General features: G+C 71.0%; 53 protein-coding genes and 1 tRNA gene (1 of these 54 only partly in view). 31 read left to right on the forward strand and 23 right to left on the reverse strand.

The features are described 5' to 3' along the window. Positions 1-6: 6 nt before the first annotated feature. The 6 genes from ACIHCL_RS26605 to ACIHCL_RS26630 all read left to right on the forward strand — a co-directional run bounded on the left by ACIHCL_RS26605 (position 7) and on the right by ACIHCL_RS26630 (position 5,323). Positions 7-261 (forward strand): MoaD/ThiS family protein, encoded by a 255-nt coding sequence (locus tag ACIHCL_RS26605; protein ID WP_399865538.1) that lies wholly within the window; start codon positions 7-9, stop codon positions 259-261. Positions 262-539: 278 nt separating this feature from the next. Then, positions 540-2,027 (forward strand): hypothetical protein, encoded by a 1,488-nt coding sequence (locus tag ACIHCL_RS26610; protein ID WP_399865717.1) that lies wholly within the window; start codon positions 540-542, stop codon positions 2,025-2,027. Positions 2,028-2,267: 240 nt separating this feature from the next. Further along, positions 2,268-2,957 carry a DUF2993 domain-containing protein gene (locus ACIHCL_RS26615; protein WP_399865540.1) on the forward strand — a complete coding sequence of 230 codons (690 nt, stop codon included), beginning with the start codon at positions 2,268-2,270 and terminating at the stop codon, positions 2,955-2,957. Between the two features lie 630 nt (positions 2,958-3,587). Next, entirely contained in the window at positions 3,588-4,433 is an 846-nt protein-coding gene (locus ACIHCL_RS26620) for a sulfurtransferase (RefSeq protein ID WP_399865542.1), read from the forward strand. A 51-nt stretch (positions 4,434-4,484) separates the two neighbouring features. Then, a complete protein-coding gene (locus ACIHCL_RS26625) occupies positions 4,485-4,772 on the forward strand; it encodes a DUF1416 domain-containing protein (RefSeq protein ID WP_399865544.1) in 288 nt (95 codons plus the stop codon). Between the two features lie 293 nt (positions 4,773-5,065). Then, a complete protein-coding gene (locus tag ACIHCL_RS26630) occupies positions 5,066-5,323 on the forward strand; it encodes a DUF3099 domain-containing protein (protein ID WP_073789326.1) in 258 nt (85 codons plus the stop codon). 114 nt (positions 5,324-5,437) lie between these two features. On the opposite strand, the gene ACIHCL_RS26635 is transcribed toward ACIHCL_RS26630, so the two are convergent. Continuing rightward, on the reverse strand, positions 5,438-5,800 hold the full coding sequence (locus tag ACIHCL_RS26635; RefSeq protein ID WP_399865547.1) for a DsrE family protein: 363 nt from the start codon (positions 5,798-5,800) through the stop codon (positions 5,438-5,440). 388 nt (positions 5,801-6,188) lie between these two features. Between ACIHCL_RS26635 and ACIHCL_RS26640 the strand changes: the two genes are divergently transcribed. The 3 genes from ACIHCL_RS26640 (at position 6,189) to ACIHCL_RS26650 (ending at position 8,732) form a co-directional block, all read left to right on the forward strand. After that, a complete protein-coding gene (locus ACIHCL_RS26640; protein WP_399865550.1) occupies positions 6,189-6,761 on the forward strand; it encodes an FABP family protein in 573 nt (190 codons plus the stop codon). Positions 6,762-7,031: 270 nt separating this feature from the next. Then, positions 7,032-7,514: a Fur family transcriptional regulator gene (locus ACIHCL_RS26645; protein WP_399865553.1), complete on the forward strand. Its 483-nt coding sequence runs from the start codon at positions 7,032-7,034 to the stop codon at positions 7,512-7,514. A gap of 252 nt (positions 7,515-7,766) precedes the next feature. Beyond that, positions 7,767-8,732: a YgfZ/GcvT domain-containing protein gene (locus tag ACIHCL_RS26650; protein ID WP_399865555.1), complete on the forward strand. Its 966-nt coding sequence runs from the start codon at positions 7,767-7,769 to the stop codon at positions 8,730-8,732. A 218-nt stretch (positions 8,733-8,950) separates the two neighbouring features. Here ACIHCL_RS26650 and dtd read toward each other — a convergent pair whose 3' ends face one another. Then, complete coding sequence (gene dtd, locus ACIHCL_RS26655) at positions 8,951-9,400, reverse strand: D-aminoacyl-tRNA deacylase (protein ID WP_399865557.1); 450 nt, start codon at positions 9,398-9,400, stop codon at positions 8,951-8,953. Positions 9,401-9,532: 132 nt separating this feature from the next. On the opposite strand from dtd, the gene ACIHCL_RS26660 reads away from it, so the two are divergent. From ACIHCL_RS26660 to ACIHCL_RS26675, 4 genes are all read left to right on the forward strand, one after another. After that, a complete protein-coding gene (locus ACIHCL_RS26660; protein WP_399865560.1) occupies positions 9,533-10,150 on the forward strand; it encodes an ABC transporter substrate-binding protein in 618 nt (205 codons plus the stop codon). A gap of 48 nt (positions 10,151-10,198) precedes the next feature. Next, positions 10,199-11,191 carry an asparaginase gene (locus ACIHCL_RS26665; protein WP_399865563.1) on the forward strand — a complete coding sequence of 331 codons (993 nt, stop codon included), beginning with the start codon at positions 10,199-10,201 and terminating at the stop codon, positions 11,189-11,191. Positions 11,192-11,448: 257 nt separating this feature from the next. After that, complete coding sequence (locus ACIHCL_RS26670) at positions 11,449-12,699, forward strand: GNAT family N-acetyltransferase (RefSeq protein WP_399865564.1); 1,251 nt, start codon at positions 11,449-11,451, stop codon at positions 12,697-12,699. A 279-nt stretch (positions 12,700-12,978) separates the two neighbouring features. Continuing rightward, positions 12,979-13,611, forward strand: a complete 633-nt coding sequence (locus tag ACIHCL_RS26675) for a TetR/AcrR family transcriptional regulator (RefSeq protein ID WP_399865566.1) — start codon at positions 12,979-12,981, stop codon at positions 13,609-13,611. Between the two features lie 200 nt (positions 13,612-13,811). Here ACIHCL_RS26675 and ACIHCL_RS26680 read toward each other — a convergent pair whose 3' ends face one another. The 3 genes from ACIHCL_RS26680 to ACIHCL_RS26690 form a co-directional block, all read right to left on the reverse strand. Further along, positions 13,812-14,333 (reverse strand): DUF2199 domain-containing protein, encoded by a 522-nt coding sequence (locus ACIHCL_RS26680; protein ID WP_399865568.1) that lies wholly within the window; start codon positions 14,331-14,333, stop codon positions 13,812-13,814. A 253-nt stretch (positions 14,334-14,586) separates the two neighbouring features. Next, a complete protein-coding gene (locus ACIHCL_RS26685; protein ID WP_399865569.1) occupies positions 14,587-15,495 on the reverse strand; it encodes an aminoglycoside phosphotransferase family protein in 909 nt (302 codons plus the stop codon). Between the two features lie 175 nt (positions 15,496-15,670). Then, a complete protein-coding gene (locus ACIHCL_RS26690; RefSeq protein ID WP_399865572.1) occupies positions 15,671-16,285 on the reverse strand; it encodes a DUF6461 domain-containing protein in 615 nt (204 codons plus the stop codon). 260 nt (positions 16,286-16,545) lie between these two features. Here ACIHCL_RS26690 and ACIHCL_RS26695 point away from each other — a divergent pair, with 260 nt between their 5' ends. From ACIHCL_RS26695 to ACIHCL_RS26705, 3 genes are all read left to right on the forward strand, one after another. Next, positions 16,546-17,052: a helix-turn-helix domain-containing protein gene (locus ACIHCL_RS26695; protein ID WP_399865574.1), complete on the forward strand. Its 507-nt coding sequence runs from the start codon at positions 16,546-16,548 to the stop codon at positions 17,050-17,052. Positions 17,053-17,079: 27 nt separating this feature from the next. Beyond that, positions 17,080-17,775: a hypothetical protein gene (locus ACIHCL_RS26700; RefSeq protein ID WP_399865577.1), complete on the forward strand. Its 696-nt coding sequence runs from the start codon at positions 17,080-17,082 to the stop codon at positions 17,773-17,775. Between the two features lie 425 nt (positions 17,776-18,200). Continuing rightward, complete coding sequence (locus ACIHCL_RS26705) at positions 18,201-18,533, forward strand: DUF2516 family protein (RefSeq protein WP_399865578.1); 333 nt, start codon at positions 18,201-18,203, stop codon at positions 18,531-18,533. Here the strand turns inward: ACIHCL_RS26705 and ACIHCL_RS26710 are convergent. The 3 genes from ACIHCL_RS26710 to ACIHCL_RS26720 form a co-directional block, all read right to left on the reverse strand. Further along, positions 18,515-20,236: a SpoIIE family protein phosphatase gene (locus ACIHCL_RS26710; RefSeq protein ID WP_399865580.1), complete on the reverse strand. Its 1,722-nt coding sequence runs from the start codon at positions 20,234-20,236 to the stop codon at positions 18,515-18,517. The two genes, ACIHCL_RS26705 and ACIHCL_RS26710, sit on opposite strands and share 19 nt — an antisense overlap. A gap of 677 nt (positions 20,237-20,913) precedes the next feature. After that, on the reverse strand, positions 20,914-22,026 hold the full coding sequence (locus ACIHCL_RS26715) for an NlpC/P60 family protein (protein WP_399865581.1): 1,113 nt from the start codon (positions 22,024-22,026) through the stop codon (positions 20,914-20,916). Positions 22,027-22,406: 380 nt separating this feature from the next. Beyond that, entirely contained in the window at positions 22,407-23,186 is a 780-nt protein-coding gene (locus ACIHCL_RS26720) for a class I SAM-dependent methyltransferase (protein WP_399865584.1), read from the reverse strand. A 355-nt stretch (positions 23,187-23,541) separates the two neighbouring features. On the opposite strand from ACIHCL_RS26720, the gene mshA reads away from it, so the two are divergent. The 3 genes from mshA to ACIHCL_RS26735 all read left to right on the forward strand — a co-directional run bounded on the left by mshA (position 23,542) and on the right by ACIHCL_RS26735 (position 26,766). Then, a complete protein-coding gene (gene mshA / locus ACIHCL_RS26725; RefSeq protein WP_399865585.1) occupies positions 23,542-24,894 on the forward strand; it encodes a D-inositol-3-phosphate glycosyltransferase in 1,353 nt (450 codons plus the stop codon). Between the two features lie 163 nt (positions 24,895-25,057). Beyond that, positions 25,058-25,552 carry a YbjN domain-containing protein gene (locus tag ACIHCL_RS26730; protein WP_399865719.1) on the forward strand — a complete coding sequence of 165 codons (495 nt, stop codon included), beginning with the start codon at positions 25,058-25,060 and terminating at the stop codon, positions 25,550-25,552. A gap of 440 nt (positions 25,553-25,992) precedes the next feature. Next, on the forward strand, positions 25,993-26,766 hold the full coding sequence (locus ACIHCL_RS26735) for a hypothetical protein (RefSeq protein ID WP_399865586.1): 774 nt from the start codon (positions 25,993-25,995) through the stop codon (positions 26,764-26,766). Positions 26,767-26,991: 225 nt separating this feature from the next. On the opposite strand, the gene ACIHCL_RS26740 is transcribed toward ACIHCL_RS26735, so the two are convergent. Both ACIHCL_RS26740 and ACIHCL_RS26745 read right to left on the reverse strand, forming a co-directional pair. Further along, entirely contained in the window at positions 26,992-27,234 is a 243-nt protein-coding gene (locus tag ACIHCL_RS26740; protein WP_399865589.1) for a hypothetical protein, read from the reverse strand. Next, positions 27,231-27,479 (reverse strand): hypothetical protein, encoded by a 249-nt coding sequence (locus ACIHCL_RS26745; RefSeq protein ID WP_399865590.1) that lies wholly within the window; start codon positions 27,477-27,479, stop codon positions 27,231-27,233. The genes ACIHCL_RS26740 and ACIHCL_RS26745 overlap by 4 nt, the downstream gene beginning before the upstream one ends. A gap of 175 nt (positions 27,480-27,654) precedes the next feature. Between ACIHCL_RS26745 and ACIHCL_RS26750 the strand changes: the two genes are divergently transcribed. Next, the gene (locus ACIHCL_RS26750) at positions 27,655-28,251 is read left to right on the forward strand and encodes an AAA family ATPase (RefSeq protein WP_399865592.1); all 597 of its coding nucleotides are present in this window, start codon (positions 27,655-27,657) and stop codon (positions 28,249-28,251) included. Positions 28,252-28,454: 203 nt separating this feature from the next. After that, complete coding sequence (locus ACIHCL_RS26755) at positions 28,455-28,823, forward strand: hypothetical protein (protein ID WP_399865595.1); 369 nt, start codon at positions 28,455-28,457, stop codon at positions 28,821-28,823. A 144-nt stretch (positions 28,824-28,967) separates the two neighbouring features. On the opposite strand, the gene ACIHCL_RS26760 is transcribed toward ACIHCL_RS26755, so the two are convergent. Next, on the reverse strand, positions 28,968-29,729 hold the full coding sequence (locus ACIHCL_RS26760; protein ID WP_399865598.1) for a phosphoglyceromutase: 762 nt from the start codon (positions 29,727-29,729) through the stop codon (positions 28,968-28,970). A 299-nt stretch (positions 29,730-30,028) separates the two neighbouring features. Here ACIHCL_RS26760 and ACIHCL_RS26765 point away from each other — a divergent pair, with 299 nt between their 5' ends. Continuing rightward, on the forward strand, positions 30,029-31,474 hold the full coding sequence (locus tag ACIHCL_RS26765) for an MDR family MFS transporter (RefSeq protein ID WP_399865599.1): 1,446 nt from the start codon (positions 30,029-30,031) through the stop codon (positions 31,472-31,474). 492 nt (positions 31,475-31,966) lie between these two features. On the opposite strand, the gene ACIHCL_RS26770 is transcribed toward ACIHCL_RS26765, so the two are convergent. Then, positions 31,967-32,116 (reverse strand): hypothetical protein, encoded by a 150-nt coding sequence (locus ACIHCL_RS26770; protein ID WP_399865601.1) that lies wholly within the window; start codon positions 32,114-32,116, stop codon positions 31,967-31,969. Positions 32,117-32,532: 416 nt separating this feature from the next. Next, positions 32,533-33,210 carry a phosphate signaling complex protein PhoU gene (phoU, locus tag ACIHCL_RS26775; RefSeq protein ID WP_399865603.1) on the reverse strand — a complete coding sequence of 226 codons (678 nt, stop codon included), beginning with the start codon at positions 33,208-33,210 and terminating at the stop codon, positions 32,533-32,535. A 198-nt stretch (positions 33,211-33,408) separates the two neighbouring features. Here phoU and ACIHCL_RS26780 point away from each other — a divergent pair, with 198 nt between their 5' ends. Continuing rightward, positions 33,409-34,683: a sensor histidine kinase gene (locus ACIHCL_RS26780; RefSeq protein WP_399865604.1), complete on the forward strand. Its 1,275-nt coding sequence runs from the start codon at positions 33,409-33,411 to the stop codon at positions 34,681-34,683. Continuing rightward, the gene (locus ACIHCL_RS26785; RefSeq protein ID WP_399865605.1) at positions 34,680-35,360 is read left to right on the forward strand and encodes a response regulator; all 681 of its coding nucleotides are present in this window, start codon (positions 34,680-34,682) and stop codon (positions 35,358-35,360) included. The genes ACIHCL_RS26780 and ACIHCL_RS26785 overlap by 4 nt, the downstream gene beginning before the upstream one ends. A 298-nt stretch (positions 35,361-35,658) precedes the next feature. Here ACIHCL_RS26785 and ACIHCL_RS26790 read toward each other — a convergent pair whose 3' ends face one another. Then, positions 35,659-36,276 (reverse strand): DUF461 domain-containing protein, encoded by a 618-nt coding sequence (locus ACIHCL_RS26790; RefSeq protein WP_399865606.1) that lies wholly within the window; start codon positions 36,274-36,276, stop codon positions 35,659-35,661. A gap of 1,042 nt (positions 36,277-37,318) precedes the next feature. Between ACIHCL_RS26790 and ACIHCL_RS26795 the strand changes: the two genes are divergently transcribed. From ACIHCL_RS26795 to ACIHCL_RS26820, 6 genes are all read left to right on the forward strand, one after another. Continuing rightward, positions 37,319-37,801 carry a CarD family transcriptional regulator gene (locus ACIHCL_RS26795; RefSeq protein WP_006380568.1) on the forward strand — a complete coding sequence of 161 codons (483 nt, stop codon included), beginning with the start codon at positions 37,319-37,321 and terminating at the stop codon, positions 37,799-37,801. A 622-nt stretch (positions 37,802-38,423) separates the two neighbouring features. Further along, entirely contained in the window at positions 38,424-39,170 is a 747-nt protein-coding gene (ispD, locus tag ACIHCL_RS26800; RefSeq protein ID WP_399865609.1) for a 2-C-methyl-D-erythritol 4-phosphate cytidylyltransferase, read from the forward strand. Then, positions 39,160-39,717, forward strand: a complete 558-nt coding sequence (ispF, locus tag ACIHCL_RS26805; protein ID WP_399865612.1) for a 2-C-methyl-D-erythritol 2,4-cyclodiphosphate synthase — start codon at positions 39,160-39,162, stop codon at positions 39,715-39,717. The genes ispD and ispF overlap by 11 nt, the downstream gene beginning before the upstream one ends. Positions 39,718-39,861: 144 nt before the next feature. Beyond that, positions 39,862-41,265, forward strand: a complete 1,404-nt coding sequence (gene cysS, locus ACIHCL_RS26810; RefSeq protein WP_399865613.1) for a cysteine--tRNA ligase — start codon at positions 39,862-39,864, stop codon at positions 41,263-41,265. Positions 41,266-41,424: 159 nt separating this feature from the next. Then, positions 41,425-42,381, forward strand: coding sequence for a 23S rRNA (guanosine(2251)-2'-O)-methyltransferase RlmB (rlmB, locus tag ACIHCL_RS26815; RefSeq protein ID WP_399865615.1), 957 nt, complete (start codon positions 41,425-41,427; stop codon positions 42,379-42,381). A gap of 421 nt (positions 42,382-42,802) precedes the next feature. Then, complete coding sequence (locus ACIHCL_RS26820; protein ID WP_399865616.1) at positions 42,803-44,515, forward strand: DoxX family protein; 1,713 nt, start codon at positions 42,803-42,805, stop codon at positions 44,513-44,515. Between the two features lie 214 nt (positions 44,516-44,729). Here the strand turns inward: ACIHCL_RS26820 and ACIHCL_RS26825 are convergent, their stop codons facing one another. From ACIHCL_RS26825 to ACIHCL_RS26835, 3 genes are all read right to left on the reverse strand, one after another. Beyond that, the gene (locus tag ACIHCL_RS26825) at positions 44,730-45,440 is read right to left on the reverse strand and encodes an NDP-sugar synthase (RefSeq protein ID WP_399865618.1); all 711 of its coding nucleotides are present in this window, start codon (positions 45,438-45,440) and stop codon (positions 44,730-44,732) included. 166 nt (positions 45,441-45,606) lie between these two features. After that, positions 45,607-46,020: a hypothetical protein gene (locus ACIHCL_RS26830; protein WP_399865619.1), complete on the reverse strand. Its 414-nt coding sequence runs from the start codon at positions 46,018-46,020 to the stop codon at positions 45,607-45,609. 506 nt (positions 46,021-46,526) lie between these two features. Then, on the reverse strand, positions 46,527-47,663 hold the full coding sequence (locus tag ACIHCL_RS26835) for an ABC transporter ATP-binding protein (RefSeq protein WP_399865621.1): 1,137 nt from the start codon (positions 47,661-47,663) through the stop codon (positions 46,527-46,529). A 183-nt stretch (positions 47,664-47,846) separates the two neighbouring features. Here ACIHCL_RS26835 and ACIHCL_RS26840 point away from each other — a divergent pair. Next, a tRNA-Thr gene (locus ACIHCL_RS26840) sits at positions 47,847-47,920 on the forward strand. Between the two features lie 47 nt (positions 47,921-47,967). Here ACIHCL_RS26840 and ACIHCL_RS26845 read toward each other — a convergent pair. From ACIHCL_RS26845 to traB, 6 genes are all read right to left on the reverse strand, one after another. Next, complete coding sequence (locus tag ACIHCL_RS26845) at positions 47,968-49,365, reverse strand: tyrosine-type recombinase/integrase (RefSeq protein WP_399865623.1); 1,398 nt, start codon at positions 49,363-49,365, stop codon at positions 47,968-47,970. Positions 49,366-49,428: 63 nt separating this feature from the next. Then, on the reverse strand, positions 49,429-49,632 hold the full coding sequence (locus ACIHCL_RS26850; RefSeq protein WP_399865625.1) for a helix-turn-helix domain-containing protein: 204 nt from the start codon (positions 49,630-49,632) through the stop codon (positions 49,429-49,431). A 456-nt stretch (positions 49,633-50,088) separates the two neighbouring features. Continuing rightward, positions 50,089-51,561: an ATP-binding protein gene (locus ACIHCL_RS26855; protein ID WP_399865627.1), complete on the reverse strand. Its 1,473-nt coding sequence runs from the start codon at positions 51,559-51,561 to the stop codon at positions 50,089-50,091. 3 nt (positions 51,562-51,564) lie between these two features. After that, complete coding sequence (locus ACIHCL_RS26860; protein ID WP_399865630.1) at positions 51,565-52,431, reverse strand: bifunctional DNA primase/polymerase; 867 nt, start codon at positions 52,429-52,431, stop codon at positions 51,565-51,567. A 254-nt stretch (positions 52,432-52,685) separates the two neighbouring features. After that, entirely contained in the window at positions 52,686-53,099 is a 414-nt protein-coding gene (locus ACIHCL_RS26865; protein WP_399865721.1) for a hypothetical protein, read from the reverse strand. Between the two features lie 305 nt (positions 53,100-53,404). Beyond that, positions 53,405-55,278 carry the 3' portion of a plasmid transfer protein TraB gene (gene traB / locus ACIHCL_RS26870; protein ID WP_399865631.1) on the reverse strand. Its footprint extends 163 nt past the window's final position, so the window shows 1,874 of its 2,037 coding nt (coding positions 164-2,037); its start codon lies beyond the right edge, outside the window; its stop codon occupies positions 53,405-53,407.

Raw genomic sequence — 55,278 nt, forward strand, 5'->3', positions numbered from 1 at the left:
GCCGTCATGCCAGCGGGAACGATCCGCTACTGGGCCGCCGCCAAGGCCGCCGCCGGGACCGCGGAGGAGCCGTACACGGCCGAGACCCTGGCCGAGGCCCTCGACGCGGTGCGCGAGCGGCACTCCGGCGAGCTCACCCGAGTGCTGCAAAGGTGCTCGTTCCTCGTCGACGGCGAACCCGTGGGCGGCCGGAGTCATGAGACCGTACGCCTTGCCGAGGGCGGCACGGTCGAGGTGCTCCCGCCGTTCGCAGGAGGGTGAAACCCCAGCACATGAACAGCAACGATCAGCAGCACCCGTACGGCCCGGCCCCGGCCTCGGGCCCGGCCCCGGCCCCGGCCTCGGGCCAGGGCCACAGACACGGACCCGGGCATGAGTACGGGTACGACGCTCCGTCGAACAGCCCGGAGCAGCAGTGGCCCGCCCAGCCGTACGGGCAGCAGCCGCAGCAGTCCTCGTACCCCTCGGCGCCCCAGGGGACGTACGCCCCCTACGGCGACGGAAGCCCCGGCGCACAACCGCACACGCCCCAGGCTCACATGCCCCAAGCTCATGCATCCCAGGCTCATGCGCCACAGGGCCACACGCCCCAGGCATACGCGCAGCAGTCCCACGGCGGTCGGCCGTACGCGGACCAGCCGTACGCGGACCAGTCCTATACGAACCAGCAGCCGCACCAGCCGTACCAGGGGCATGGGAACGGGAACGAGGCGTACGGCGGCCAGTCGTACGGCGGCCATCCGCACGGGAACCAGCCCCACGCGGGTGAGCCGTACCCCTCCCAGCCGTACCCGTCCCAGCCGTACGGTTCGTCCTCGTGGCCGACCGGGGCCGGACAGGAGCCCGCCGGACCCACCGGGGCCGCATCGGCCGGCGCACAAGGCACGCATGGCGTACAGGGCCCAGGCAGCCCGCAGGACCTCGGGGTCACCCAGACCTGGGAGGGCCAGACCTGGGACACCCAGTACCAGCCGACCGTCCGCCGTAACGAGACCTCCGGGCCGGACGCGCCGGTTCAGGAGCCCGCTCCGGCCGCCGCCGAGACCGCGTACTTCCCCCGGCACCCGCAGCCCCACACCTGGGGCGCCACCGGCTCCCAGCCGCTGCCCCCCGAGGTCTCCGCCCCCGCGCCCGCATCCGTCGCCGGGGCACCGGCCACCGACGGAGTACCGGCCACCGACGGAGTACCGGCCGCCGACGGGTCCCCGTCCACCACGTCCGGGCTCGACACCTCCGGGTACAGCGCACCCACCACCGTGGGCAACAGCCGCGTCACCGACGCCCAGCGCGCCCGTGCCGAGGGCCGCTCGCCGATCATCGTGCCGGGCATCCAGCCTGCGGGGATCACCGCGGCGCTCGGGCTGCTGCTCGCTCTCGGCGCCGCGGTCGGGTCGTACGCCCTGCTCGTGCCGCTGGTGCTGCTTCAGGCTCTGACCGCGGCCGGATGGTTCCGGCTGAACGGCATGTGGCCCGCGCGGCAGGGCATCATGCTCGCGTTCGCGGGCGGGATCGTCGCCGATGCCGCGATGCTCGCCGCGGGCCGTCAGAACGCCCCGGCCGCCATGCTCGGCACCCTCGGTGTCTGGGTGCTGCTCACCGTGGTCCTCCAGTTGCGCAGCCACGCGGGTGCCGACGAGCGGCTGTACGGACTGATGGCCACCGCTGCCTCGGCCGCCCTGACGGTCCTGGCGGCGGGGCACCTCGCAGCGGTCCCGGACGCGGTGACGGCCGGCGCGGTGGCGGTCGCGGCTGCCGTGTTCGTCCGCACGCTTCCGCTGACCGGTCCGGCTTCGATCGTGGCGGCCCTGCTCGCGGCTGCGGGCGCGGGTGCGGCGGCCGGGGCGTTCACCGGCCTGGCCTCGCACGGGGCGCTGGTCGGCCTGGCGGCGGGCGGGTGCGCGCTGATCGGGCTGCAGGCGGCGAGCTACGACTACCCGTCGCGGTTCGTCCACATGACGGCCGGTGTGGCGCTGCCGCTCACCGCCGCGGCCCCCGCCGTCTATCTGGTCGGCCGGGTGCTCGCGTAGCACGGACCGGTCGGCCGTCCGGGGCCTGTCGGCCCCCGGCCGGGCGCGGCCCGGATCCGAGGGGGCCTCGGATCCCAGGGCCCAGGATTCGGGAGACTGGGATCCGGAGCGCACCCCTCTCGGGAACCGAAGGAGGTGCCCGCTCGTCGATCATTCGGGACGGCCGGTGTGCAGGGGGAGCACGGGCGCCGTCGACGGCACCTGTGCCGTCGATACGGACGCAGGGGGGAAAGAGCAGTCATGCGGGCACTGCGGGCATTGCTTCTCATCGTGGTGGTTCTCGGCGGAATCTTCGTCGTCGCCGACCGGGCGCTGGTGTACTTCGCCGAGTCGGCGGCCGCGGACCGGGCCCGGATACCCGGAGCGACGGTCGACTCCACGGACGTCTCCATCAAGGGATTCCCGTTCCTGACCCAGGTCGCCGCCTCGCAGCTCGACGAGGTCGAGGTGCGGATCAACGGCATCGAGACCGACAGCGAGGGGCGCAGGATGCGGATCAGCAGCCTGGACGCCACGCTGCGCGACGTGCGGCTGACCAACGGCTTCTCCGGTGTCACCGCGGCCGATGCCGACGGCAAGGTCGTCATCTCCTACGAGGACCTGACCAGCACCGCCGGTGACGGGGTCTCCGTCGAGTACGGAGGCGACGGCAAGCTGAAGGTCACCGGCACCGTCGACATACTCGGCCGCCCCCTCTCGCGCAGCGTGCTGTCCACCGTCACCCTCGTCGACGGCCAGACCATCAAGGTGCGTGCGGACAAGGTGCCGGGTGAGGGCATTCCCGGACTGGAGGGCCTGGTGCGCCGGCAGAGCGACTTCGAGCGGCAGGTCGGCGGCCTGCCCAGCGGCATGGAGTTCCGGAAGATCCAGGCGACCGACAAGGGCGTGGAGGTCACGGTGTCGGGCACGAACGTACGACTCGCCGGATAAGCCCCCGGCGGGGCCCGGTTGCGGGTCCTGCCACTGGTTCCGGTCATGTGGCCCAGTCATGTGGCCCGGTCACGGGGTTCGGCCGCGGGGTTCGGCCGTGTGGCCCGGCCCGTTGCTTCCGGTCGCGGTTTCCCGCTCCCGGTTTCTGCCGCGGGGGCCTGCTGTGACACCACATGCCACATGCTGAGACGGTCGCGTCCGCTCCTCAGATAAGTGGCGGATCCCGATCGCCCGTCAGTGAGCCGGAGCACTCCCGGACCTGTCTCGTATTCCGTATAACGGACGGTTGTGTCTCATCATGCGACACGACGGTGACACGGCCGTCCGCACGTCCCTACGATCGGTCCCATGCAGTGCGCTATTGGCGGTCTCCCTCAGTGGGGACGGGCGGATCTCACGAAGCGGCGGGCAGTGGACCTGTGTCGCATCGCCGCCATGCTCTGTCGCGCTGTCTGAGCGGAAGCCTTCGGCTGCCCGCGCGTCTTCCCCGGCCTTTCGTCCGGTTTCAGGGCCTAGGCCCCCACCCCGCTTCGTCTTCGCACGTGCGCCGCATGCGGCGCCGCCGCGTACACCCGCATCACGCACCGTCTCGCACCATCTCGCCGCAGACTGCCCCGGAGGAGAAAACTAATGAGCCGCAGCGACGTCCTGGTAGACGCCGACTGGGTCGAGGCCCACCTCGACGACCCCAAGGTCGCTCTCGTCGAGGTCGACGAGGACACCTCGGCGTACGAGAAGAACCACATCAAGAACGCGATCCGGATCGACTGGACGAAGGACCTCCAGGACCCGGTGCGCCGTGACTTCATCGACCAGGCCGGCTTCGAGAAGCTGCTGTCCGAGAAGGGCATCGCCAACGACACCACCGTCGTCCTGTACGGCGGCAACAACAACTGGTTCGCGTCCTACGCGTACTGGTACTTCAAGCTCTACGGCCACGAGGACGTCCGCCTGCTCGACGGCGGCCGCAAGAAGTGGGAGCTGGACTCCCGCGACCTCGTCGACGGCGACCAGGTCCCGTCCCGTCCGGCCACCGAGTACAAGGCCAAGCCGCAGGACCAGTCGATCCGCGCCTACCGCGACGACGTCGTCGAGGCGATCGGCGGCCCGAACCTGGTCGACGTGCGTTCGCCCGACGAGTTCAGCGGCAAGCTGCTCGCCCCCGCGCACCTGCCGCAGGAGCAGTCGCAGCGCCCCGGCCACGTGCCGACGGCCCGCAACATCCCGTGGTCGAAGAACGCCAACGACGACGGCACGTTCAAGTCGGACGAGGAGCTGAAGGCCCTCTACGAGGCCGAGCAGGTGGACCTGTCGAAGGACACCATCGCCTACTGCCGCATCGGCGAGCGTTCCGCGCTCACCTGGTTCGTGCTGCACGAGCTGCTCGGCCAGGAGAACGTGAAGAACTACGACGGTTCGTGGACCGAGTACGGCTCCCTGGTGGGCGTGCCGATCGAACTCGGCGCCGCCAAGTAACCCGGCACCACCCGGATCAGCACGACACCGACCCAGAAGGACAAGGACACCATGTGTGGAGCACAGGCAGGCGGCCCCGACGCCTCGACCATCAAGCCCGGTGAGACGACCATCCAGGGCAGCGTGACGCGCGACGGCGAGCCCGTCGTGGGCTACGTGCGCCTGCTGGACTCGACCGGCGAGTTCACCGCGGAGGTTCCGACCTCGGCGACCGGGCAGTTCCGTTTCTACGCGGCCGAGGGCACGTGGACGCTGCGCGCCCTGGTGCCGGGCGGCAGCGCCGACCGCACGGTCGTGGCGCGGACGGGGGGCCTCTCCGAGGTCGCCATCGCCGTCTGAGGCCGCCGAGGGCCGTACCCGCGGCCGGTTCGTGCGCGTGCCAGGCGCGTACGCGGCTGTCTCGTACGCAACCAGGCGTGGCCGAACGGGCCGCGCCAGACCGGCCGGAGGGCCGTACCCCAGGGGTTGGACGCTTCTGGCACGGGTACGGCCCTCCGTGCCGTTCGTAGTGCCGTTCGTGCGGCTGGGGAGCGCGTACGTGCCTTGCGTACGGCGGGCCCGGCTCCCGTGCGACTCCCGTAGGGCGGGAACGCGCCCGTCCGCGGGGCGGAAAACCGTCCTACGCTGGAAGCATGTACGCGCGACGCCGTCGCGGCTACTTCCTGATGATGGGCGGCTGCATCGTCCTCTTCGTCTCGGCCTGGGCCTTTGTGAGGCTGTGGTCGATGCCCGCCGCGATAGTGATGTGCCTCGTGGCGATGGTCATCCCGCCCGTCGCGGCCATGATCGCCAATCGGCGCGGGCCGGAGGACCGCTGGTGGGACGACCCCTCCGGCGATCCGCAGTCCGATGAGTGGTGGGACGAACTCGACGGCAAGAAGCGTCATTGACCGCCGGGGGCACATCTCGCCCATGCCACGCTTGTCTGTGGGCGAGATGTGCCCCCGGTGACGTGTGTGCGCGTGGGGCGGCCGGGGGCGTCGGATGTGCCAGAGGCGTCGGTGTCAGTAGACGAGGGCCTGGACGTCGTCGGCCATGATCTCGCTGACGAAGACCTGGGCGCCCGCGATCCGTACACCTTCCAGGACATCCTGCTCGGTGATGTCGCGGCGGGCCGCGCACTGTGTGCACAGCGTGATCCGTCCGCCCGTCAGGATCGACTCGATCAGGTCCGGCAGCGGCGCCGCGTGCGGCAGCTCGAACTCGGCGGCGCGTCCCGGCAGGGCGAACCACGAGGACTCCCCGGTCAGCCAGAGCGAAACCTCGACCCCGCTGGCGGCGGCGACCGCAGCCACCGTGAACGCCTGCGAGCAGCGCTCGGCCGCATCGGCACCAGCAGTCACCTTGATCACGAGCTTCTTCGACATGAGTCGAACTGTAATCGCCGGCCGGCCTCGCGCCCGGGTCCCGCACCCCGAGTCCCCGTACCCGAACCGACGTGCCGGGCCTCAACCCATTAGGCTGGAGCCCGGCGCCCTACCGCTGCCGCACCGCCCGTCCCAAGGAGTTCCCGTGCTTGAGGCATTCTTCACCGCCCTGCTGGTCCTGGTCTGCGTCGGCGTCCTCGCCTTCGCGGGCGTGACCGTGAAGAAGCTCTACCAGGGCCAGCGCTGACCGCTGCGGCTCACCGCCTCGTTCCCTCCGTCCTTCTTCGGCGCGGGTACCGTCCGTCGGACGGACGTGGCCTTCGCACCCCTGTGCGCCACGTCCGCGGTCCATCGCCCTCGCCCCCCTCACAGATCGTCTGAGCCACTCATGATCGAGATCCCGTCCGACCTCCATCCGGACCTCGTCCCGCTGGCCTTCCTCCTCGGCAACTGGGCGGGCGCGGGTGTCTCCGACTTCCCCGGCGCCGAGAACTGCAACTTCGGCCAGGAGGTCTCCTTCAGCCACGACGGCCGGGACTTCCTGGAGTACGTCTCGCACACCTGGGTGCTCGACGCCAAGGGCAACAAGGTCAGGCCGCTGGAGTCAGAGACCGGCTACTGGCGCATCGACAAGGACCGCAAGGTCGAGGTCGTCATGGTGCGTGACCAGGGCGTCGTCGAGGTCTGGTACGGCGAGCTGGCCGCCCAGAAGCCGCAGATCGACCTGGTCACCGACGCGGTGGCGCGGACCGCTTCCTCCGGCCCGTACAGCGGCGGCAAGCGGCTCTACGGTTACGTGAAGAGCGACCTGATGTGGGTCGGCGAGAAGGCCACTCCCGAGGTGGAGCTGCGCCCGTACATGTCGGCTCACCTGAAGAAGGTCGTCACCCCCGAAGAGGTCGAGGCGATGGCGAAGAGCCTCGGCGACCTGCCGGACGACGGTATCGCCTTCTTCAAGTAGCCCGACGTCAACAAGTCCGCTTTCAAGGGGTCCGCCTTCACGAAGCCAGACTTCAAGTAGTCCGACTTCGAGTAGGTCGGACTTGAATCCGACTTCAGGCAGCCCTGCGCGGGAGCCCCTTCGTGCAGGCGTGGTTCACGAAACCCGTGCATCAGGTGGTCCGTGGAGCTCCGCGCCCGGTTCGTCCAGGTGGTGTGCCCGCGTCTCCCGCCGCCCGGCCCCTTGGTCTTCGGCCGTGGGCGGTGGCGCGCTCGGACCTACACTGAGCGTGTGGTGAGCACCGACTGGAAGACCGATCTCCGGAAGCGCGGCTACCGGCTGACGCCGCAGCGGCAGCTTGTCCTGGAAGCCGTCGACACACTCGAACACGCGACTCCCGACGACATCCTCTGCGAGGTGCGCAAGACGGCGTCCGGGGTGAACATCTCCACCGTCTACCGGACGCTCGAACTCCTTGAGGAACTGGGCCTGGTCAGCCACGCGCATCTGGGGCACGGGGCGCCGACGTACCACCTGGCCGACCGCCACCACCACATTCATCTGGTCTGCCGCGACTGCACGAACGTCATCGAGGCAGACGTCGAGGTGGTCGCCGAGTTCACCGCGAAACTCCAGGGCGCCTTCGGTTTCGAGACCGACATGAAGCACTTCGCGATCTTCGGCCGGTGCGCCGACTGCACGGCGAGGGCGGTGTCCGAAGGCGCGGCTCCGCAGACGGCGCCGAAGGGGGGGCCGGCCGGCCGCGAGGTCTGAGCGGGCCCCGGTCGGCCGATGTCGCAGCTCCGGTGCGCGTGCCGACGGCGCTGCCGCCGTTCACCGATGCTCCCCCCGGGTACTGGTCCTCCGCCCGCGACCGTGCTGTCCCCAGGGGGCTGGCTATCCGCCCCGCGACCGTGCTGTCCCCAGGGGGCCGGCCCTTCGCCCCGCGACGTAGGCGCCGCAGCCCGCTTTCGCACCCGTGCCGCCCACCGTCGGGCCCTTCGCATGGCGTCGTACGCTGGTCGCATGAAGAGCCCCCTGCTGTCCCTGCCCGGCGCCGTACCCGCCGAAGGCCGCGACGAAGGCGTCGCCGCGCACTACGGCGACCTGTTCCGCGAGCAGCGCGCGCTCGCCGACGGCTCCGGCCTCGTCGACCTCTCGCACCGTGCCGTCGTCACCGTCAGCGGCAGCGACCGACTGGCCTGGCTGCACCTGCTGCTCACCCAGCACGTCAGCGAACTCGCGCCGGGGCAGGCCACGGACGCTCTGATCCTCACCGCGCACGGGCACGTCGAGCACGCCCTCTACCTCGTCGACGACGGCGAGATGGTGTGGATGCACGCCGAGCCGGGCACGCAGGAGGAACTCGTCGCCTACCTGGAGTCCATGAAGTTCTTCTACCGGGTCGAAGTCGCCGACCGTACCGGGGACTTCGCCGTGGTGCACCTGCCCGCCGGCTCCATCGCCGAGGCCCCGGACGGCGTGGTGGTACGGGAGACGTCGTACGGCCGGGACCTGTTCCTGCCCCGCGCCGACCTGGAGGCGTACGCGGCCGAGCACGGCCCGCTCGCCGGGATCCTGGCGTACGAGGCGCTGCGCGTCGAGGGGCACCGCCCGCGTCTCGGCTTCGAGACCGATCACCGGACCATTCCGCACGAGGTGGGCTGGATCGGCACCGCCGTCCACCTCCAGAAGGGCTGCTACCGGGGGCAGGAGACCGTGGCCCGGGTGCAGAACCTGGGCAGGCCGCCGCGTCGGCTGGTCTTCCTGCACCTCGACGGCAGCGAGGTGGCCCTGCCCGGACACGGCACCCCCGTACGGCTCGCCGCGGACGGCCCCGAGGGCCGGCAGCTGGGCTTCATCACGACGTCCGCCCGCCACCACGAGCTGGGGCCGATCGCGCTCGCCCTGGTCAAGCGGAACGTCGCGGTGGACGCGGAACTGCTCGCCGGGGACACGGCCGCCGCGCAGGAAGTCATCGTGGAGCCGTAAGGCCCGGTGCTCCATCGCAGAGCCGTAGGGTCCGGTGCTCCGCCGCGGAGGCGTGGGGCCCGGCCTGCGACCGGGGGCGAGGGCTCGGAGTTTCACCCGGAAGGCGTAGGGCGCGGGCCTCGGTGTTCGTGGCGGCCTCCGGCGGTACGGCGCGGGCCCCGACGGTCGCGGAGAGCGGGCCGGCCCGGACCGGACCGCGGCGGTCGAGGGGGCTCCGCTCAGACTTCGACGAGCACGGTGAACGGTCCGTGGTTCGTGAGCGAGACCCGCATCTCGGCCCCGAACCGGCCGGTCTCCACCCGCGCCCCCAGCGCCCGCAGCTGCGCCACCACCTCCTCGACCAGCGGCTCGGCCACCTCGCCGGGCGCGGCGGCGCTCCAGGTGGGCCGGCGCCCCTTCCTGGCGTCCCCGTAGAGGGTGAACTGCGAAATCACCAAAAGTGGTGCATTCACATCCGAGCAGGACTTCTCGCCCTCTAGAATCCGGACCGACCAGAGCTTGCGGGCGAGCTGGGCCGCTTTCTCCGGGGTGTCGTCGTGGGTGACTCCCACCAGCACACACAGCCCCTCGCCGACGATCTCGCCGACCACCTCGGGCCCGCCCGGCGCGCCCGAGCCGTCGGCCACCGTCACCTTCGCGCCGTCCACCCGCTGTATCACTGCACGCATACGGACCAACCTAACTTGGCCAAACCCGGCCTTGGGCTGAATGGGTACAGAGCACCCACTCAGGGCCACTTGAGTGGCACCATGCTCGCAAGGCGGTGTGCCGACGCACCGGTCGAGGGGATGGACACAAGCATGAGCACCTATGGAACCGGGCGGTCCCCCGGCGCAGTGCCGGTCACGTGCGACGGCGAGAGCAACGGCGGCACCAGCACCATGCGCCCACCCGTACAGCGGACCGGCCAAGGTGGTGCGGACGGCACGTCCGCCGTTCCGCGGCCCGAGCTGGCCGGTCTGCGGCTGTCGGAACTGCGCACGCTGCGCCGCGACTCGCAGCGCGACGAGGCCGACCTCAGCTATGTGCGGCGACTGGTCCAGGGGCGGATCGACATCCTGCGGGCCGAGCTGGCCCGGCGGCTGGACCCGGAGGCGCCGGTGGTCGACCGGCTCTCGGAGATCCTCGCCGACACCCCGTCCCGGCACCGTTCCTCCGCCCGGCACGTCACGCTCACCACGCCCCGCAGCGACGAGTACCGGCAACTGGCGGCCGAGACGCTCGCCGAGGTCGAACTCTCCGACCTCGACGCCCGTACCGACGAGGAGCTGCACGCCGCGATGGGCCGCCTGATCCGCTATGAGCAGCAGGTCTCCCGCCGCCGCCACCAGCTGCAACGCACCGCCGACGATTGCGGGGCCGAGATCGCCCGCAGGTACCGTGACGGGGAAGCACAAGTAGACGACCTGCTCACCTGAAGCGATCCTTCCGGGGGCGGGTTCCGTACATCCCCCCGGAAGGCCACCATGATCCCCAGCGCCGCCTCCTCCGCCCCCGACGCCCCGTCCGGCATATCCCACGCCCACCCGGTCCTGGCCGAGGTCGTGCGGTCCGGTTTCGTGGAGGGCGGCCACCGCGGCTCACTGGTCGTACTGGCCGCCGACGGCAGCGTGGAACTCGCCCTGGGCGATCCGACGGCGCCCGTCTTCCCCCGTTCCGCCAACAAGCCGATGCAGGCCGCGGCCGTGCTGCGGGCCGGGCTCGACCTGTCCGGGGAGCGGCTGGCGCTGGCCGCCGCGAGCCACTCCGGCGAGGGCTTCCACCTGGACCTCGTCCGCACCATGCTCGCCGAGCACGGGCTGACCCCCGGTGACCTGCGGACCCCGCCCGACCTGCCGCTGGACCCGGCCGAGGCGGAGGCGTACCTCGCTGCGGGCAGCGTCCGCGAGCCGATCACCATGAACTGCTCGGGCAAGCACACGGCGATGCTCGCGGCGTGCGCGCTGAACGGCTGGGACCGGGCCTCCTACCTCGACCCGGCGCATCCGCTCCAGAGCCTCGTCAACGAGGGGATCGAGGAGGCGGCGGGCGAGCCGGTCGCCGCGGTCGGCACGGACGGGTGCGGGGCGCCGCTGTCGGCGATCAGTCTGCTCGGACTGGCCCGGGCGTTCCGTTCCTTCGTGCTCGCCGAGCCGGGCACGGCACAGCGCCGGGTCGCCGACGCGATGCGCGCCCACCCCGAGTACGTGGCCGGCACCCGTCGGCCCGACACCTGGTTGATGCGGGAGGTGCCGGGCACCCTCTCCAAGATGGGTGCGGAGGCGGTGCAGGCGGTGGCGCTGGCGGACGGCCGAGCGCTGGCCTTCAAGATCGACGACGGGGCGGGGCGGGCGCTCGGCCCGGTGCTGGCCCGTTCGCTGCGGCTGCTCGGCATCGATACCCCGGTGGTCGACCGCATCGGACACGCACCGCTGCTGGGCGGCGGCGAGGAGGTCGGCGAGATCCGCGCGGCGTTCTGAACGGAGGCCGGACGGCGGCTCGGGCCCCGGCGGCTGAGGTCCGGCGGCGCGGCGCCCCGGGGCCGTGCGGCGTATCGGATTCGTGCGGCGTCTTGGAGCCGCGCGGTGGTCTGGGGCTGTGTGGGGTTCTGGGGCCGTGAGGGGCTCGGGCCCGTGTGGTGGCCCGGAATCGCGGGCCGCTCCGAGGCCGTGCGGTGCGGCGTTCCGGGCGGAAAAACGAACGACGAACAGGGGGTCGGATGGCTAGCTTGAGGCGTATGTCTCTCGATCTCCGTACGCTCACCGAATCCGAGTACCCCGACTGGCTGCGTGCGGTGCATACCGGCTTCCTGCAACCGCCGGTCGTGACGGAGCGGGAGGTCGCCAGCCGCCTCCCGCACGTCGATCTGGCCCGTACCCGGGGCGTGTTCGACGACGGGCGATGCGTGGCCACGTTCCGCTCGTTCGCCCAGGAGCTCACCGCCGTCGGCGGTGCCCCGGTGCGTGCCGACGCGATCTCCAACGTCACCGTCTCGCCCACGCACCGCCGCCGCGGACTGCTCGGCCGGATGATGGCCGACGACCTGGCGGAGGCGAAGGAACGCGGCGACGTGGTCGCCACGCTGATCTCCGCCGAGTACCCGATCTACGGGCGGTACGGCTTCGGCCCGGCGGCGTGGACCACCGAGTGGGAGATCGACGTGCCGAGGGCGGGTTTCGACCCGCGCCGCCCCGTCCCCGCACCGGGGGACGACGGTCGGATCGATCTGGTGACCGGCGCCGAGGTGCGCAAGCTGGGCCCGGCGCTCCACGACCGGCTGCGTGCCCGGCAGCACGGAGCGATCAGCCGCGACGCACGCTGGTGGGACCTGAGCACCGGTGAGGACCGTCCCGACCCGGCCCCCTGGACGGAACCCTTCTACGCCGTCCACCGGGACGCCGACGGCGAGCCCGACGGCCTGATCTTCTACCGTGCCAACGAGCAATGGAGCGACACCAAGCAGCCGCTGAACCGTGCCACGGTGCTCGGCCACATCGCCGTGAACCCGGTCGCGGAGCGCGCGCTGTGGCACTTCGTCTGCTCGGTCGACTGGGTCACCTCGGTCCGCACCGGCTACCGGGCCCCCGACGACCTGCTGCCCCTGCTCCTTCCGGACCCCCGCGCGGCCCGTGTCGTGACTCACGCCGACTGGCTGTGGGTGCGCGTCCTGGACGTCGTACGTGCCCTGGAGGCCCGCGCCTACGCCGTGCCCGGCACGCTCACCCTGGACGTCCACGACGCGGCCGGCCTGGCCGGCGGCCGTTACCGCCTGGACGCCTCCCCGGCCGGTGCGACCTGTGTGCCCACTACGCAGGATGCCGATCTCGCCCTGGACGTACGGGAGCTGGGGACGCTCTACCTGGGTGACGAGTCCCCGGCCCGGCTGGCGGCCCTGGGGCGTGTCGAGGAGCTGACACCGGGGGCGGTGGCGACGGCGGAGGGGATGTTCCGGGCGGCGCGGCGGCCGTGGTGTCCGGACGTGTTCTGACGGCCGGACGGGGCCGGCGCGACCTGTGCGCGGGCCGGTTCCGACTACGGCGGCGTCCGGGCTCGGGCGGTCCGGCCGACGAGTGCCGTCCGGCTTCGGGTGCTGTCCGGGCCCGGGTGGTGTCCGGGCTCGGGCCCCAGGTCCGCTTGGGGCCGAGGCGTACGCTTCGTGGTCATGAGCGGAGAGAATCCCGGTCCCCGGAGGGCGGCGCACACGGCGCACGGGGGCCGTCAGAGCCGCCCGGCGTACGCGTCGCCCCACATGCCCCATGCGCCCCACATGCCCCATACGTCCCACGCGTCCCAGGCGCCGATGAGCTTGCGTGAGCGGAAGAAACAGCTGACGTACCAGGCGGTCTCCGACACCGCGATCGCGATGTTCCTGGAGCGGGGCTTCGACAAGGTCTCGGTCGCGGAGGTGGCGGCCGCCGCGGACATCTCCAAACCGACGCTGTTCCGGTACTTCCCGACCAAGGAGGACCTGGCCCTCCACCGGTTCGCCGACCACGAGGACGAGGCGGCCCGTGTGGTCGCCGGCCGTGCCGACGGCGAATCGCCCCTGGACGCCCTGCACCGCCACTTCCTCGACGGTCTGGAGCGGCGCGACCCGGTGACCGGGCTGTGCGATGTGCCGGAGGTGCTGGCGTTTCTGCGGCTGCTGTACGGCACCCCGTCCCTGGTGGCACGGTTGTTCGCGTACCAGAGCCGCTCGGAGGCGGCGCTCGCCCGGGCGCTGGGCGACCGGATGCGGGACCGGCTGGCCGCCGGTCAGATCACCGCCGTCCTGCGCGTCCTGGCCGAGGAGAACTGGCGGCGGATCGACGCGGGCGCGGACGCGGACGGGGCGTACCCGGACGCGGTCGAGGCCGCCGAGGATGCCTTCGGCCAACTGCGGTCGGGCATCGGCCGGTGAGGTCCATCATCGGCCGGTGATTACGGCCCGATGGTCGGTGATTACGGCCCGATGGTCGGTGATGACGACCCGTCGGGCGGTGACGACGACTCGTCGGGTGGCGAGGCTCGTCGGGTGGTGACGCGACACGGCCGTACGCGTCGGGGCGGGCGCGGCCGTGGTGGGCTCCTCGGCCCGGACCCGTGGGGTGTGCCGCTCCCTCAGACGCGCGGTTCCGTGCCGTGCAGCACCGCTTCGGCGATCGCCCGCACCCGGTCGCGGGTGATGCCGGTGCGCTGCTCCACGGCGAGGGGGTGGTCGGTGGGTTCCAGTTCGATGGCGGGGCGGCGACCGATGGGGCGGGTGTGCACGTTCGTCTTGAGGTTGGTCGTACGGGGCGAGTACAGCCCCAACTCGGTGCTCAGCCACCCGAAGTAGGGATGTTCGGTCTCGCGGCCGGGGGTTTCCCACACATCGAGGGCGCGCGCGAAGTTCGTCCGGCTGAGCGAGACCCACACACCCCAGGAGAAGGACTCCTCGCTGCCGAGGACGGGTATCTCGATCAGGCCCTTGATGAAGTAGTGCTCGTTCCTGACGACGCATTGTTCCGAGGAGAGCGTGCTGCCGGGATCGCTCTCCAGGCTCGCGTCCCAGACGTCGGGCGCCATGGTCGAGTACCCCATCGGGAGTTCCGCGTGGTGTTCACCGCAGCAGGAGCAGGTGTAACCGGGGTCGATAGCCATGGGCGGGATCCTATGGGCTGTCCCGCCATCGGTGGTCGGGGAGCGCACGGCGCCGGAGGTACCGCATCGAGAGGCGGAGGTACGGCATCGCGAGGCGGAGGGGCGCCCGCGTACCGGAAGCGTGCGGCGTTCCGGCGTTCCGGCGACGCGGCGAGGTGCCGCAGTCGTCTGGGGAGTTCGGGACAGCGCTGAGACCCGGTCTTCGCATCGCCGCCGGACAAGGCGGGGGCCTTTCCAGGCAACCGGCCGATGCTCAGCATCCGGTGACATCGGCGAGGATCGCCCGAAGACGGGTCCGGCACTCGGTGACGAAGGCGGGGTAAGTGTGCCGGTAGTAGGAGATTCCGCCGACGGCGACCGCGATCGCCCAGGCGCGTGCCCGCACCCAGGTCGGGTCGTCGAGGTCCAGGGCGTCCCGGTAGCTCTGCCGTGCCCGGGGCGGCAGGTCCCAGACCGCGGCGTGCTCGGCGTCGCGCAGGCCGATCGAGAGGCAGCCGAAGTCGATGACCGCGTGCAGCCTGCCCTCCCGAACCAGGAGATTGGTGGGCTTGAGGTCGCCATGGAGCCACACATGGGCTCCGGAGGACTCGGGCAGTGCGAGGGCGTCCCGCCACAACCGTTCCAGGGTCTCGATGTCCAGCTCCGCGCCCACCGTGCTTCGGCAGTCGTCGAGGTGTTCGGTGACCCACGAGTCGCATGGCCGCAGACCGCCTCCCCGGTACCAGTTGAGGTCGCCGGAGCGGGTCTCCCCCATGAGGTCTACGCCGTGGAGTTCCCGTACGACCGCCGCCAGATCGGCTCCGAAGGCGGCCCAGTCACCGACGGTGTCCGGTCCGGCCTCCTCGCCGTCGATCCAGCGGTGGACCGACCAGACGTGAGGGAAGGCGTCGGTGGGCGTCCCGGCGTGGACCGGCTCGGGGACGGGACACGGAAGGAGGGGGGCCAGGCGGGGGAGCCACTTCTGCTCCTTCCGGACGGACCGCCCGCCGCCGGCGGTCCGCGGAAGCCGGATGAGCAGTTCGTCGCCCAGCCGGTACATCACGTTGTCCGTGCCCGCCCCCGCCGGGGACAGCGGCAGGCCGGCCCACTCGGGGCACTGCGCCTCCAGCAGGGAGCCGACCAGTGCCTCGTCGATCGCAACCTCGTCCCGGTGAAGCCTCATGCCGGAAGTCTCCGGCCGAACGGCGCGCGGAGCCAGTGAGTTTCCGCCGGGGCGACGCGGAGACCGGGACCGGTGACGCGGACAGCCGCCCCGGCGCATTGGTCCGGGCGGTGGTTGTGACCGAGCGCGCCCGTCGGCCAGTCACAAGGTCCCGCTCACCCCTCGTCCCAGTACGTCAGAGGATCTCGGCGGTTCCGCAGATGAACGTGGTGTCCCGGAGGAGTGCCGGGGTGACTCGGATGTCGGTGAGGCGCTCGGCGAGCGCGAAGGCGGCCGGCACGGCCAGATCGTCGTCCGTCGCGGCCGGCTCTTCCGGGAAGGTGAAGCCGAGGTGGCGGATCACTTTGAGGAGGTCGTCGGCACGGGTGCCAGAACGGTATCCGGCATCGCGAAGTTCGAAGTGGAGTTGCAGCTCGGTGTCCTTGGCCCAGAAGAACGCACCGTCGTTGTTGGCATTCGCGTTGTCGTAGTGGGAGATCCAGCGGGTGCCCGCGGATGCGGGAAGGGCCTTCGCGTCGTTTACTCCGTGCCAGCCGTTGGGCTCGATCATGAGGGTCCAGGCTCCGAGCACCGTCATTCCGAAGAATGTCCGCGTTGTGCTGGGGCCCCAGAGGTCGTATGCGATGTCGACGAGTGCGGTGATCCCGCTGACATCAGGTTCGGGTTGACCGTCCAACCTGCGCACCAGGTCGTGCGGGGTCACGTTGTGCACAAGGGTGACGCAATAGGACTCGGCGAGGTCTGGGAAGTCTTCCTCGAACCACATGTAGTCGGCGGCAGTCGTGGCCATGCGAGAGATCCTTCACGACGGCTATGACATTGGAGAGCTCTGGGGCCTGGGCGCATGTTGGGGGAGGGCTGCACCCGACATGCCCGCAGCGCTCCGGGACCGCCTTCACACCGCGAAGGGCCGGGCACCGGCCGCTGCGTGCCCACCGGCGCTGCTAAGTGCCAACCATCGCGGGCGGTCACACCCACTCGCAGAGGGGCGTGACGCACTTTTGCAAGCGGCTGCTTGCAAAAGTTAGCGAAGTCGCGCACCATCGGGGTATGGCATCGCTCAACGTCGGCAATCTCGGTGAGTACCTGCGCGAACAGCGGCGCAACGCGCAGTTGTCGTTGCGGCAGCTCGCCGATGCCGCCGGGGTGTCCAATCCCTACCTCAGCCAGATCGAGCGCGGGCTGCGCAAGCCGAGCGCCGAGGTCCTGCAGCAGGTCGCCAAGGCGCTGCGGATCTCCGCCGAGACCTTGTACGTACGGGCCGGGATTCTGGAGGAGCGGGAGCGGGAGGAGTCGGAGACGCGGGCGGCGATCCTGTCCGATCCGTTCATGAACGAGCGGCAGAAGAGCGTGCTGCTGCAGATCTACGACGCCTTCCGCAAGGAGAACGGGTTCGAGCCCGGACCCGGATCCGGCGACGGCACCGACGGCACCGACGGCCCGCGTGCGGCCGACGGCGACGAGGAGGCCGGCTTGGCTTCGAAGCCGAAGCTGCCGAAGACATCAAAGCCGACGGAGTCGTCACAACCGTCGAAGCCTTCAAAACCCTCACACTGAGTCTGATGATCCGGGAGGACCACAGTCATGGCCATCACCGATGACCTGCGCAAGACCCTCACCGACCCGACCCCTCTCTACTTCGCCGCCGGTACGGCCGATCTCGCCGTCGAGCAGGCGCGCAAGGTCCCGGCGCTGATCGAGCAGCTGCGCGTCGAGGCGCCCGAGCGCATCGAGGCGATGCGCAATGCCGACCCCAAGGCTGTGCAGGAGAAGATGGCCGCGCAGGCCAAGGAGGCCCAGGCCACCGTTCAGGCCAAGTTCGGTGAGGTGGTCGGGGCGTTCGACAGCGACCTGCGGAAGCTGGGCGACAGCGCCCAGGACCTGGCGATGCGCAGCCTGGGCGTCGCGGCGGAGTACGCGGTGCGGGCCCGGGAGACGTACGAGCGGGTCGCCGAGCGCGGCGAGCAGACCGTGCGGAACTGGCGGGGCGAGACGGCCGAGGAGAAGGTCGAGATCGCCGTCGTCGAGCCGCGCAAGGAGTCCAGGCCCGCCGGGTCCGGGACGACGGGGGCCAAGACGGCCGGAACCACGTCGACGGGCACCAAGCCCGCCACAACCGCACGAACGGCGTCGACCACCAGGGCGGGAGCGGGCCAGACCAAGGCGGCGCCGGCTCCGAAGGCCAACGGGACGGAGGCGAAGACCCCGGCCGCGTCCGCCAAGAAGGCGCCCGCGCGCAAGCCGGCCGCGAAGCGGACGACCCCGCCGACCGCGAAGTAGGACCGACCCCGGAGTCGGGAGCGGCTGCGGAGCCAGGACCCAGGACTCAGAACCGGCCCTGGGGCTGGACCGGCCCCGGAGTCGGGCTCGGCTGCGGAGCCAGAATGGGCCACGCGGCCAGGACCGGAGCACGGGGCCGACTGCGACGGCAGGCACGACGGCGTGACGCGAGGCTCCCACATACGACGCGGGCCCATGCGACGCCGGGCTCCGGCGCCGGGCAGGACCTCGGCGCCACGGCAGGACCCCGTACGGCGCAGAACTCCGTACGACGCAGGACCCCGGCGCCACGGGCCGCGCGGACAGCGGTGCCGTGGCGCCGCCGCGCGTAACGGCGTCGGGGCGGGCATTTTTCGGGGTGTCCGGTGCGTTGCCCCGGTACCTTGGCCGCGAGGAGCTCACCCATCGACTAGGCGGTGCACACCATGTTGCTCTCAGGATTCAGCTCACTTATCTGGCTGCTCTACATGGCCATGCTCGTGCTGGCCGTGGTCGCGATGGTCATGGCGGCGATGGCCCGTGAGGACGCCTACCGGGCCGCGGACAAGCAGCAGAAGTCCTTCTGGCTCATCATCCTCGGTGTCGCCGTCGCCGTGAACCTCTTCGTGCCGATACTGTTCCTCCAGCTCGCCGGCCTGGTCGCGTCCATCGTGTTCCTGGTGGATGTGCGGCCCGCGCTCAACGCGGTCTCGGGCGGTGGGCGGCGCGGCGGCTCCAGCAGCGACGGGCCGTACGGGCCCTACAACGGCGGGCGCTGACGGAACGCGGCCCCCGCCGCGTTCATAGGGGGAACCGATCGAGTGCGGGGCCGCGGGATGCTGCGGCCCCGGTCGTCGTCCGGGCCCCGGCCGACATCCGGACCCGGCCCCGCCCCGGTGTCCGGATTCAGTTCGGTGTTCGGTCCGGGGTCGGTGTTCGGATCTCGATGGGTGCACGAGCCGGGTTCGATGTCGGGATTCCGGTCGGCGCACGGGCCCGGACCGTCGCTCGGAACCCGGTCGGCGTACGGGCCGGAGCCATGACCGGTGTGCGCACCCCGGCCCGGCCCCGCGTACCGGCAAATCTGGTCCTGGTCGCGGTCGAGCAGCAGGACCGCCACATCGTCGGTGAGTTCGCCGCCGTTCAGCTCCCGGACGCGGGTGACCGCGGCCTCCAGCAGGTCTTCGCCGGTGAGCCCCTCCGCCCGCTGCCGGTCGATCATCGCGACCATGCCCTCTTGGCCGAGCCGCCGGGTGCCGTCACCGACACGTCCCTCGATCAGCCCGTCCGTGTACATCATCAGGCTCCAGCAGCCCCCGAGGTCCATCTGTCGACGCGGCCACCGGGCGTGCGGCAGCAGCCCCAGGGCCGGTCCGCCGTCGTCGTGCGGGAGCAGGCGCGCGGCCTGTCCGTGCCGGGCGAGCACCGGGGCCGGATGGCCCGCGAGGCAGAGGCCGGCGTGCCGGCCGTCGGGGGCGATGTCGACGGTGCAGAGCGTGGCGAAGATCTCCTCGCTGTCCCGCTCGTGCTCCAGGACCTGCTGGAGCGTGGCGAGCAGTTCATCGCCGTACAGTCCGGCCAGGGTCAACGCCCGCCAGGCTATGCGGAGTTCGACGCCGAGTGCCGCTTCGTCGGGGCCGTGGCCGCAGACGTCGCCGATCATCGCGTGGACGGTTCCGTCGGGGGTGCGGACGGTGTCGTAGAAGTCCCCGCCGAGCAGCGCGCGGCTGCGGCCGGGGCGGTAGCGGGCGGCGAAGCGCAGATCGGCGCCATCAAGCAGCGGGGTGGGAAGCAGGCCGCGTTCGAGGCGGGCGTTCTCCTCGGCACGCAGCCGGGATTCGGTGAGCTGGTGCTGGGCGAGATCGGCGCGCTTGCGTTCGACGGCATACCGGACCGCGCGGCTGAGCAGCCGTTCGTCGAGTTCCCCGCGGAAGAGGTAGTCCTGGGCGCCGACCCGTACCGCCTCGGCGGCCAGCTCGGTGTCGTCCCGGGCGGTGAGGGCGAGGACGGCGTGGCGCGGGGCGAGCCGCAGAACGTGCCGGAGCGTCGCGAGCGCATCGGTGCCCTCGGGCGCCCCGGCCCCCGCAGGTCCCGCCGCGCCCTGGGCGGCCCCGGTTGCCCCACGGGCGGCGGTCCCGGTCGTTCCCTGGGCGGTTCTGGTCGTTCCTCGGGCGGTCCCGGCCGTTCCCCAGGCAGCCCTGGCCGTTCCCCGGGCAGTCCCGGCGCGGGCGGTACGTGCCTCGGCACCCGTCGGCAGCGCCAGGTCCAGCAGGATGCAGTCCACGTCGTCCGTGAGGAGCCGTTCCGCCTCGGTCAGGTTGCGGGCGGTCCGTACACGTATGCGGGTGCCCGCCGAAGCCGGTAGTTCCGGGACGGTGAAGGTGCCCGCGGGGTCGTCCTCGATCACCAGAAGGATGAGGTCGGTGCCGGGAGGACTCTCCGCGGCGAGGGGACCGCGCTCCTGCGGTTCGGGTACGGGCATCGGTTCGGGCTTCCTTCCCTCCCCCCGAGGGTGCGGCGGGACGACGAACGACGACCGCCAGACGGGGACGATAGCGGGCCGCGGCGGGGTAACGGAATGGCGTATCACGGTCGGACCACCTCGCGCGTCCGGGCGTACGCCCTGTCCCGGGCCGCGCCCGGCCCGGCCGTGAGCCGTCTCCCGTCGTGGTTTTCGCCGGGGTTCGGAGGTATTCGACGGGGAGCGCCGGGGCGGTGGGGGCCATGGCCTTCCGTACGGGCATGAGAAAGCTCACGCGGGGCGGGGCGGTGGCGCACATCACTGCGGAGGGTATGGGCCGTCGTGTCGGCGCGCGTCACACGGCCGTGCGTCACTCCGCGCGGCGACAGTCGCTGCCGTGAGGCGGAGCGGAGGTGCAGGACGGAGGTACGGAGCGGAGGTATGGAAGGACGGAACGCAGGTGCGGAACGCGGTCCGGGGAGGAGACGGGGCAGAGCGAAGCAAATGAGGCAGAGCAGGCAAGGTGGGGTGGAACGGGGCAAGGAGGGGGCGGGACAAGAAGGGAACGGGGTAAGAAGGGGAACGGGGCAGCGGGTACGGGGCAGTGGGAAGGGGACAGGGGCCGGGGCGCACGTATCGCGTCCGCCGCATCCTGCCCCGCGCGGCGTTCCTGCTCAGGCGTTCCTGCTCGGGCGTTCCTACTTGTCCGGGCGGACCACGCCGAGTATCCGCATCGAGCCCGCGCCCGCCAGCGTGACATGGCGGCCGGGCCGCGGGGCATGGACGATGGCGCCGTCGCCGATGTACATGCCGACGTGGCTGGCGTCGTCGTGATAGATGATCAGGTCGCCGGGGCGCATGTCCTTGATGGCGATGCGCTGCAGCAGTCGCCACTGCTCCTGCGAGGTGCGGGGGATCGGCCGCCCGGCCGCGGCCCACGCCTGCGACGTCAGCCCTGAGCAGTCGTAGGAGTCGGGGCCCTCGGCGCCCCACACGTACGGCTTGCCGATCTGTGAGGTCGCGAAGGCCACCGCCTTCTTCCCGCTCGCGCTCGCCTCGCGGTTGATGTCCTTGAGGGCGCCGGAGCTGAGCCAGGCCGTCTGCATCCGGTAGGCGGCCTCCTGTTCCAGCTTGAGCAGCCGGGCGCGCTCCTCCTTCTCAAGCTGGGATTCCAGCTTCTTCGCCGCCGCTATCTGCTTCTCGATCTTCTTCTTGGCCTCGGCCTGCTTGAGGCGGTTGGCTTCGAGCTTCTTCCAGTGGGTGCTCGCGTCCTTGCTGTACGTCTCCAGGTTCTCCTGGGCCCTGGTCAGTTCACCGAGGACGCCGCGGGCGGCCTGTTGGCCCTCCCGGACCCGGTTCACACCATCCAGGAACAACTGTGGATCGTCGCTCAGCATCAACTGCGCACCGGGCGGGAGCCCGCCGCTGCGGTACTGCTCGCGGGCCTGGGCGCCCGCCTGGCTCTTGAGTTCGGCGATCTCCGCGCGGCCCGCGACGATGGCCCGGGCCAGCCTGACGATTTCCTTGGACTGCTTCTTGGTTCTCTCGGCGGCGAGGTTGTACGCGTCGGTGGCCGTGCCCGCCTTGCGGTACAAGGCGTCGATCTCCTTGCGCACCTCTTCGAGGCTCTTCTTCGACCTCGGTGCCCTTGGCCCGCCTTCGCCGTCGACGCGCTCATCGGCGTCCGAGGCGTGGCGCGATGCGGCGGGGGACGGTGGTGAAGGCGCGGCGAACGCCTCGACCGGCGCGGTGAGCAGGGCCAGTGCACAAACCAGAGTGATCGCGGCTTCGGCACAGTGACGTCGTTTCACGTGTTCCCCCTCCGAAAGCACCTGATTAACAGTCAGTAACTATGGTCGATGGCGAGATCGTGCCATGCCGTACCGAAAAGCAACAGGGGCGCATTTACGCTCTTCCGGCGTTCGCACCCGCGTTCGCACCGGCGGTCGTTCCGGTGGCCTGAAGGCTCCGGTACGCGCCGGGCCGGTGGCTCAGAGCTCCGCACATGCCGAGGTGTCGGAGCCCGGGGTATCGGAACGCCAGGGTGTCGGAACGCCGGGATATGGGCACGCCGGGGTATCGGTGTGCCCGGCCGTCGGCCCTGGGGCACATATCCGCCGAGCCTTCCGCTCAGTACGCGTCGGGTCAGTACGCATCGGGCCGGTACGCATCGGGTCAGTACGCATTCGGGTCAGTACGCGTCGGGCCGTAGGGCGGCCCACTTCACCGTGACTTCGCCCTGGCGCCAGCGCCGCACCCCGTCCGTCAGCGGCCAGTCGGCCGACAGCGCCCGTACCGCCGTGGTCCAGCGTTGCCGGGCGCCGAGTGCGGCGTACGGGGCGGCCGTGGCCCATGCCCGGTCGAAATCGCGCAGGAAGGAGTGGACCGCCTCGCCCGGCACATTCCGGTGGATCAGCGCCTTGGGCAGGCGGTCCGCCAGGTCCGAGGGGCGGTCCAGGGAGCCGAGCCGGGCCGCGAACGTCACCGTGCGCGGACCCTCGGGCCCGAGCGCCACCCACACATGCCGGCGCCCGATCTCGTCGCAGGTCCCCTCCACCAGGAGCCCATCCGGGGCGAGGCGCGCGCACAGGCGCTGCCAGACCTGGGCCACCTCGCCCTCGTCGTACTGGCGCAGCACGTTCGCCGCCCGAATGAGGTCGGGGCGGCGGGGGACCGGGATCTCGAAGCCGCCGTGCAGGAAGGTGAGCCCCTCGCGCTCGTACGGCTTCGCCGCGGCGACCCGGTCCGGATCGATTTCGACGCCGACCACCTCGGTGCGCGGTTCGGCGGTGCGCAGGCGCTGGAGCAGTTCGACGGCGGTCCAGGGGGCTGCCCCGTACCCGAGGTCGATGGAGAGAGGGGCGTCGGCGCGGCGCAGGGCCGGGCCGTGGGTGGCGGCGATCCAGCGGTCCATGCGGCGGAGCCGGTTCGGGTTGGTGGTCCCGCGGGTCGCGGTGCCGATGGGGCGCATGACAGCGAGCGTAATGGCCGCCGGACAGCCGCCCAGCCGGATGGCCGGATGGCCGGATGGCGGTGCGGGCCCGAATGCGCCGCGCGCGCCGGGGCGTACGGCGTGAGCCCGAGCGCGCCCCACAAACCCGAGGCCATGGATCGCGGGCGGCACGGATCGATCGCGGGCGGTACGGATCCCAGGCGGCACGGATTGCGGGTGGCACGCATCGATCCTGGGCGGCACGGATCACGGGCGGTACGCCACGTAATGATTTGGTAAAGCGGAAATGAAAGGAGTGGATCCACTGTTTCCCCCCGCGGGAGGGGCTCGGCTCCCTCCGGTGTCGTGCCCTGAGTGAGGAGGACCGGACGACGTGAGTCAGTACGTCTCCCGGCTCGGCAGCAGTCGTGTGGCGCCGCGTCTCAGGTTGCCCGCGGCCTTCCCCGGCGGCCACCGCAAGCCCCGCCGAGTCGCGATGCTCTCCGTACACACCTCGCCCCTGCACCAGCCGGGCACCGGCGACGCGGGCGGCATGAACGTCTACATCGTGGAACTGGCCAGGCGCCTCGCCGCGATCAACATCGAGGTCGAGATCTTCACCCGCTCCACCACCGGCGGACTGCCCCCCGCGGTCGATCTGGCGCCCGGCGTCCTGGTCCGGCACGTCGACGCGGGACCGTACGAAGGGCTCGCCAAGGAGGACCTGCCCGCCCAGCTCTGCGCCTTCACACACGGCGTCATGCAGGCATGGGCCGGTCAGCGCCCCGGCTACTACGACCTGGTCCATTCCCACTACTGGCTCTCCGGCCACGTCGGCTGGCTCGCGGCCCAGCGCTGGGGCGTCCCGCTCGTCCACGCCATGCACACCATGGCCAAGGTCAAGAACGCCGCGCTCGCGGAGGGCGACACCCCTGAGCCCGCCGCCCGCGTCATCGGCGAGACCCAGATCGTCGACGCGGCCGACCGGCTGATCGCGAACACCTCGGAGGAGGCGGACGAACTGATCCGCTTCTACGCCGCCGAACCCGGTTCCGTCGCCGTCGTCCACCCTGGGGTCAACCTGGACTGCTTCAGCCCCGCCGACGGGCGCGCCGCGGCCCGGGCCCGCCTCGGGCTGCCGCAGGACGCCCTGATCCCGCTCTTCGCGGGCCGCATCCAGCCGCTCAAGGCCCCGGACGTCCTGCTGCGCGCCGTCGCCGTGATGCTGGAGCGGAACCCCTCGCTGCGCACCCGAATGGTCGTACCGATCGTCGGCGGTCCGAGCGGCAGCGGGCTCGACAAGCCGGAAGGGCTGCAGAAGCTGGCGGCGCGGCTGGGCGTCGCCGATGTCGTACGGTTCCACCCGCCGGTGCGCCAGCACGAGCTCGCCGACTGGTTCCGGGCCGCGTCCGTGCTGGTCATGCCCTCGCACAGCGAGTCCTTCGGGCTGGTCGCGGTCGAGGCGCAGGCGACGGGCACCCCGGTCGTCGCGGCGGCCGTGGGCGGGCTGCCGGTGGCGGTGCGGGACGGGATCAGCGGCTTTCTGATACCGGGGCACGATCCGAGGGCGTACGCGGAGGCGCTGGCCCGGTTCGCGGACGCACCGGAGCTGGTCGCCCGGATGGGTGCGGCCGCCGCCGCCCACGCGCAGGGGTTCGGCTGGGACACCGCCGCCTCCGCCACCGCCGACGTGTACACGGCCGCGATGCACGCGCGCCGCCGTCGCGTACGCTCGCACCATGGCTGACGTACCCGAGGAAGCGGTGACGGCCGACGCACGGACGGCCGACCCGGCACCGACGGCCCCGGCACCGGCCGAGTCGGCACGGGCAGACGCGGCAACCGCCGATTCCGTGACCGCCGACGCCGTGCGTGCGGGCGGGCCGACGGCGAGTGCCGCCCACCCGGACCTGCCCGCGCAGGTCTCACGGGTCATCGAGTCCACCCTGGAGGGCGCCGAGCTCGAATGGGAGAGCCCGGAGCCCGGAAGCTACGTCGTCAAGCTGCCGGGCACACGCAAGCTGTCCACCACCTGCTCGTTGCGTGTGGGCAGGCACTCGCTCTCCCTCAACGCCTTCGTCATCCGCCACCCGGACGAGAACGACGCGGCGGTCCACCGCTGGCTGCTGGAACGCAACCTCCGTCTCTTCGGCGTGGGTTACGCGATCGACGGGCTCGGTGACATCTACCTCGTCGGCAAACTGCCGCTTTCCGTGATCACGCCGCAGGAGCTGGACCGGCTGCTCGGCACGGTCCTGGAGGCGGCCGACGGCTCGTTCAACACCCTGCTGGAGCTGGGTTTCGCGAGTGCGATCCGCAAGGAGTACGCGTGGCGGGTGTCGCGTGGAGAGTCCACGCGGAACCTGGAGGCGTTCGCGCACCTGACCCAGCGCCCGGAACGCTGACCTCCGACCAGCCCCACGCCCCGCCGACCGGTCATCCGCCTTGCTGACTGGTGGCCCGCCCCGCCAACCGACTGCCTGCCCCGGCCATCCGGCCACCTGCCCCGGCCATCCGGCCGCGGTGTGACGCCACCCGGCTGCGCGCGTGACCCCTGTCGGCTGCGTGCGTGACATCTATCGGCCCGGCTGAGCCATGACGCCAACCGGTCGCAGGTACGACGCCAAACAGCCATGACACGACGCGGCTCGCGCCGCCCATGTATCAGGTTTGCCCTTTCATGCCGCGATTTCGGCGAATCGCGGCGGCGGACAGGCTACTCACAGAGTGATCACATCACCGTCACGATCGAATGCTTTTACCCATCTGATTGATCATCAAACAAATTTTTACTTCTAAAGTGAATCGAACCTGAAAGACCTGCTCGTAGATACGGAACCGGACCATGCGACCCACCGCCATACGCCGTACCGCCCTTGCCGCCACCGCGGCGTGCGTGGCCCTGCTCGCCACCGCCTGTGGCGGCGGCTCGGACTCCGGTGACAAGGGATCGGACGCCAAGGGCAAGGAGCCCGCCGCCGCGAAGCCGGCCGACGTCAAGGCTCTGACCGCCGCCGAGCTGGAGAAGGCCGCGCTGGCCCAGGGCGACGTCGAGGGGCACAAGATCGCCGAGGCCGCGGCCAAGGACGTGATCTCCAAGAACGAGATCAAGTCCGAGAACGCGGCCTGCACTCCGCTCGCGAACGCGCTGATGGGTGCCGAGGTCGGCGAGCCGGCCGCGCTCGCCAAGCGGACGGTCGTCAGCGAGCCCAAGAAGAAGGAGGGCCTGAAGGCCGAGGAGAAGCTCAAGGCGGCGACGGACATTACGACGACGCAGCTCGCGCTCGGTTCGTACGACGGCACGGGCGCGGCCGACTCGATCGCCGCGCTGCGCAAGGCCGCCACCGAGTGCGCGGGCGGGTTCGAGTTCACGACCGCGGGCGCCAAGAACAAGATCACGAAGGTCACCGAGGCTCAGGTCAAGGCCGGTGAGGAAGCGACAGCCTGGACGGTGGAGATGGACGCTGACGGGGAGAAGCTTCTGCTCAAGCTGGTGGGCATGCGCCAGGGCTCCTCGTTCGCCTCGTTCTCCTCCATGAACCTGGCCGCGATAGGTGAGGGCGGCGACTTCGAGCTGCCGACCGCGGTGGTCGAGGCGCAGGCCAAGAAGCTGGCGTAGCCGCCCGGTTCCGGGTCCGCGCCCGGTCTCGGACTCCGGCCGGGGGCAGGTTCCGGCCGGGTTCCGACCAGGTCCCGGCCGGGATCCGGTTCCGGTCGCGTTCAGGTTCCGGCTCGCGTCATGCGCGGGTGACGGGACGTACCGGGGCCTGCCGTTCATCGGTGGGCGTCCGGCCCGGGGCGTGCGGGTGAGGGGCGGCATGAACGGCCGGGCCGGTCCGGCCGTTCACGGCAGCGGGACCAGCCTCACCACCGTGACGATCAGAACCGACCCGGACACGTAATAGAGCACGATCGCCCCGGCGACCGTCGCCTCGCGGCGGTCGCGCTCGCTCTTGACGGCGGTGGACCCGTGCCCGTACGGGTCCCGGCCCAGGGTGCGGGCCATCTCGTCCCGGAAGACGTCGCTCTCGCGCATCTTGGCCAGGGTGTCGTCGGCGGGGGGTGCGTAGGAGATGCGGAAACTCAAGCGACAGTCCGCCTCTCGGCCTCGTCCTGTGCCAGTCGGTCCAGGATCTTCTCGGCCTCCGGATCGGGTACGGCCTCCAGCATCCAGTGCCGCATGACCGCCTGGATCTCACCGATCCCGGCGTCGTTGATGGCCCGATCGAACTCCTCGCGTCTCTCCTCGGGCAATGCGGCACGGATGGCCGGAATGCTGTTGGGCACGTCGACTTCGGCGCCGCCGACGAAGGTCTTCAGGGGCTCGCCCATGGTTGCTCTCCCCGCTCTCCTTGCTCTCCGCGCACAGCCTGCCCGGGCCACTGTCGCACCCGCGCAGACGCGACCCGCGCGGTGTGGACTTCCGCCCGTGCACGGGACGTTGCTCGGCCTCACGGTAGCGCCAGGCGCCGTGGCTGAGACGTAACCCTCGCGATACGTTCGCCCCATGACAGGAACATCATGGGACATATTGCTGATTGGTGGGGCGTCAGGCATCGGCAAGAGTCGGCTGGCCGCCCGGCTGGCGGTCGAACACGCGGCGTTCGTGGTCGAGTTCGACGACGTGGTCAGCGCCGTCGAGGCGATGACGACCGCCGAACACCACCCCGCCGTCCACCACTTCGACGGCCTACCCGACACCTCGCGACTCCCCGTCGACGAGGTATTGGACCTCCAGATCGCCACCGCCCGCGCCCTCGAACCCGCGGTGATGGGCGTGGTCCGCAACCGCCTGACCGTCGACGCCCCCGCCGTGATCGAGGGCGACTACCTCACCCCGGCGGCCGTCGCCCGCTCCATCGACGAGTCCGCCGCCTCGGGCCGCCGCGTACGGGCGGTGTTCCTGCACGAGGACGACCCGGACCGGATCACCGCCAACTACGGCCGCCGGGAACCCGCGGCCGGCCCGCAGCACCACCGGGCGCGGGTCAGCGCCGCGTACTCGCACTGGCTCGCCGACCAGGCGGCCAGGCACGGACTGCCGGTGATCGAGTGCCGCCCCTGGGACAGCCTCACGGGGCGCGTGGCGCGGGTGTTGGGGTAGGGGGGAATCCCCGGCGACCTCAGGCATGACTGCGCGACCACCGTCCGGTCCGACGTGCCTCGCGTCCCCGCCACGATCAGAAAACCGCCACCAAACCCCAGTCTCTGCCCCTGTCCCTGTCCCAGTCCCTGCCTCCGCCCCTTCCCCCGGCCCCGCCTGTTCGTCCGACCGGTGTTGTCACACCTCCGTCGTACGCTCGGGCCATGAGCGTTTCCGTCTACTACAGCGCCTGCCGAGCAGAGCCACTGACCGGTCCCGAGGCCGCCGCGGTCGAGCGCGTAGTCGCCGCCCGCATGGCGGCGTTCCCGTACGACGACGAGGAGAACCTCTACCTCTACGACGTGGACGGCGAGATCCTCGCCGGGTCCACCAAACTGCCGAGTGACCCCGGCAGATGGCTGCCGGTGCTCGCCCATGTGCTCGACTCGGTGACCGAGCTGCGCCGTGCCGTGGACGGCGCGGAGTGGCGCGTGCACACGGATGACGTCGACGTCCCATGGGACGAGAACGAGGGGTACGTCCTGCCGGGTATGCGCGACGCGGAGCTCACCGCCGAGCTCGGCAGCCTCTGAGAACTCCCGGACGGCGCGGGCGGAGAACCCGAGAGGCACGTACGAGAGGCACGTACCGGGACCGTTCTCGCCGCGGGAAGCCGCGTACGACGACGAGTCCCCGCCCGCGGCGAACCGCGGACGGGGACTGTCTGAGTCCAGTGGCTACTTCTTCTTGCCCTGGTTCTTCACGGCCTCGATGGCGGCCTTCGCGGCCTCCGGGTCGAGGTACGTGCCACCCGGCTTCACGGGGCGGAAGTCCGCGTCCAGCTCGTAGAAGAGCGGGATGCCGGTCGGGATGTTCAGGCCCGCGATGTCGGCGTCCGAGATGCCGTCGAGGTGCTTCACCAGGGCGCGGAGGCTGTTGCCGTGGGCGGCGACCAGGACCGTGCGGCCGGCCAGGAGGTCCGGGACGATGCCGTCGTACCAGTACGGCAGCATGCGGGCGACGACGTCCTTGAGGCACTCGGTGCGCGGGCGCAGCTCCGGCGGGATCGTCGCGTAGCGGGCGTCGTCGCTCTGGGAGAACTCGGTGCCGTCTTCGAGGGCGGGCGGCGGGGTGTCGTACGAGCGGCGCCACAGCATGAACTGCTCCTCGCCGAACTCGGCGAGCGTCTGCGCCTTGTCCTTGCCCTGGAGGGCGCCGTAGTGGCGCTCGTTCAGACGCCAGGAGCGGTGGACGGGGATCCAGAGGCGGTCCGCGGACTCCAGCGCGAGCTGCGCGGTGCGGATGGCACGCTTCTGGAGGGAGGTGTGCAGGACGTCGGGGAGCAGACCGGCGTCCTTCAGCAGCTCACCGCCGCGGACCGCCTCCTTCTCGCCCTTCTCGGTGAGGTTGACGTCCACCCAACCGGTGAACAAGTTCTTCGCGTTCCACTCGCTCTCGCCGTGGCGGAGGAGGATCAGCTTGTACGGTGCGTCGGCCATGGCCCCGAGCGTAATCGAAGCCGTGTGGGCGCAGCGCGGATGGTCACAGGGCGGACGCGCAGGGCCGGACCAGGCCCCTGACCAGGCTCTGGAGCCGTGGATGACAAGAGAGGAGCAGGGGGCGGCACGCGGTCGGGGCGGGGTCGATGAGGGGGCTCGGGGCGGGACGGGGGCGCGTCGATTGACGGGGCACGTCAATCGAGTGGCGATCCGGAATTCGACGATCGTAATGTGCGTATCGCCATCTGGGCGCTTACCGATGGCGCTTGCTCCGTCGCACCACCCTGGGGGGATTCCGTATGTCTGTCGCCGGTCTCAGACGGGCCGCACGGGAGTCCGTGTCCGGGCTCCCCCGGGAGTTCTGGTGGCTGTGGACCAGCACGCTGGTCAATCGTCTGGGGGCGTTCGTCGCCACGTTCATGGCGCTCTACCTCACCCTGGAGCGGGGCTACTCCGCCTCGTACGCCGGGCTGGTGGCCGCGCTGCACGGGCTCGGCGGTGTCGTGTCCGCGCTGGGGGCGGGGGTGATGACGGACCGGCTGGGGCGTCGGCCCACCATGCTGATCGCGCAGACCTCGACCGCCGTGTCCGTGGCCGTGCTCGGGTTCATGACCGAACCGGTGGCCATCGCCGCCGTGGCCTTCGTCGTCGGCATGGCCAGCAACGCCTCGCGGCCCGCCGTTCAGGCCATGATGGCCGACATCGTCCGGCCCGAGGATCGTGTGAGGGCCTTCTCACTGAACTACTGGGCGATCAACCTCGGCTTCGCCGTCTCGTCGGCCGGAGCCGGTTTCGTCGCCGAGTACAGCTATCTCGCCGGGTTCCTGGGCGAGGCCGCGATGACGCTGGTCTGCGCCGTCGTCGTCTTCGCGAAGGTGCCCGAGTCGCGACCGGGGCCCGAGTCAGGGCCCGGGAAGGCGGCAGCGTCCGGCCGGACGGCCGGCGGCGGGGCGGTCTCGGACCGGGCGGGGGCCGGGCGGTCGGGCGAGGTGCGGCTTTCCACGGTGTTGCGGGACGGCCGGTTCATGAGCGTCGTCGGGCTGTCCTTCGTGATCGCCCTGATCTTCCAGCAGGGATACGTGGGGCTGCCGGTGGCCATGGGGACGGATGGGTTCTCCAGCTCCGACTTCGGTACCGCCATCGCCGTCAACGGTGTGCTGATCGTGGTGCTCCAGATCCCGGTCACCCGCTTCATCGAGCACCGGGACCCCCGTCGGCTGCTCGTCGTGTCGTCCCTGCTGGCGGGGTACGGATTCGGGCTGACCATGTTCGCCGGTTCCGTCACCGTGTACGCGCTGACGATCTGCGTCTGGACGGTCGCCGAGATCGTGAACTCGCCCATCCAGACCGGCTTGGTCGTCAGGCTCTCGCCCACCGAGGGACGCGGCCGGTACCAGGGCATGTACACGATGTCCTGGTCCGCCGCGGCGCTGGTCGCGCCGCTGATGTCCGGCCAGGTCATCGACCGCTTCGGGGCGCAGTGGCTGTGGGGGATGTGCACGGTGCTGGGGACCGGGGCCGCGCTCGGCTACTGGCTGCTGATGCGGAACCTTCCCGGAGGGCCCGTGACGGTGTCCGAGGGCGAAGACGCTGCCGAGAGCGGAGGGACGGCGAAGGACCGGACGGGGACCGGACAGGTGGTGAACGGTCAGGCCGGGTCTGCCCGGGGTGAGAGTGGGAAGGACGAGCCGGACGGGGCGTGCACTCCGTCGGCGTCCGGGCAGGTGTCCGTGGAGGCCGGCTGAGAAGGTCGACTGACCGATGTCCAGGAGCGGTGATGGGCTGACCGGAGATCCGGAGCGGCGCTCAGTTGTCCGGTGTTCCGGAGTGGTGCACGTCCCCCGGCGACGTGGCGCGGTGCAGGGCGTGGCGATACGCCGACCGCGTGGCGGCTAAGGAACGTGCGCCGATACCTCCCGGCGCACCGCGGCACATTGCGCCGACGCAACCCGACGCACTCGGGTACCTGGCCCCGGAGTGATCCGGGCCTGGCCCGGCGCGTCTGGTGCATACGGGGCGCGCATCGGGGCGCGGATGTGAGGTGCGCGTACGGACGCAAGCGTGTACGGCCGCAGAAGCCGCAGAAGCTCAACGTACCCACGGCTGCGGCGCACGGGGCGGGGGGGGGGCCCCCCGGGGGGCGGGGGGGGGGGGGGGGCCCCCCCCGGGGCGCGGGGGGGGGGGGGGGGGGCCGCCCCCGCCGCCCCCCCCGCCCGTTTCCGCGTTGTGACGGTCGGTCAGCCGCAGCAGCCGCCGCACTGGCACGGGGCCCCGGACTGGCAGCCGCAGCCGCAGCCCGAGCCGCAGCCACAGGCGCCGAGCAGGGGCAGGTGCACCGCGTCGGCGGGCGCCTCCTGACGGGGTTCGGTCGTGGGGGAATCGGCCATGGTTCCTCCTCAAGGCGTACGACAGGGCCGTGCGCCGAGAGCGACGTACACACGGCCGGGGGCGTACGGACAAGACGTGCCGCCCCACCCCATTGGATGCCCACAGGGGCGGGCGCATCAACGGCGCACATGCGCAGAACGCGTGTGCGATCGGAATGCGACCGCGCACGCCGCCCGTCTCCGAGAGGCTCATCGGCCGCCCAGCCGCCCAGCCGCCCGCCGCCCGGTCGCTCGGCCCCCGGCCCCGTCGACCGGCGCACCGAGGGCTTGTGGCCGCGCCCCCAGCGTCCATCGGCCGTCGCACCCAGGGCTCGCCCGGCCGCGGCACTCAGGGGTCCGGTCGGCCGTCCGCTGCCGCGCCCCGTCGAGCGCCGCACGCCCCATCGAGCCGCACGCCTCCGCGAGGCCGTACGCCGTTACGCTCCCTCCGCCGGCGCCTGCTGCTGGATCTCGTCGGCGTGCTCGCCCGTCACCAGGTAGACCACGCGCTTGGCGACCGACACCGCATGGTCGGCGAAACGCTCGTAGTAGCGGCCGAGCAGCGTCACGTCGACGGCCGTTTCGATGCCGTGCTTCCAGCGGTCGTCCATCAGGTGCTGGAAGAGGGTGCGGTGCAGCAGGTCCATCTCGTCGTCGTCCTCCTCCAGCTGGAGGGCCAGATCGACGTCCTTCGTGATGATCACCTCGGCCGCCTTGGCCATCAGCCGCTGGGCCAGCTGTCCCATCTCCAGGATGGTCGCGTGCAGGTCGTGCGGCACCGGCGACGCCGGGAACCGCAGCCGGGCGAGCTTCGCGACGTGCTGGGCGAGGTCGCCCGAGCGCTCCAGATCGGCGCTCATCCGAAGCGAGGTGACCACGATGCGCAGGTCGGTCGCCACCGGCTGCTGGCGCGCGAGCAGGGCGATGGCCCGGGCCTCCAGATCGTGCTGGAGATCGTCGACCTTCTGGTCCGCGGCGATCACGCTTTCCGCGAGCTTGAGATCGGCGTCGAGCATGGCCGTCGTCGCCCGGCCGATCGCCGACCCGACGAGCCGGGCCATCTCGACCAGGTCCTCGCCGATCGAGTCGAGTTCCTCGTGGTAGGCGTCACGCATGGGAGTCCCTCTCCAGTCCGCTGAGCAGTGCGGGGGCCGGCTGCGGGCCCCACGCTGCCACCCTCGTGGGTGTACGCGTCGGCTTCCGGCCGCGCAAGTGAACCGATGCTTGCTCCTCGGTGAACTCTGGGCGACGAGTGTTCGGACAGGCACCCGGATGGCTGGGAGAGTCCTCTTCGACCCGCATAACCTTGACGTATGGACGTGAACGCGGCGGTCGCCGCAGCTGCGGCGATCGGCGGTGCGTGTACCGGCGTGATCGCCATGCTCGCGTTCCGCTGGAGCGAGCGCGACCAGAAGAGGCCGACGCGAACCTCCCTGCGGCCCGACGGCAACGCGGCTCTTCCTCCCGGTGTGGACACGGTCCTGTCCGTACTCAGTTCCTCGGCGGTCGTGCTCGACGAGAGCGACAGCGTGGTCAAGGCCAGCTCCGCCGCCTATGCGCTGGGGCTGGTCAGGGGAGGACGCCTCGCCGTCGACGAGATGCTGACCATGGCCCGGGACACCCGCAGGGACGGCGAGATAAGGCAGGTCGAACTGGACCTGCCCCGGCGCGGCACCGGCCGGGGCGAGGCCCTCGCGGTCTCCGCCCGGGTCGCCCCACTGGGTTCCCGCCTGGTGCTGCTGCTGGTCGAGGACCTCACCGAGGCCCGCCGCATAGAAGCGGTGCGGCGCGACTTCGTCGCCAACGTCAGCCATGAGCTCAAGACCCCGGTCGGCGCGCTCTCGCTGCTCTCCGAAGCCGTACTGGACGCCTCCGACGATCCGGAGGCGGTGGAGCGGTTCGCCGGGCGGATGCAGATCGAGGCGACCCGGCTGACCAATCTCGTGCAGGAGATCATCGACCTCTCGCGGGTGCAGAACGACGACCCGCTGGAGGACGCCGAGCCGGTACGCGTGGACGAGCTGGTGGCCGAGGCCATCGATCGCTGCCGCCAGCAGGCCGGCGCGAAGCAGATCACCATGGCCGCGGGTGGCACCGCGGAGCTCCGTATCTGGGGCAACCGCGGTCAGCTCGCCGCGGCGCTCGGCAACCTCGTCGAGAACGCCGTCAACTACAGCCCCGCCCGTACCCGAGTGGGCATCGCCGCCCGGCGTGTGTCCGTACCCGGCGGGGACCAGATCGAGATCGCGGTGACCGACCAGGGCATCGGCATCTCGGAGAAGGACCGCGAGCGGGTCTTCGAACGGTTCTACCGCGTCGACCCGGCCCGCTCACGGGCCACCGGTGGCACCGGCCTCGGCCTCGCCATCGTCAAGCATGTGGCCGCCTCGCACGGCGGGGAGGTCACGGTCTGGAGCTCGGAGGGCCAGGGCTCCACCTTCACCCTGCGGCTGCCCGAAGCAGGTCCCGCACGGGAAGAGGACCGCAGTTCGGGCGGACCGTTCGTCATCGAAGGCGACGAGGGCCCTTATGAACCCGCTCACCCCGACACCCTTGAACCATTTCCTGCCCCGGAGGTCCTTCCGTGACCCGAGTGCTTGTCGTCGAGGACGAGGAATCCTTCAGCGACGCTCTGTCCTACATGCTCCGCAAGGAGGGTTTCGAAGTCGCCGTCGCGGCCACGGGACCGGATGGTCTCGACGAGTTCGAGCGCAACGGCGCCGATCTCGTGCTGCTCGACCTGATGCTGCCCGGCCTGCCCGGCACGGAGGTCTGCCGCCAGCTGCGCAGCAGGTCCAACGTCCCCGTGATCATGGTCACGGCGAAGGACAGCGAGATCGACAAGGTCGTCGGACTGGAGATAGGAGCCGACGACTACGTCACCAAGCCCTTCTCCTCGAGGGAGCTCGTCGCCCGGATCCGCGCCGTGCTGCGCCGCCGGGGCGAACCGGAGGAGGTCACCCCGGCCGCCCTGGAAGCGGGCCCGGTGCGGATGGACGTGGACCGCCACGTGGTCACGGTCTCCGGAGACAAGGTCGACCTGCCGCTCAAGGAGTTCGACCTGCTGGAGATGCTGTTGCGCAACGCGGGCCGGGTGCTGACCCGCATGCAGCTCATCGACCGGGTCTGGGGTGCGGACTACGTGGGTGACACCAAGACCCTCGACGTCCACGTCAAGCGCCTGCGGGCCAAGATCGAGCCCGACCCGGGCGCGCCGCGCTACCTGGTGACGGTCCGCGGTCTGGGGTACAAGTTCGAGCCGTAGAGCCCCGGTCTCCGAGCCGCGGCGCAGCGCCGTGTCCCTGAGCCGGGTCGTTGTGGTGCTTTCCCGCGTCGGGTTATTGAGTCGTGCCCCGAGCCGGGGCGCGGAACCCGTCTGCGAGCCGGGGCGCGACCCCGGTTCGCAGACCGGCGGGCGATGACCCCGTCGCTCGTACGCGGTCGTCCACCGGGCGGTGCGCGGCGGCACCTTCGGGCGGTATGCGACGGCGGAGGACGCCCCCCTTGAAAACGGGGGGCGTCCTCCGCCGTTCACGCTGCCCGGTGTCCGGGTGGTGGCCCGGTCAGTCGTTCGACGGGGCGTCGGCCTCGGTGTCGGTCTCGCCCGGGGCGCCCGGGGTCGCGGAGCCGGTCGGAGTGGCGGGCGACTCCGACGGGGCGGTCGGCAGTGCGCTCGGGCCGAAGTCCTTGAAGAAACTGGTCGCCGGGACGACGAGCAGGCTGAGCGGGATCTCTCCGGTCGAGCTGAGCTTGAAGACGACGCGCTGCACGTTGCCGTCCTGCGCGGCCTCGTGGCCGTTCTCGATCACGGCGGAGGCGTTGCCCTTGCCACCGATGATCACCCTGCCGCCGGCCGGGACGACGACGGGGCCGGCGCCCTCGGCGGCGTGCAGCTTCACCGTGGTGCTCGTGCCCGGCACGGTGATGGCCTCAAGGGTCTGCTGCTCCTTGCCGTTGTTGAAGAGCGTCGCGGAGACCACGGCCGGCCCCTCCGCCTTGGGCTCGGGCTGGGTGATGAGGTTCGCGTTCTGGATGCTGATGTCACCGGAGGTGGTCGCGGCGCTGTCCGGCCTGATCTGAAGCGTCGCGGCGTCATTGCCCGCACCGCACGCGGCGAGCGAGGCGATCGAGAACACGATGGCTGTGGCGGCGAGGGCGCCGTGTCGAAGGCTGCGGCTCACGGCGGCGGCAACTCCTTGAACGATCGGACTGCGGACGGGGGGCGAGCGGTGTGAGGCCGCTCGGCGGGCGACGTAAAGCCACCCTAAGGATGTGTCAGCGGCTTTAGGCTACCGAGCCGCCCTACTCGCCCCGCACCCGACCCGCCCCTATACGTCCCGCACTTCCCGTCCGGCGCTCCCGCAGGCGTGTCCCGGAGCCCGGGAGACCCCCTGAGCGGCAGGCTTTCTCCGTCCCCCGAGGTGCCGTTCCCAGGGCCCGCCCCAAAGGGCCTCCACCACGGGGGCGACCCCGCCGTCACGCACGTCCGCACCGGCCCGCAGGTTCGCGGCCGCCCACCGGGTTCGCGGTCGGCGCACAGCCGGCCCGTGCCCCACTACCGCGAGCCCACGGCGCACGCCCGACCGCGAGCCCACGGCGCACGCCGGGCCGCGAACCTGCGGCGCATGCCGGGCCGCGCGTTCGCGGACCGCCAGCTCCGACACCATCCGGCGCCATGTTTCCGCCCCTCGTCCCTGAGGTTCCCTCTCCGCCCCTCGGATGCCTCCGCCACCCCCGCATCCATGGCCACATGCCGTCGGCACATCCGGTCACCGGCACAGTCGCCGACAACAGGACGGCGGTGCGTCGACACGCACCGTTCACATATTGCCGGTGATCAATTCATGGGCGTGGCGCATTTCACGCTCATAAGTGATCACGCGGGGGTGCTGGTCAATTCCATTGACCGCCACCACTTACATCTGCACTTACCTCCGTACGGGTGAGCGATCTCCGAACGGAGTGCGGAATGTTTGACATCGAGAACCCGGCAAAACGTGACATTCAACCCCTTCGGGAAGGGGTTCCGGGGCGTGTGACGTGCCCGTTTCGTCCCGCCCGCACAGCCGCTCCGACCTGCGAATACCGCGTTCCGTGAACCTTCCGCAGCACGTACGTGTTGCTGTTGTCAAGCCCCGAGATATGCCCTGACCTGCGAAAACGCCATTCAGGGGAAGCTGTTCTCGTGTTACCCTTGATAGCCACGGAAGGGGTACCTGTCACATGACGTTCAAGGTTGGCGACACCGTGGTCTATCCCCATCACGGGGCCGCGCTGATCGAGGCTATCGAAACTCGCCAGATCAAAGGCGTGGACAAGACCTACTTGGTGCTCAAGGTCGCCCAGGGCGACTTGACGGTTCGTGTGCCGGCGGACAACGCGGAGTTCGTGGGTGTGCGGGACGTGGTCGGGCAGGAGGGGCTGGACCGGGTCTTCGAGGTGCTGCGCGCGCCGTACGCCGAAGAGCCGACGAACTGGTCCCGGCGCTACAAGGCAAATCTGGAGAAGCTCGCCTCCGGCGATGTCATCAAGGTCGCCGAAGTGGTTCGCGACCTGTGGCGTCGTGAGCGAGAGCGCGGACTCTCCGCAGGTGAGAAGCGAATGCTGGCCAAGGCCCGCCAGATTCTGGTGAGCGAGCTCGCTCTCGCGGAGAACACGAACGAGGACAAGGCCGAGGCTCTGCTCGACGAGGTACTCGCGTCCTGAACCGGCTCGTGCCGGTCGTCAAAATTGTGCAGCGGTGCCCGCTGACCACCGTATTCACGGTATGTCGGTCGGGCACCGCCGTGTGTCCGAAAACGTGGTGTGCCCGAATGCGGGGTGCCTGAATGCGAGACGTGTCCGAACACCGGCGTGTCATGTCCCGGAGTGCGGTCCCAGTGCGCAGTCATCGCGGATAGCGGATGCGGGTGTGGGCGCCGACGTGGATGTGGGCGCGGACGCGGGCCGCGCTATCCCGTCCAGTGTGCGGTTTTCGGTATCCGGATGCGGGGGTCCGACGTCTGCGTACGGTACGGACGCCGGACATGGAAGGCCGGGGTCGACCCTATGGACAGCCGGGTTCGACCCGTCCGGATTCAGCCAAGGCATGGCTGAATGGCGGCGATTATGGTCTGTCGCGCCCTCGCGTTGGCTTCAGCGGCGATCCCCCCGATACTTTGCTCGCGATCTCGCGCAGCCGACCCCGAGCGGCCGAAGCGGCTCGTCCGGCTTCGACCGGGTGTCACGGAAAGGGCCCGGTCGAGTCGCGGTCCGGAGCCCGGCTCGCTTGTGGCCCTACCCACGTCTGTCGTGGAAACAAACATGCCGAAGCTCCGGAGTGCAACCGATGTCTGATCAACCGCGTCCCTCCCGCACCGCCGCCGTGATCCCCGCGGCCGGTCGCGGCGTCCGGCTCGGTCCGGGTGCCCCCAAGGCGCTCCGCGCGCTGGGCGGGACACCGATGCTCATCCACGCGGTACGCGCCATGGCGGCGTCCCGTTCCGTCTCGCTGGTCGTCGTCGTGGCACCGCCGGACGGCGCTCCCGAGGTCAAGAACCTGCTGGACGCGCACGCGCTGCCCGAGCGCACCGACTACCTCGTCGTGCCGGGCGGCGACACCCGCCAGGAATCGGTGCGCCTCGGCCTGGACGTCCTGCCCGAGGACGTCTCCGTCGTGCTCGTCCACGACGCGGCGCGCCCGCTGGTACCCGTCGACACGGTGGACGTGGTGATCGAGGCGGTACGCGACGGCGCGCCCGCCGTCGTCCCCGCGCTGCCGCTCGCCGACACCGTCAAGGAGGTGGAGCCCGGTGCGCCGGGCGAGCCGGAACCGGTGCTCGGCACGCCCGAACGGGCCCGGCTGCGGGCCGTGCAGACCCCGCAGGGTTTCGACCGCGACACGCTTGTGCGTGCGCACCGGACCGTCGTCGTCGGCGGCGAGGGGGCCACGGACGACGCGGGCATGGTGGAACGGCTCGGGGAGCCCGTCGTGGTCGTCCCCGGGCACGAGGAGGCATTCAAGGTGACCCGGCCGCTGGATCTGGTGCTGGCCGAGGCGGTACTCGCGCGCAGGAGGGCGAAAGATGGCTTCTGAGACTTCTGAGGAAACGGTTCGCGGGGCGACGGGCGCCGGGGACGAGGCGGCCGGACGGCGGTCCGGACCGGTGATCCCGCTCGTCGGGATCGGCACGGACATCCACGCCTTCGAGGAGGGCCGCGAGCTGTGGTGCGCGGGCCTGCGGTGGGAAGGGGAGGGGCCCGGTCTGGCCGGGCACTCGGACGCCGACGTCGTGGCGCACGCCGCGTGCAACGCGCTCTTCTCGGCCGCCGGGCTCGGCGACCTCGGGCAGCACTTCGGCACCGGGCGGCCGGAGTGGTCCGGCGCCTCCGGGGTCACGCTGCTGACCGAGGCGGCGCGGATCGTTCGGGCCGCGGGCTTCGAGATCGGGAACGTCGCCGTCCAGGTCGTCGGCGTACGGCCGAAGATCGGCAAGCGGCGCGAGGAGGCGCAGCGGGTGCTGTCGGCCGCAGTGGGGGCGCCCGTCTCGCTCTCCGCCGCCACCTCCGACGGGCTCGGCTTCACCGGGCGGGGCGAAGGGCTCGCCGGGATTGCGACGGCGCTGGTCTACCGCGCCGACTGAGCCGGGGTACGCCCCTGCCCGGCCGCTGCCCTCCGCCCCGCCGTTCCTCTGAGGAGCCGTCGGCGCGTACCCGCTGTCCGCCAGCCTTCCCCGCGATCCCCGAGGGGGCGCGGGGCACTGGCACACGCCCACTACCCTTGAGGCGTGACTATTCGCCTGTACGACACCAACGCCCGGCAGATCCGCAACTTCGTCCCGCTCACGGCGGGCTCTGTCTCGATCTACCTCTGTGGTGCCACCGTTCAGGCGGCCCCGCATATCGGGCACATCCGGTCCGGACTGAACTTCGACATCATGCGCCGCTGGTTCGAGTACCGCGGATACGACGTCACGTTCGTCCGGAACGTCACCGACATCGACGACAAGATCATCGCGAAGTCCGCAGAGCAGGGCCGGCCCTGGTGGGCCATCGGCTACGAGAACGAGCGGGCGTTCAACTCCGGGTACGACGCGCTGGGCTGCCTGCCAGTCACGTACGAGCCTCGCGCGACCGGCCACATCACCGAGATGATCGAGATGATGCGGGGCCTGATCGAACGTGGTCACGCTTACGCGGCGGACGGCAACGTCTACTTCGACGTGCGGTCCTTCCCGGAGTACCTGTCGCTGTCCAACCAGGACCTGGCCGATCTGCGCCAGCCCTCCGGCGAGGGCGAGACCGGAAAGCGCGACCCGCGCGACTTCGCGATGTGGAAGGCGTCCAAGCCGGGTGAGCCGAGCTGGGAGACCCCGTGGGGTCGCGGCCGTCCGGGCTGGCACCTGGAGTGCTCGGCCATGGCGCACAAGTACCTGGGGCAGTCCTTCGACATCCACGGCGGTGGGATCGACCTGATCTTCCCGCACCACGAGAACGAGATCGCCCAGGCCCAGGCGTTCGGCGACGCGTTCGCGCGGTACTGGGTGCACAACGGCTGGGTCACCATGTCCGGCGAGAAGATGTCGAAATCGCTGGGCAACTCGGTACTGGTCAGCGAGATGGTCAAGACCTGGCGCCCGATCGTGCTGCGTTACTACCTCGGCACCCCGCATTACCGGTCGATGATCGAGTACAGCGAGGAGGCCCTGCGCGAGGCCGAGTCCGCCTTCGCGCGGATCGAGGGCTTCATGCAGCGCGTCGTCGAGAAGGCGGGTGGTGCCGTCGCCCCGGCCGACGAGGTACCGCCCGCGTTCGCCGAGGCCATGGACGACGACCTGGGTGTCCCGCAGGCGCTCGCGATCGTCCACACCACGGTCCGGCAGGGAAACTCCGCGCTGGCCGCCGACGACAAGGAGGCGGCCGTCGCCCGGCTCGCGGAGGTGCGGGCGATGCTCGGCGTCCTCGGGCTCGACCCGCTGGACGAGCACTGGGCGGGCGAGAACGACCGCGGCGAAGATCTGCACGGGGTCGTGGACACGCTCGTTCGCCTGGTCCTGGACCAGCGCGAGGCGGCCCGCGCCCGCAAGGACTGGCCCGCCGCCGACGCCATCCGCGACCAGCTCGGCCAGTCCGGGCTCGTCATCGAGGACAGCCCGGCCGGACCGCGCTGGAGCCTCGGCCCGCGGTCGTAGACAGCCCGCGTGCCGCCCGGAGGCTCCGGGCGGCACACCCGTCCGGGGCCTCCGCGGGCCCTTCGGGGCCTCCTGGGGCCCAGGGCTCCGCGCCGGACCCTGGCACACTTTCCATATACGTACACACGCATGTCTGAGCAGCAACGAAACAGGTAGGTCATGGCCGGGAACAGCCAGCGCAGGAACCGCCGCACGTCCAACAAGAAGGGCGCGCAGGTCGGCAGCGGTGGCCAGCGGCGCCGTGGCCTGGAGGGCAAGGGGCCGACGCCGCCCGCCTCCGCCCGCAAGGGGCACGCGAAGAACCGGGTCGCCCAGGCCAAGGCCAAGCAGGCCGCGCGCCACCGCCCGGCCCCGCGCCGCGGCGGTGCCAAGGGCACCTCCGAGATGGTCGTCGGCCGCAACCCGGTCTTCGAGGCCCTGCGCGACGGCGTGCCCGCGACGACCCTGTACGTGCAGCAGTACATCGACAACGACGAGCGGGTCCGCGACGTGCTCCGGCTCGCCGGTGAGCGCGGCAACATCAACCTGATGGAGGCCCCGCGCGCCGAGCTGGACCGGATGACCAACGGCCTGAACCATCAGGGCCTCGTCCTCCAGGTCCCGCCGTACGAGTACGCGCACCCGGAGGACCTGGTGGTTGCCGCGCACGACAACGGCGAGGAGCCGCTGATCGTCGCCCTCGACGGCGTCACCGACCCGCGCAACCTGGGCGCGATCGTCCGCTCCGTCTCCGCGTTCGGCGGGCACGGCGTGGTCGTGCCCGAGCGGCGCGCGGCCGGCATGACGGCGGGCGCCTGGAAGTCCTCGGCGGGCACGGCCGCCCGTACGCCGGTCGCCCGGGTGACGAACCTGACCCGGGCCCTGGAGGGCTACCAGAAGGCGGGGCTCACGGTCGTCGGCCTCGCCGCGGACGGCGAGCACACCGTCGAGGACCTGGAAGCGCTCGACGGCCCGGTCGTCGTCGTCATCGGCAGCGAGGGCAAGGGGCTCGGCCGGCTCGTCGGCGAGACCTGCGACTACCGCGTCCGCATCACGATGCCGGGTGGCGCGGAGTCCCTGAACGCCGGTGTCGCGGCCGGGATCGTGCTCTACGAGGCCGCGCGGCGCCGCGCCTGAGCCCGCGCGCCCCGGGTGCCGATCCTGAGCCGCTCCGGACGCCGTGCCTGGGTCGCCCCGGGTGGGCGTCCGGCCCCGGTCGCCCCCGGGGCGAGCGTCCGGCACTGGCGGGGCGGGGTTGCCCTGCCTCCTGCGCCTCGCCTTCGCCACGGGTTCCGTTCCCGGACGGGTCCGTTCTCGGACGGGTCCGTTCCTCTAGAGGTGCCGCTCCTCTATGGGTGTCGTTCCTGTATAGGTGTCGTTGGGTGTCGTTCCCGGACGGATCCCGTTCCCGGACGGGTTGCGCCTGCTCACCGCCCGGCCCCGTCTGCTCACTTGCGAGGCCCGGACCTCCACTGACGTGGCCTCGCACGCCCGTTGACGGGTCTCGGACACATCGGGCCCGTCAAGGCAGTGTCCTAAACACCCATCACTCGGTTAGATGAGTGTGGACACCAGAACGCCTCGGTTCGACGAAGTACCCGCCCTGAGCATGGCCAAGGTGGACTGCGATCCTGCGCAGGTCATCGTCAACCACGCCAGCTTCCGAGTGCAGCTCGCGCCCGGCCAGCGCGCACGGCTGCGCGGGCTGGCCCCCGCGGGCGTCGCCGGGATCCCCGCCATGAGCGGAGCCCCCGGAGGGGTGCGCGGCAGGCGCGCGCCCGTCGTGTGGAGCGGGAGGTCCGTCCCCGGCGACCCCGGCGCCACCGGACTTCTCCAGGCCGTACGCGACTCGGCCACGGCCCGCCCGACGGCCGCCCATGCCTCCCACGACCCCCGTGCCCCCCACCGCGGCGACTCCGGCAGCCCCGGCGAGTTCGACGGTGGGCTCGGCACGGGCGGCACCCAGCTCATCGACCTCGAAGAGACCCAGCCCAACCCCGTCATCACCGCACCCCAGCAGCCGGGGCCGCACGGCAACGGCCCGCTGCTGCCGCCGATGCGCCAGGCGGTGGGAGCCTACGACCACCCGGTCGACCACGGACCGTACGACCGGGACGGATACGACCGAGACACCGGATACGACGGGTACGTGGGCGCGGCCGACGACGCGAACGGGGACGCGTACGACGACGGCACCGAGCCCCGGGGCCGACGCCAGGGCGACGACGTACGGCACGCCTACTATCCGGGACACCGGATGAACCTCGGCGTGGTACTGCTGCCCCTGCGGGTCTTCCTCGGGCTCATCTCCATCTACGCCGGCATGGGCAAGCTGTGCGACCCGGTGTACTTCGACGGCGGCGAGCGCGGCTCCATGGTCACGTGGCTGAGCTCGCTGCACCCCTGGACGCTCGCCGAGCCGCTGCGGGACTTCGCGGTCTCGCACCCCGTGGGCGCGGGACTCACCGTCGCCTTCCTCCAGGTGATCGTCGGTGTCCTCACCGTTCTCGGCCTCTGGCAGCGCGTCGCCGCGTCCGTCGGGGCGCTGCTCTCCGCCGCCCTGCTGGTCACGGTCAGCTGGCGCAGCGTCGCCGTGTACGACGCGCCGGACATCATCTACCTCGCCGCCTGGAGCCCGCTGATCATCGCGGGCGCGCCCGTCTACTCCATCGACGGGCGGCTCGCCGGTGAGGCGTGGCGCACGCTCGGTCCGCGTTCGGCGCTCGGGGACCTCCGTCGCCGGGTGCTGCGCCGGGGTGCGGCCGTGACGACCGTCGTCGTCGGCCTCACGTTCCTGGTGGGTTCCATGCTCGGCGGAGCCGTACGCTCCTCCGGGGTCGTGACCGTGCCGGGCCCCAACCGCATCCCGACCAACCAACTGCCCGGCTCCCCGCTCCCGGAGGAGTCCCGTACCGGTGGGGCCTCCCACACGCCCGAGGGGCGGCGCCCGTCGCCGACCCGCAGCGCCGCCGCCACCACCCCGTCCACACAGGCGTCCACGCCCCCCGAGGACCCCGTGCGCGAGCCCGAGCGGGCGACGACCGGCGCCGGGCAGCCCAGCCAGACTCAGGGCACCGTCCAGCAGGTCCCGCAGCAGACGACCCCGCAGCAGCCCCCGGCGAGCAGCTCCGGCCCGAGTTCCTCGGGCTCCACCGGCACCGGCACCGGCACCGGCGGCGGTCCCACGGGCGGCAGCGGCCCGGACGACGACGCTTCCACCGGAGGAACGTCGGGCGCCGGACGGAACCCGATCGGCGGCCTGCTCGGCTGAGTCCCGAGCCCGGAAAGACGGATGAGGGGCGGTCACCGGAGTTCACCGGTGACCGCCCCACTGTGCGCCCGGCCCTCTGCGCCCGCCGTCCCGCACGCCGCCGGATGCCCGCGTACGTCGCTTCCCCGCGTATGCCGCGTACCCGCGTAAGTCGTGCGCCCGCGTATGTTGCGCGCTCGTGGGGTCGCGTAGTGCGTGTCGTCCGCCGCGGGCGCTACCGGCCGTCGAGTTCCTTGGCGGCCTCGGTCAGGTCCTTCGCTGTGTCGATGGCGCGCCAGTACGCGCCGTGTGGCAGTGGATACCCGGCCAGCCTGCGCTCGCGGGCGAGCTTCGGGAAGGTCGTCCGCTCATGGTCGCCCAGGTCGGGCAGCAGGGCGGTGAAGGCCGGTGAGAAGACATACACGCCGGCATTGATCAGATACGGCGACGGCGGCGCCTCGATGAAGTCGGTGATGTGCCCGAACGCGTCCGTCTCCACCGCGCCCCAGGGGATCCGGGGACGGGCCAGGGCCAGGGTGGCGGTCGCGTCGCGCTCGGCATGGAAGGCCGCCATCTCGCGCAGCGAGAACCGCGTCCAGATGTCGCCGTTGGTGGCGTACCAGGGCTGGTCCGGGTCGGGCAGCCGTGCGGCCGCGTACTTCAGGCCGCCACCGCGCCCCAGTGGCTCGGACTCCACGACGGTCGTCACGCGCAGCGGCAGCACCGCCGAGTCCAGCCATTCCTGCAGCACCTCGGCCAGATGACCGCATGACACCACGACATCGGTCACGCCCTCGGCGGCCAGCCAGGAAAGCTGATGGCCGATGATCGGGGTCCCGGTTCCTGGGATCTCGACCATCGGCTTGGGACGGTCGTCGGTGTACGGGCGCAGCCGCGATCCCTGGCCACCCGCCAGAACCACGGCCTGTGTCGGATACGTATGCATACCAGGCACGATATGTGGCGCCTGGTGTCGGGGCGTAGGGGGCCGGTGGGTGCGCCGATCGATGGACCCACCGGCCGACTGACGGGCCGGTGGACCGACGGCCCGTCAGCCCGACGGGCCGGGCGGGTCGTCAGTCCGACGGGCGGGGCGGGCCGGGCCCGATGGGTCAGCTGAACTGCGCGACGCCCGAGGCGAACGACGTGTCGCAGACGGGGCGGGAGAACCGGTGGGCGTGCGTCGGCCCGTACTGCTCGACCGCCGCACGGCCCAGCGCCTTCGCGATCGACATGCAGTGCCGGGCGAGCGAGGGGCGTCCTTCGACGGAGCGCTGAAGGTCCGTCAGCGCGACGCCCGGGTCCTTCTCGCGGAGTTCCACGAGCAGACGGTCGCGGAGGATGTCCTGCGGGGCACGCGCCTTGGCGCGCTCCGAGACGTTCTGGGTCGACGCGGCCAGGACCTGCGGCTCGGAGGTGTGTGCTGCCCACGGCACGCTCGTGACGGCGAGGGTCCCAGAGAGGACCATCACGACGGGCAGTGCGAGGGCAAGGGAACGGCCGATACGGCGAGCGGTGTGGGTCACGCAGCGAGCGTAGCGGTCCGTAATGGAGAGGCGACATTTTGTCACCCTTAAGAGGGGTGGTTCGAGGGTGTTTTTCGAATTCTGTGTTGACGGCAGGCGGCGGAACGCCCGGTGTGCGGCGGGGATCCGGTGCCGCGCGGTTTCAAACCCGTATCCGTCTCGCGGCGCACGAACGGCCCCGCGCGGAGTCCCGGACCGGCGTCTCGAACCGGAGCCTCGGACCGGCGTCTCGGGCGGCTTGGCTGCTTCCCTGCGCCCTTGCGGCTTTCTCCCGCGCCCCGGGTGCACGCGAACGGCCCCGCACGTGCTTGGGTTCTAACGGTCTTCGCAACACCCGCGATCTGTGGGAGTTGCGAGGACCCCTTGAATCCAAGGGGAACGTGCGGGGCCGTTGTGGTGCGCATGCGGCGCGGGCGTTCGGGGACGCGCGAGATGTGCGCGTCACGCGAGACGCACGAGGCGTACGGCGTATACGCGGTGCGAGCCCGAGCGCGGTGGGCGAGGCGTCAGTCGGTGAGGCGGGCGCCCGTCGAGGTCGAGAAGACGTGCAGCTCGTCCGGGCGCGGCACGACGTGCAGCTTGGTGCCCTTCTCCGGGACGGCGCGGCCGCTGACGCGGACGACCAGCTCCTTGTCCTCGCCGCCGACGTGGGTGGAGCCGTAGACGTAGCCGTCGGCGCCGAGTTCCTCGACGACATTGACCGAGACGGCCAGGCCGGCGGGGGAGTCGGAGCTGTCCTTCGTGAGGGACTTCGCGGCGGCGCCGCCGTGCTCGACGATGTCGAAGTGCTCGGGGCGGATGCCGACCGTGACGGTCGTGTCGCCCTTGTCCGCGGCGGCCGTGAGCGCCTCGCGCGAGACCGGGACGACGCTGTTGCCGAACTTCACGCCGCCGTCGGTGATCGGGACCTCGACCAGGTTCATGGCGGGGGAGCCGATGAAGCCGGCCACGAAGAGGTTCGCCGGCTTGTCGTACATCTTGCGCGGCGAGTCGACCTGCTGGAGCAGACCATCCTTGAGGACGGCGACCCGGTCACCCATGGTGAGGGCCTCGACCTGGTCGTGCGTCACATACACGGTCGTGATGCCCAGGCGGCGCTGGAGCGAGGCGATCTGCGTACGGGTGGACACACGGAGCTTGGCGTCGAGGTTCGACAGCGGCTCGTCCATGAGGAAGACCTGCGGCTCGCGCACGATGGCACGGCCCATCGCGACACGCTGGCGCTGACCACCGGAGAGAGCCTTCGGCTTGCGGTCCAGGTACGGGGTGAGGTCCAGCATCTTGGCGGCCTCTTCGACCTTCGCCCGGATGTCGGTCTTGTTGACACCGGCGATCTTGAGGGCGAAGCCCATGTTGTCCGCGACGGACATGTGCGGGTAGAGCGCGTAGTTCTGGAACACCATGGCGATGTCCCGGTCCTTCGGCGGCAGGTGCGTGACGTCGCGGTCACCGATGCGGATGGCACCGGCGTTGACGTCCTCAAGACCCGCGAGCATGCGGAGGGAGGTCGACTTGCCACAACCGGAAGGACCGACGAGTACGAGGAACTCGCCGTCCGCGATCTCGATGTCCAGCTGGTCCACGGCCGGCTTCGTCGAGCCGGGGTAGATGCGGGACGCCTTGTCGAACGTGACACTGGCCATGTTGAATCTTCTCCTCCACCGGCAGGAACGTGCCGGACGATCCGAGTAGAGAACGGAGTGGTTTGGTCCACTTGAGTGAACCCTCAGTGACGCTACCTGGCCATCTGGAATCTGTCAGCAGTTCGAGAGGCGCGAAATCTCGGGACCCTGTGCGGGCCGAGGTTGGTTACACTGCTCCGGCATGCCTCCTTAGCTCAGCTGGCCAGAGCAACGCACTTGTAATGCGTAGGTCGTCGGTTCGAATCCGACAGGGGGCTCTGTGAGAACCCCAGCCCAGACGCCCTCTGAGCTGGGATTCTCTGTTTCAGCGGATGCGGCGGCGGCGCCGGGAGCGGGCCGCGCGGGTGTCTCCGGTCTCAGTTGCGGTCTCAGTAGAGGCTTCGGGCGGGGCTTGGGGCGCGGGCACGAAGAACTCGCCCATGCGCCGCATCGCGTCCTTCGACAGGTGTGATCTGCCCTTCACGTACCGCCGGGTCTGGCTGATCTGGGTGTGGCGCAGGATCTCCATGATCGTGGGCATGTCCACCCCGAGTTCGTTCAGGATCGTGCCGGCAGTGTGGCGGCTCCCGTCGTACAGACGGCGGTCGTCGATCCCGGCCTCGGTGAGCAGTTCCTTGAACTCCTCGTAATCCTGGCGGGGGTCGAGCGGGCGGCCGTCCGGCCGGGAGAACACGACCTTGTGGTCCTGCCACAGCTCACCGGCCGCGGCCCGCATCTCGTCCTGACGCGCTTGGTGGTCTCGCAGAAACGGGATGAAGACGGGCGGAATCGGCACGGCGTTGCGGCTCTTCTTCGTCTTGGGACGGGTGAAGACCAGACCGCCGTCCCTGCGCTGAGGGCAGATGCTTGCGTGCCTAGTGCAGCCCTTCGGGCACGGTTTCGGGCAGCCGCGCTTGTAGCCCTCGTGCGTGGAGCACTCCGACGGACACGGCTCGAAGCGGTGGCGGCGCGCTCCACAGGCGTGCGGGTCGTCGCATCCGTGCCGCCACGTGAGGCGTTGGAGTTGCCACTCCGGACGGAACAACTCCGCGTCCAGGTCCACGTACGGCCAGCGGAGGCCGAGCGTCTCGCCCTGGCGAAAGCCCATGCCCACGCCGACGATCCACCGCATGAAGGTGGGCCGCTTAGCAGCGGCTTCGAGGAAGGCTTTGGCTTCCTCCTTGGTGAAGGGGTTCGCCTCGGTCTCGTCCACGGTGGGCGGATCCACGAGCGTGGCGACGTTCTCGGTGATGAGCCGACGCCGATGTGCGATCTTCAAGGCGCGCGACAGGATGCGGTGCACCTTGAGGACGTGCGACGGAGCGTGTCCCTCCCGCAGCATGTCGGCGTACATCCGCTCCAGGTGCTCGGGGGCGAGTTTGTCCAGCCGGTGCTGACCGATGCCAGGGACGATGTCGTTGCGGGTCTTCGACCAGTAATCGTCCAGCGACCGCGGCTTCAGCTTCAGGCTGGCGATGGTCTCCAGGTAAGTGGTCATCCACTGGGCGACGGTGGGCTTACGCCCGGCCTTCGGTACACGGCCCTTGTCCCGGAGCTTTTCCAGATCCCTGACCTTGCGGACAACTTCCGGCTCGGTCTTTGCCCGGCGGTGCCGGCGGTCGGGACTTCCGTCGTTCTTGGTGCCGACAGTCACCCGACCGTGCCACCAGCCGTCCGAGCCGAAGTAGATGGACGACTCCATGTTCGCTTTGCGGGGGCTCAAGCTTCCTCCACGCGTGAGGCGCCGCCGGTTGACCGGCGGCGCCTCACGGGTTGTTCAGGTGGGTCAGTGAGATTCGGGGATCAGGCCGTCTACGTACTGCTCCAGCGCGGTGCGGCGGATCCGGCGGCAACGGCCGAGTTTCACGTACTCCACGAGCCCGGCGGTCATCAGCTCGTAGAGCGTGGAACGTCCGATGCCGAGCAACTCGGCGGCCTCTTCCGGGCGGTAGAGCAGGCGGTCGGTGGGTGCGGGCGTGGCGGTGCTCATGCTGGCGGTCCTCCGGAGATGACGGGAGCGGGGCGCGTGTGTCCGAGGTGCGGATTTCTGCGTCACCACGTCATCTGTGTCACCTATGGGGTCTGAGCTGCGGATTTGTGGTGACGCAGCGGGCCGTGGCCTGTGTCACCGGTGACGGAGCCGTCCGTCACGGGGTGACGCAGGTGACGCAAGGTGACGCAGGGATTCGGGCTCTGCGTCACCCTTCTTGATGCAGGTCAGGAGCCGTTTTCAGGCCCGTGGTGACGCAGGTGACGCAGCGTCTTCCTACTTAGGAAAGGGAGGGGCCTGTGTCTGTTCTTGTGTGCGCCTTCAGGCGTGAATGGGGAGCCGCGGAGCGGCGCCCTCCTTGGGCGGCGGCAAGCCGCCGAAGAACAAGAGGAGCACCGCCGCACCGGGCGGGGGGTGCTCCTCTTGCTTGTGCAGCGGGCCCGCGTGGCGCGGGGGCTAGAACGCCTGGCCCTGTTCGTCCTGCGGGGGCTTGGGCCGGGTCATTTCGATGTAGCGGGCGGCCTTGGTGCGGCCCCAGTCGACAAGGACGCCTCGGGCGGCCAGGACGGGCTGGAGGCGCTTGAGGCGGTCGGAGAGGACCTTGCCGGTGGTGGGCCACCCCTTGGGCAGGGGACGGAAGTCCTCGCCGGTGTAGAGCTGGGTGAGGCCGTGCAGCCACTCGGCGGAGGTCATCCGGACCTCCACGCCCGGGTCGATGTCAGCGGCGTGCTTGAGGACGGTCTGGGCGAGGAGGTCGCCTTCGATGACGTCGTCGTTGAGGTCGTCCAGGCTGGCGCGGTAGGCGTCCAGCGCGCCCATGCTGGCGGCGGCGTCGAGCTGCGCGCACAGGTGGGCGAAGTCGGCCATGCGCAGGTCGGTGGGGATGTCGGCCTCGGTCGCGCGGACCTTGACGGCCAGGTCGAGCACGGACCCGAGGATCACAGGCAGGTCCCTGGCGAAGTCGGCCCACAGCTCCGCCTCGGTCCGTCGCACCCGGGGGCGTTCCAGGCGGAGGGGGAGGAGGCGTTCAGCAAGGTCGGGGCGGATGACGCCGACGTCAATGCCGGTCAGCAGCATCGGCCGGCGGTAGCGGGCGCGGACGACGTCGCCGTCGGTGAACAGGGCGCGCTTGATGTTCTCGGCGCCGGTGACGATGCAGCACATGAGGTCGGACAGGTCCGGGCCGAGGTGGGAGAGGTTGTCCAGGCCGGTGACCCATCCGGCGGCCACGGCCGTGATCAGGTTCTCCTCGTCCTTCGGGGCCCGGCGGAGGTCGCCGCTCATGCCCTCGATGATCCGGACGAGCATCTTGCCTGCGGTGGACTTGCCCGCGCCCTGCGGGCCGGTGAGGAAGGGGGCGGGGACCGGCACGTCGGGGCCGAGGCAGCCGATCAGCCAGGCCAGGGCGAGGCTCTCGGCGCGGGCGTCGGTGAAGTTGCACAGCCGCATCAGCAGGTCGATGCCCTTGCCGTCGGTGTCCTTGGCCGGGAGGGGGAGTTCGCCGGTGAGCTGGGTGCGGCGCCAGCAGACCTCGCGGGGGTCGGGGGTGAGGATGTCCCAGCCGGTGGGGTGGATGCGGACGGACTTGCCGTCGTCGCGGCCCAGGTCGAGCCAGGTCGCGCCGTCGAAGCCGGGGGCGACGCGAATGTGGACGGGCTGGACGTCCTCGGTGAGCGCGAGTGCTTCGATCAAGTCGAGTGCCTCCTTCAAGGCGGTTCCGTTGAAGACGCCGAGCCCGTCCTTGAACAGGCCGACCATGAGTTCCTGGCGGTGGCTACCGGTCGTGCCCTGGGAGCGGATGGGGCGGGCGACGGGGTGGCCGTTGCGCTGGGCGTAGACGGCTCCGTCGATGGTGCGGAAGTACCTGAAATGGGCCTGCGCGTAGTCGGTGATGACTTCGCGGGCCGGGGTCTTCTCGTCCTCGGACACGGCTCACATCCCCAGCGCGGTGCGGGCGTTGGACCAGGCGACCGCGCAGTGCCGGGGGGACTCGCCCTTGACCTGCGCGGCCGTGAACAGGCGGTCCATGTGCGCCTCGGTGAGGCAGCCGCACCGGCCGTGGGTGGACAGCACGGCGAGGAACGTGGCGTACACCGTGGTGTGGATCGCGCTGGTGGCCTCGGTGATGCGCTGCTCCGCCATCGCGATGCCGCGCTCCAGGTAGACGGGGGTGCGGTGGGGGCAGTCCCCACCACCGGCCAGCGCGGACACCGCCACTGCGCGCGGTGCGGGCTGGACCGGTGACGGCTCCTTGACGAGCAGCGCGCGTACAGCGTCCGGCAGCGCGGTCATGGTGCCGGTTCCGGGGCCGAGCCACCGGGCGTAGGCCATCGTGGACTTGAGGTCGACACCCTCACGGACACCGTTCACCGAGCGCATGGCACCCCGGTAGATCCAGTGCTCCCCACGCGTGGTGGGCACGGTCCGGGTGGCGGGCAGTTCCCGGCGGGCCCAGGCGATGGCGTCGGTGTTGTCGAGGTCGACGACGGTGACCCTGGCGCCGCCAGGGTGGTACCCGACGATTCCCGCGTCGCGCCAGGAGGTCGCCCATGCGGGCGAGACGAGAACGTGCGGGTCGGTGGTAGCGGCGGCCCAGGCGTGGCATGGCCGCGGGCACTGGCAGGGGCCGGGGTTCTTCATGTTCGGTCGGCCGCCGCACGCGTTGCCGGCGCAGTCGGGGCAGTTACCGAACGGGCCCTTCCCCGCCCGCAGCGGCAGCACCGGCACGTTGCCCGCCGCGAGGTGCAGAGCGGTGGCGAGATGACGGCCGTCTCGCCGGATCGGTGTCGGATGGGTCATGCTGGGTGTCTCCAGTTTTGTGAGAAGCGCTGGTAGGCGAGGGCGGCCCCGGACTTTGGCGAGACGGGGGCCGCCCTTGTGGATCTCTGGCTCTAGCCCCTGTTGTCAGTGGGGGCGTTTACGTTCGAGGGATGACGACTCTTGACCTGGTTCCGGGCCTGATCACAACGCGCGAAGACGTCGCCCAGGCATACGGTGGTTCGGTGTATAGCGGTGGGATCGTGCCCGCGAAGCTTCGTCGGTTTTCCGGTGCCTTAGAGGCTGTTGATGGTCCCGTTGGCGCGGCCGAACAATCCGGTCGCGGTGATGTTCTGCGTGATGCGCGTCGTCGTCTGCGTTCCGCCGCCTCTGCCCGTGGCGCGGCAGGCGGTGCGGAACAAGACGGGGACGGCGATGACAGCCGCGACAACGAGGGCGGCGGCGGACCACAGGACGTGGGTCATAGCGATGAGTCCCGGGGCGGCGTAGGAGAGTCCGATGCCGGCGGCGCCGATGCCGGCGCCGACGGTGGGTGCGAGGAGGGCGGTGGTCTTTGCCCATGCGGGGATCGGCTGCGCGGGCGTAACGGGAATCGCGGGCGGGGTGGCGGACTGGGTGTACGCCAGGGTGCGGCCCCCGTTAGGGAGGGTGACCCAGTCGACGCCGGGCGGGATGTCCGCCGGGAGGATCGCTGGTCGCGTGGCGGTCGCCCGGAGCGGGGGGCAGGGGGTCGGGGTGGGTGTGGCCCCGGCCGGGGAGTCCGGGACGAGGGCGGCGAGGAGGTCCTCGGTTGTGACCTGGCGGGGTCTGGGAGGGGTGTTCACGGGGTGCCTCCGTGAGTGCGAGGGCCGCCCCGACGGCGTCGGGGCGGCCGTGTGCGAGAGGGGTGTCACGTGCGGGTGTCACGGGGTGTCAGGCTCGGTGTCAGACACCCGTGACGCCCGCTCCCGCCTAGGGGTTTGGGTGTCACGGGGGTCTGACGTGTCAGGGCGTGTCAGGCGGTCGCGAGGGCGGGGACGATCCGCCACCGGCCGGTCTTCGAGGTCGCCTCCAGGCGGCCGTCGAGGGCGGCTTCCTTGAGCCGGGCCGACACCCACGGGCGGGACAGGCTGTTGCGTTCGCACCAGTCGTAGAAGTCCTTCGGGCCGACGACCATCCGCCCGGCGGCCTCGAACTCGGCCAGCGCCTGGCCGAACAGCTCGCGGGCTTCCTCCGGGGACGGCTTGCGCCCGCCGAGGTCCCCGAACATCGGCGCCTCGTCGCCCGGCTGCGCCTCGGGGAGATCCCGTTCCGGGTCGATGCCCGCGTCTTCGGGGTCGATCATCGGGCCGGTTTCCATGTCTTCGTCTCCCTCGGGCACGGGACCGGCACCGGCCGGATCGGCGGTGGTGCGGCGCTGGGTGTAGGCGGTGCCCGCGACCTGTGCGGCGGCCTTCTCCGTCACCGGGTCGACCGTGGCGCCGTTGCGGGCGTGCCACTGGGCGACGGTCTCCATGAGCGAGATCGCGGTGTCGGTGAACCACCGGGTGCGGCCGGGGCTGCTGTAGCGCTCCTCCGGGATGCCGGGGGTGACGAGGTAGCAGTAGCCGGGGCGGCGGTTGGACCAGCGGTCCGGGGCCGCGCCGGCGTCGATGACGGAGTCCGGGAGCATGAACCCGGCGGCGGTCGGGTTCGGGACACCGAAACACAGCCGGGCGCCAAGCGCGTCACGGGTGGTGGTGCTGATCTGGTCGTGACTCGGGCGCTGAAGCGAGACGATCAGCGCCATACCGGCCGACCGGGCAAGGTTCGCGATCGAGTTGAACGCGTCGTCGCCCAGCAGCCCGAGGGACACCCCGGCCTCCTCGAACCACGCGACGTGGAACGGCAGACCGTCACAGCCGCACGCGGTGTTGTCCTTGCGGCAGGAGTGCTTCGGGTCGGTCTGCTTGCGTGCGGCGGCGGCTTCCCACTGGCGGTAGGAGTGCGCCCCGAGCCAGGCCGTGCGGGCGGGGATGACGGCCTTGACCGCTTCGACCATGACCTCGGTGTCCGACCCACCCTCGACGGCCCAGTCGATCGCCGGGAGCAGGGGCCGGAAGTCCTGGAACCCCTTCGGGTCCGACAGCCACATCACGACGTCGGTGCGGCTGAGGATCTCAGTCATAAGGTTGAGTGCGCCGTCGCCCTTGCCCGCGCCGGTCATGCCCGCGATCAGCACGTGGGTGGCGTTACGGCCCGCTTCCTTGTCGCCGGGCAGCCACAGCATCAGTGGCGCCCCGTCGTCGTAGACGCCGAGCACCAGCGGATCCGTGATCGACCCGCCGGGCAGGGACGGACCGTCCTCCTCCCACCGGACCGCGTCGGCCAGCATGTCCCTGGGCACGATCACCAGCTCCCCGCGCCGGGCCGACTCCGGATCCGGCAGGTAGCGCACGGCCGTGGACGGCAGGTCCAGCGCGGACGCGATCCGCGGCAGGCTCTTGGCCACGTCGTCGTTGGTCTGTTCCCCGGCCTCCAGTGCCAGACGGGCCGTGACACGGTTCGCCTCGACCTCGGTCCGGCCGATCTTCGCCTTGGCCAGACCGACCTTCTCCAACAGCCCCTTGTCCATGGACTGCCCGGCCTGGTCGGGGTTGCGGCGCATGACCATGCGGATGTTCCACGACAGGGCCAGCACCGGCCCGCCCATCAAGTACGCGTCCGGCAGGGGACCGGCGAGCGGTCCGGCCAGGGCAGCACCGGTCAGCCACGCAGACCCGGCCGCCACGGTGATAGCCGAGTGGAGACGGCGCTGCGGGCCGGTCTCCCGACCGGCCCACCAGGTCGCCCCGGTCAGCACCACGGTGGACAGGGTCAGACCGACCCCGGCCGCCGCCGAGTCCGCCC

The organism is Streptomyces sp. NPDC052042 (assembly GCF_044548345.1).
GTDB lineage: Bacteria > Actinomycetota > Actinomycetes > Streptomycetales > Streptomycetaceae > Streptomyces.

Excerpts from the sequence above, each read along its gene's own strand:
- ACIHCL_RS26605 (WP_399865538.1), top strand. The coding sequence starts at position 7 with ATGCCAGCGGGAACGATCCGCTACTGGGCCGCCGCCAAGGCCGCCGCC.
- ACIHCL_RS26610 (WP_399865717.1), top strand. The coding sequence starts at position 540 with ATGCCCCAAGCTCATGCATCCCAGGCTCATGCGCCACAGGGCCACACG.
- ACIHCL_RS26615 (WP_399865540.1), top strand. The coding sequence starts at position 2,268 with ATGCGGGCACTGCGGGCATTGCTTCTCATCGTGGTGGTTCTCGGCGGA.
- ACIHCL_RS26620 (WP_399865542.1), top strand. The coding sequence starts at position 3,588 with ATGAGCCGCAGCGACGTCCTGGTAGACGCCGACTGGGTCGAGGCCCAC.
- ACIHCL_RS26625 (WP_399865544.1), top strand. The coding sequence starts at position 4,485 with ATGTGTGGAGCACAGGCAGGCGGCCCCGACGCCTCGACCATCAAGCCC.
- ACIHCL_RS26630 (WP_073789326.1), top strand. The coding sequence starts at position 5,066 with ATGTACGCGCGACGCCGTCGCGGCTACTTCCTGATGATGGGCGGCTGC.
- ACIHCL_RS26635 (WP_399865547.1), bottom strand. The coding sequence starts at position 5,800 with ATGTCGAAGAAGCTCGTGATCAAGGTGACTGCTGGTGCCGATGCGGCC.
- ACIHCL_RS26640 (WP_399865550.1), top strand. The coding sequence starts at position 6,189 with ATGATCGAGATCCCGTCCGACCTCCATCCGGACCTCGTCCCGCTGGCC.
- ACIHCL_RS26650 (WP_399865555.1), top strand. The coding sequence starts at position 7,767 with ATGAAGAGCCCCCTGCTGTCCCTGCCCGGCGCCGTACCCGCCGAAGGC.
- dtd (WP_399865557.1), bottom strand. The coding sequence starts at position 9,400 with ATGCGTGCAGTGATACAGCGGGTGGACGGCGCGAAGGTGACGGTGGCC.
- ACIHCL_RS26660 (WP_399865560.1), top strand. The coding sequence starts at position 9,533 with ATGAGCACCTATGGAACCGGGCGGTCCCCCGGCGCAGTGCCGGTCACG.
- ACIHCL_RS26665 (WP_399865563.1), top strand. The coding sequence starts at position 10,199 with ATGATCCCCAGCGCCGCCTCCTCCGCCCCCGACGCCCCGTCCGGCATA.
- ACIHCL_RS26670 (WP_399865564.1), top strand. The coding sequence starts at position 11,449 with ATGTCTCTCGATCTCCGTACGCTCACCGAATCCGAGTACCCCGACTGG.
- ACIHCL_RS26675 (WP_399865566.1), top strand. The coding sequence starts at position 12,979 with ATGCCCCATACGTCCCACGCGTCCCAGGCGCCGATGAGCTTGCGTGAG.
- ACIHCL_RS26680 (WP_399865568.1), bottom strand. The coding sequence starts at position 14,333 with ATGGCTATCGACCCCGGTTACACCTGCTCCTGCTGCGGTGAACACCAC.
- ACIHCL_RS26685 (WP_399865569.1), bottom strand. The coding sequence starts at position 15,495 with ATGAGGCTTCACCGGGACGAGGTTGCGATCGACGAGGCACTGGTCGGC.
- ACIHCL_RS26690 (WP_399865572.1), bottom strand. The coding sequence starts at position 16,285 with ATGGCCACGACTGCCGCCGACTACATGTGGTTCGAGGAAGACTTCCCA.
- ACIHCL_RS26695 (WP_399865574.1), top strand. The coding sequence starts at position 16,546 with ATGGCATCGCTCAACGTCGGCAATCTCGGTGAGTACCTGCGCGAACAG.
- ACIHCL_RS26700 (WP_399865577.1), top strand. The coding sequence starts at position 17,080 with ATGGCCATCACCGATGACCTGCGCAAGACCCTCACCGACCCGACCCCT.
- ACIHCL_RS26705 (WP_399865578.1), top strand. The coding sequence starts at position 18,201 with ATGTTGCTCTCAGGATTCAGCTCACTTATCTGGCTGCTCTACATGGCC.
- ACIHCL_RS26710 (WP_399865580.1), bottom strand. The coding sequence starts at position 20,236 with ATGCCCGTACCCGAACCGCAGGAGCGCGGTCCCCTCGCCGCGGAGAGT.
- ACIHCL_RS26720 (WP_399865584.1), bottom strand. The coding sequence starts at position 23,186 with ATGCGCCCCATCGGCACCGCGACCCGCGGGACCACCAACCCGAACCGG.
- ACIHCL_RS26735 (WP_399865586.1), top strand. The coding sequence starts at position 25,993 with ATGCGACCCACCGCCATACGCCGTACCGCCCTTGCCGCCACCGCGGCG.
- ACIHCL_RS26745 (WP_399865590.1), bottom strand. The coding sequence starts at position 27,479 with ATGGGCGAGCCCCTGAAGACCTTCGTCGGCGGCGCCGAAGTCGACGTG.
- ACIHCL_RS26750 (WP_399865592.1), top strand. The coding sequence starts at position 27,655 with ATGACAGGAACATCATGGGACATATTGCTGATTGGTGGGGCGTCAGGC.
- ACIHCL_RS26755 (WP_399865595.1), top strand. The coding sequence starts at position 28,455 with ATGAGCGTTTCCGTCTACTACAGCGCCTGCCGAGCAGAGCCACTGACC.
- ACIHCL_RS26760 (WP_399865598.1), bottom strand. The coding sequence starts at position 29,729 with ATGGCCGACGCACCGTACAAGCTGATCCTCCTCCGCCACGGCGAGAGC.
- ACIHCL_RS26765 (WP_399865599.1), top strand. The coding sequence starts at position 30,029 with ATGTCTGTCGCCGGTCTCAGACGGGCCGCACGGGAGTCCGTGTCCGGG.
- ACIHCL_RS26770 (WP_399865601.1), bottom strand. The coding sequence starts at position 32,116 with ATGGCCGATTCCCCCACGACCGAACCCCGTCAGGAGGCGCCCGCCGAC.
- phoU (WP_399865603.1), bottom strand. The coding sequence starts at position 33,210 with ATGCGTGACGCCTACCACGAGGAACTCGACTCGATCGGCGAGGACCTG.
- ACIHCL_RS26780 (WP_399865604.1), top strand. The coding sequence starts at position 33,409 with ATGGACGTGAACGCGGCGGTCGCCGCAGCTGCGGCGATCGGCGGTGCG.
- ACIHCL_RS26795 (WP_006380568.1), top strand. The coding sequence starts at position 37,319 with ATGACGTTCAAGGTTGGCGACACCGTGGTCTATCCCCATCACGGGGCC.
- ispD (WP_399865609.1), top strand. The coding sequence starts at position 38,424 with ATGTCTGATCAACCGCGTCCCTCCCGCACCGCCGCCGTGATCCCCGCG.
- ispF (WP_399865612.1), top strand. The coding sequence starts at position 39,160 with ATGGCTTCTGAGACTTCTGAGGAAACGGTTCGCGGGGCGACGGGCGCC.
- rlmB (WP_399865615.1), top strand. The coding sequence starts at position 41,425 with ATGGCCGGGAACAGCCAGCGCAGGAACCGCCGCACGTCCAACAAGAAG.
- ACIHCL_RS26820 (WP_399865616.1), top strand. The coding sequence starts at position 42,803 with ATGAGTGTGGACACCAGAACGCCTCGGTTCGACGAAGTACCCGCCCTG.
- ACIHCL_RS26825 (WP_399865618.1), bottom strand. The coding sequence starts at position 45,440 with ATGCATACGTATCCGACACAGGCCGTGGTTCTGGCGGGTGGCCAGGGA.
- ACIHCL_RS26835 (WP_399865621.1), bottom strand. The coding sequence starts at position 47,663 with ATGGCCAGTGTCACGTTCGACAAGGCGTCCCGCATCTACCCCGGCTCG.
- ACIHCL_RS26850 (WP_399865625.1), bottom strand. The coding sequence starts at position 49,632 with ATGAGCACCGCCACGCCCGCACCCACCGACCGCCTGCTCTACCGCCCG.
- ACIHCL_RS26860 (WP_399865630.1), bottom strand. The coding sequence starts at position 52,431 with ATGACCCATCCGACACCGATCCGGCGAGACGGCCGTCATCTCGCCACC.